The organism is Bradyrhizobium sp. YR681 (assembly GCF_000282615.1).
Taxonomy (GTDB): Bacteria; Pseudomonadota; Alphaproteobacteria; order Rhizobiales; family Xanthobacteraceae; genus Bradyrhizobium.
This window is the reverse complement of the sequence record NZ_AKIY01000304.1, coordinates 1-46,291: the sequence shown is the minus strand read 5'-3', so window position 1 is coordinate 46,291 and position 46,291 is coordinate 1. Positions and strand designations below refer to the sequence as shown.

Sequence of the window (46,291 nt, the reverse complement as noted above, 5' to 3'; positions counted from 1 at the left end):
CGAGCGCAGCGAAGCAATCCAGAAATGCTTCCGCGGAAGCAGTCTGGATTGCTTCGTCGCTTCGCTCCTCGCAATGACGGTGTGGAGAGCGCGTGCGCATCACGCCGCCTCCTTCGACTGGCCGAGCCATTGCCGCACCCTTGCATCCGGGTCGGCATTCTGGGTGACGTCGCTGACGACGGCGATGGAGTCCGCGCCCGCGGCAAAAATCTCCGCGGCGTGCTCGAACTTGATGCCGCCGATGGCGACCAGCGGGATGGTGCCGATGCGCTTCTTCCATTCCGTGATCTTGGGAATGCCCTGCGGTTCGAAGCGCATCGATTTGAGCGTGGTGAAGAAGATCGGGCCGAGCGCGACATAGTCGGGCTCTGCCGCAAGCGCGGTTTCCAGCTCTGCGTCGTCATGGGTGGAGATGCCGAGCGACAGGCCGGCTTCGCGGATCGCCGCGAGGTCGGCATCGGCCAGATCCTCCTGGCCGAGATGCAGATATTTTGCGCCGGCGACGATCGCCGCGCGCCAATAGTCGTTCACGACGAGCTTGGCCTGCGTGCCGCTGGTGATCGCCAGCGCGTCGCTGACGAGCTGCAGGGCCTGCGAGTCGTCGAGGTCCTTGGCACGCAGCTGGATGGTGCCGACGCCGAGCTTGGTCAGGCGCTCGACCCATTTGAGGCTGTCGACGACGGGGTAAAAACGATCAGGATACGGCATGCCAGAACGGAGTCCCAACGACAGGAGTGGAAGGGGAGGCGAAGTCGCGGGCATTCATCAGCCCGGCTTCGTAAGCGGTGCGACCGGCATCACAGCCGAGGCGGAAGGCATTCGCCATCGCGACGGGATCGGCGGCCTTGGCGATGGCGGTGTTGAGCAGCACGGCGTCGTAGCCGAGCTCGAGCGCATGGGCGGCGTGGCTCGGTGCGCCCAAGCCGGCGTCGACCACCAGCGTGATGTCCGGCAGCCGCTCGCGCATCAGCTTGAGCGCATCGCGGTTGGTGATGCCTTTCGCACTGCCGATCGGCGCGGCCCATGGCATCACCACCTTGCAGCCGGCATCGACCAGGCGGTTGGCGACCGAAAGATCCTCGGTGCAGTAAGGGAACACCTCAAAGCCGTCCTTGATCAAAATGGCGGCGGCTTCGACGAGGCCGACCACGTCGGGCTGCAGCGTGTCGTTGTCGGCGATCACTTCCAGCTTGATCCAGGAGGTGCCGAACAGCTCGCGCGCGAGCTTCGCCGTGGTCACCGCCTCGCGCACGGTGCGGCAGCCGGCGGTGTTCGGCAGCACGGTGACGTCGAGCTCGCGGATCAGATTCCAGAACGCGTCACCGGTCTTGCCGCCGGCGGATTCGCGCCGCAGCGACACCGTGACGATGTTCGAGCCAGAGGCGCGGATCGCCGCCTGCATGATCGCAGGCGATGGGTAGAGCGCGCTGCCGATCAGGAGGCGGGAGGCAAAGGTCTTGCCGTAGAAGGTCACCATGTCCTCACCCTCCCTGCCGCGGCGTGATGATCTCGATCTCGTCGCCGGCTTTCAGGCTCGTCTCGGCCCAGCGGCTTTTCGGCACGACGTCATAGTTCAGCGCGATGGCGAAATGGCTGCCCTCGTAGTCGAGCTCGGACAGCAGCGCGTCGACGCTGGCCGCATTGATCTCGCGTTGCTCGCCATTTACGATCACGCGCATTGCATCACCTCATTGTCGATCTGGCCGCGCTGGACATATGCAAGCGTCAGCTCGGCGAGCGCCGGCGCGATCAGGAAGCCGTGGCGGTAGAGCCCGTTGACGGCAATGGTGTCGCCGCGGATGCCGATGCGCGGCAAATTGTCGGGGAAGGCGGGGCGCAGGCCGGAGCCGAATTCGAGGATGCGCGCCTCGCCGAAGGCGGGATGCACGGCGTAGGCCGCGCCCAGAAGCTCCAGCGCGGAGCGGACGCTGACGCCGGTGTCCTCGGCCTCGATCGAGGTCGCGCCCAGCATGAACAGATTGTCCTCGCGCGGGATCACGTAGAGCGGCCAGCGCGGATGGATCAGCCGCACCGGGCGCGACAGCTGCACCTCGCCGGTCTCGATCAGGATCATCTCGCCCTTGACGCCGCGCAAGCTCGGCTGCGCGTCGCGCGCACCGAGGCCGCGGCAGTCGATCACGATGCCCTTAGGATCAAGGTTTGCGAGGTCTTTGGCGGAAACGTCGCTGTCGAACTTGATGGTGCCGCCGGCAGCTTTGATGCGCTCGTGCAGTTTCGGCAGCACGCGGCGCGGCTCGACATGGCCCTCGGTCGGGAAGAACAGCGCATCGCGGAAACGGCCTTCCAGCGATGGCTCGAGCTCGGCCAGCGCTGCAGCATCGAGCCGGCGGTGGCCTTCGGTCATCCGGGCAAAGCGCTCAAAATCGTTGCGCTCGCGCGGATGGGCCACGACGAGAGAGCCGTTGAAGGGGGTGTCGGGCAGTTCGCGCCGCCAGATGTCGAGCGAGCGCTGGCCGAGCCGGGAGATGATGGGTTCGGCGACCTCGGCCTCGCAATAGGGCGCGAGCATGCCGCCGGCCCAGTGGCTGGTGGCGTCGGTCATGGCGGCGTCACCGCGCTCGTGCAGGGTCACGGCGTGGCCGGCCTGCGCGAACAACAGCGCCTGCCAGGCACCCGCAATGCCTGCGCCGATGATGGATACCGGGGAATCCGGTCGCTTGGTCGTCTGCAACATCCCTGTCCCTTCGCCGGCATGACCCGGATCAGGTTCAAAGGGTCACCGCGGTCCTGGGCGGGTTTGCCCATTTAGCGGTATCTCAGCTCCTCCTCGGAGCACCCCTCGGAACGGCTCTAATGTAGGCCAGTGGGGCGTGGAGTCAACGCATGTTCCCGGGAACCTGCGCCCGCGCGTTGCGGACGTGCTGGGCGAGCTTCCTGTGCGGTGCTGCGCCGAACATCGGCTGCGGATTGCCGTTCGGCTCCAGCCAGCTCTCGCCCGTATTGGCGACATGCACCATCTCCTGACGCTGGCGCTTTGCAACGTAGTAATAGCCGCCCGCGAAATAACGCACGGCTCGGCTGTGGTCGCCATTGGCGGCGCGATAGGCGCCGGCGAGGTACTTCACCGCATAAGTGAGATTGGTGTTGGGATCGCGCAGGCCGGCGGCATCGCCGGTGTAGCCGAGCCCGCGGGCGGTCGCGAGCTTGATCTGCATCAGCCCGATGGTGCCGCCATGGCCGACGAGGCCGGGCTGATAGCGGCTTTCGCGCATGATGACGCGATGAACCAGCGCTTCCGGCACGCCGTTGGCGCGCGCATGGGTCGCGACCATCTCGGCATATTCGGCTTCGCCCGCGAATGCCGCCTGCGACGACATCAGTCCGGCCGCGAGCAACGCGGCAACGCGTAAAATTTTCATCAGATATCCCAGCGATCCCGAGTGGCGATGTCTCTAAGCGATCTGCGCCCGGCTGCCGGTTAGGCCTCCTGAAGGCGGCGATGATGTGGCCAAACGCCGCCGTTAACGATTTGGCGGCGCAGGGCCGTGCTTACGACTCAATGCCGGCGCGAGAGTTCCCTCAGGCGGACAAACTCGCGACAGCACGCCTGTCTATTCGCGCTGGCGCGCGAAAGCGAGTATGTACGGCCAGCGAATCGGGAGAGGTGCCATGACAAAAACAACCATGGTCAACGCCCACACCGGCGATGTCCCCAGGCAGAATCCCTGTGCCCAGTGCGGCGCGCCGATCGCGCAGCCCGACTGGATCGAGCCGGGCGAGGGCCGCATCTCCTATCTCTGGAATTGCCGCGCCTGCCATTATCGCTTCGAGGCGGTGGCGATTTTCGACCAGCTGGCCGTCGAGCACCCGCCGCTCGCGGCTTAGGCGGCGGCCTGCGCCGCAAGCCGCGGCTGCTGCCAGACCGGCAATTGCATCCGCACGATCAGGCCGTGCGGCTCGCGGTCGTGCAGCGACAGCTCGCCGCCATGGGCGAGCGCGATCGCGCGCGCGATCGACAGGCCGAGCCCGAAGCCGGTGGATTCGTCCATGGTGCGGGCGTCGTCGCCGCGCACGAACGGCTCCAGCATCTCCTGCTTGCGCGCATCCGAAATGCCGGGACCGTCATCCTCGACGTCGATGACGAGCCTGGTGCCCGAGACGTCGAGGCGGATCGTCACTTCGGCGCCGAAGCGCACCGCGTTCTCGACGAGGTTGGTGACGCCGCGATGCAGATCGTCGGGCCGCGCGGCGGCGGTTGCCGACGCGGGGCCTTCGTAATGCACGACATGGCCCATGTCGCCGAACTGGTCGGCGACGAGCTGGAGCGTGCTGGCGATGTCGACCAGCGTCACCGCCTCGATCTTGCGGTCGTTGCGCAGCAGCGACAGCACGCTTTCCAGCATCGAGCGCATCTGGTCGAGGTCGATCAGCATGCGCCTGCGGTTGCCCTCGTCCTCGATGAACTCGGCGCGCAGGCGCAGCCGCGTGATCGGCGTGCGCAGATCGTGGCTGATCGCAGCCAGCATCCTGGTGCGGTCCGACATCAGCCGCGCGATCCGCTCATGCATGCGGTTGAGCGCGCGCGCCACCGAGCGGATCTCCTCCGGGCCGCGCTCGGGCAGAGGATCGGCGGCCTCGCCGTCCAGGCTGAAATTCTCGGCGGCCTTGGCAAAGGAAGATAGTGGCGCGGCCAGCGCGCGCGCCGCCCACAGGCCGAGCACGGTGATGCAGATGAAGGCGGTCATCAGCGTCACCAGCCACGGTGCGCCCCAGAACCACGGCCGCGGTCCGCCCTCGACGCGCCCGGCAACCACGCTGCCGTCGGGCAATTCGACGCCGATGCGGTGCGCGGCGCCGTCCGGGGCGAGCTGCACCACCTTGTAGCCGCGCCCGAGATGACGGCGTATGCCGTGCAGATGCTGGCTGTCGATGTCCTCGGCGGCATCGGCCGCACCGGGCGCCAGCAGCGCGATGTCGAGCTTGGGAAAGGCACGAGCGAGATCTGCGATGAGGCGCGCTCGCTCGCCGGCCTCGGCCGCGCCGAGCAGCAGTGCGGCATCGGTCAGTTGGTGGGCGCCGTCCGGCGGCGCGTCCGGACGATCCGGCCGGCTGATCAGGAAGGCGGTGGTGACGACGAGATGCAGCGCGACGGTGGAAGCCAGCACCAGCGCGGCGATCTGCCCGCCGATCCCCTTGAGGTGGAAGAACCCGAACGGCTTCATCGTCGGCGTTCCCTCAGCTGCTTAGGGACGCCGCGACCGCTTCCGTCCTGGGCGTAAATAAGTAGCCGCCGGAACGCACCGTCTTGATGATGGTGGGATCGGCCGGATTGGGCTCGATCTTGCGGCGGATGCGGCTGACCAGCACGTCGATGGAGCGCTCGAACGAGCCGGTGTTGCGCCCTTGCGTGAGGTCGAGCAGGCTGTCGCGCGACAGCACGCGGCCGGGCCGTTCGCAGAACGTGCGCAGCAAATCGAACTCGGCGCTGGTCACCGCGACGCGCGCGCCGTCCGGATTGCGCAGCTCGCGCAGGCGCAGATCGATGCGCCAGCCCTCGAAGGCCAGCGTGCTCGCGCCCTCGATCGAGCTTGCCGCCTGCGCCGCAGCCTGGCGCCGCAGCACTGCGTTGATGCGGGCGAGCAGCTCGCGCGGGTTGAACGGCTTCGGCAGATAGTCGTCCGCGCCCATTTCGAGACCGACGATGCGGTCGACGTCCTCGCCGCGGGCGGTCAGCATGATGATCGGCGTCTGTGCCTCCGAGCGCACCTTGCGGCAAAGGCTCAGGCCGTCTTCGCCGGGCAGCATGACGTCGAGAATGATGAGGTCCACGCGATGATCGGCCATGGCGCGCGACATCTCGCGGCCATCGCTCACGGCGGTGACGTTGCAGGCGTTGTTGCGCAGGTACTTCGCAATCAACGTCCGCGTTTCGCGGTCGTCCTCGACGACCAGGATGTTGGGATTGGGAATGGCCATGCGCTTTGTTTGTCCAAGATTCGGGCCAAATGGCGATTATTTTTGTTTCAGATTGTTTCCGTAGCCTTTTCCGAAACACAGGGACACGCCCGGGCAGTGGGTGGCAAGGTCCCGTTAAGGCCGTTAACCATACCGTGGCGCGGCCACACAAGAAACCCCGCAAAACCCACGGAGCCATCATGACCTCGATTTCGGCGGCCTCCGCCGGTAATTACCAGTCGCCGTTGCAGCGGCTGCAGCAGGAATTGCAATCGGAGGTTTCCGCCGGCACGATCTCGTCGTCGGACCAGTCGGCGCTCTCGACGGCGCTGACCGACATCGACACGGCGCTCCAGCAGAGCCGGTCAAGCGACCAGTCGAGCGGCACCAGGCCGTCCAAGGACGACATGAAGTCGAAGATCGACGACCTCATTTCCAACGAGGTCTCGAACGGGACGCTGACGTCGGACCAGGCCGACGAGCTGAAGAGCGTGTTTCAGTCCGCTTTCGCCAGCGGTCCCGGTGGCGCCGGGGGACCGCCGCCCGGTCCGCCGCCGGATGACAGCTCTTCGGAATCGTCGTCGACCGACTCGACCAGCAGCACGTCGAGCGGCTCGACCACGGCGGAAATTCTCAAGCAGTTCCTCGAGGCGCTCCAGCAATCGCAATCGTCGTCATCCTCCTATGGCGCCAACGGCAGCTCCTCCAGCAGCTCGGATTTCTCGGCGCTTCTGATCGACTACCAGAGCTGACCTGAGCGACGCGGGTCGGCGCGTTCCTCGCCGCGATCGTGCCTCACCCAGGGCGCACGATCGTCGGCGAGGAACTGTGCATTTCGACCGTTCGGAATTTCAACGTTCCTGAGTCACGCAGGAACTTCATTGCAACGCAGCGCCATAATCACGCAACGAAATCGCCGCAGCAAAGGAACTGCGGATGCGCGTCGCTGTTCTCTCACCACGAGTTTTCTGCTGAAGGAGAGGACAACAATGTTGATGAAATCGATCGCCGCCGGTCTTGCCGGCACCGCACTTCTTGCGACTGTTGCATTCGCGCAATCGCCGACCGCCACCACGGACAAGGCGGCGCCCTCGGCCACAACCGCCACCACCACGACGACCACAGCGTCGGGCCAGTGGCGCACGTCCAAGATGGACGGCCTGAAGGTCTATAACGAAGCCAACGAGAACATCGGCTCGGTCAACGACCTGCTGATGGACAAGGACGGCAATATCAAGATCGCCGTGATCGGCGTCGGCGGCTTCCTCGGCATGGGCGAGCATCTGGTCGCCGTACCCTACGAGAAGCTGAAATTCGTCAACGAGGCCGTTGCCTACACCGGCGCTAGCGGCGCAGCCCCGGGCACAAGGCCGGCTGGGTCCACGACGACCGGTGCTGCGACGGGCACCGAGAAGACCACGACCACCACGACCGCGTCGTCGGGCTCGAAGTGGTATCCGGACCATGCCGTGTTCAATGCGAGCAAGGACGAGCTGAAGAACATGCCCGAGTTTAAGTACTCGGAGTAATGCCGATCACGTGACGGCTGATGCGAAGCGCGCCCGGTTTTCACCGGGCGCGCGCTCGTGCTGTTTCCCGTCATTGCGAGGAGCGAAGCGACGAAGCAATTCAGACTGTCGTCGCAGAGGGATTGTGGATTGCTTCGCTTCGCTCGCAATGACGGAAATGGCCGAAGCTAGTGCGTGACCAGCGGGCAGCCGCCCTTGTCGAGCGGACGGAACGCCTCGTCGCCGGGCACGGTGGCGATCAGCTTGTAGAGGTCCCACTCGCCCTTGGATTCCTCGGGCTTCTTGACCTCGAACAGATACATGTCGTGGACCATGCGGCCGTCGATGCGGATCTTGCCATTCTTCGCGAAGAAGTCGTTGACCGGCGTGGCACGCATCTGCGCCATCACCTTCGGCGCCTCGTCGGTCTTGATGGCTTCGATCGCCTTCAGATAATGCATGGTTGCCGAATAGAGGCCGGCCTGGATCATGGTCGGCATGTGGCCGACCTTGTCGTTGAAGCGCTTGGAGAAGGCGCGCGTCTCCTCGTTCATGTCCCAGTAGAACGCATCGGTGACGATCAGGCCCTGCGTCGCCTTGATGCCGAGCGAGTGCGTGTCGGTGATCTCCTGGAGCAGTGCGATCATCTTCTGCCCGCCCTGCACGAGGCCGAACTCGGCGGCCTGCTTCAGCGCGTTGGTGGTGTCGCCGCCGGCATTCGCCAGCGCGACCACCTTGGCCTTGGAGGCCTGGGCCTGGAGCAGGAAGGAGGAGAAGTCCGACGAATTGAGCGGATGACGGACCTCGCCGAGCACCTTGCCGCCGCTCTCCTTGACCACGTTGGCGGCGTCGCGCTGCAGCGCCATGCCGAAGGCATAGTCGGCGGTAACGAAGAACCAGGTGTCCTCGCCGCGCTTCACCATCGCCTTGCCGGCGACGTTCGACAGCGCATAGGTGTCGTAGGTCCAGTGCACCGTGTTGGGCGAGCAGGCCGGGCCGGTGATGTCGGAGGAGCCGCCGCCGGAATTGATGTTGATCTTGTTCTTCTCACGCGTCAGCGCCGAGATCGGCAGTGCGACCGATGAGGTCGGCACGTCGAAGATCGCGTCGACCTTGTCGTTGTCGTACCAGTTGCGGGCGATGTTGACGCCGACGTCAGGCTTGTTCTGGTGGTCGGCGGCGACCACCTGCACCGGCTTGCCGGCGACCTTGCCGCCGTAATCGGCGACCGCCATCTCGACGGCTGCGAGCGAGCCCTTGCCGGTCGCATCGGCATAAAGGCTCGACATGTCCGTGAGCACGCCGATCTTGACGACATCGTCGGAAATCTGCGCCTGCGCCGCGCCTGACGTGGCGGCGAGCGCGAGACCGCCCGCAATGGCGGCGATGAGTTTTTGCATGGTTGTTCCCTCAGCGTTGTTGTTTGGGTTTTCTTGCGCGGACCGTTGTAGCGACAAACGGTCGCGGGAGCTAAGCCAAAGACGCGTGAGGGGGATGAGAAATATAGAGGGGAGCGGGCGGTGTTTCACGCAGCAAGTCCGGTCCCGTAGGGGGGCAAAGGCGCGCTTGCGCCGTGCCCACGATCTCTTTCGATCGCGAAAATGCGTGGGCATGCTTCGCTTTGCCCACCCTACGATACTGTGGGTGCGGAGAGAAAGAAGAACGGCGCCGCTCACACGCCGCCCTTGAGCCGTTCGTTGCGGCGGCGCAGGCCTTCCAGGGTGGCGAGCAGGATGACCGAGACCGTGGTCAGAACCACCGCGGCGGCCGTGATCGTCGGGCTGATGTTCTCGCGGATGCCGCTGAACATTTCGCGCGGCAGGGTGCGCTGCTCGGGACCTGCCATGAACAGCACGATCACCACTTCGTCGAAGCTGGTCGCGAAGGCGAACAGCGCACCTGACGCGAGGCCAGGCAGGATCAGCGGCAGGATCACGCGGCGGAACGCCTGAAGCGGCGAGGCGCCGAGCGAGGCGGCGGCGCGTGCGAGGTTGGTGTCAAAGCTTTGCAGCGTCGCGCCGACCGTGATCACCACAAAGGGCGTCGCCAGCGCGGTGTGGGCCAGGATCAGGCCGAGATAACTGCCGGTCAATCCGATCGGCGCAAAGAAGAAATACAGGCCGACCGCGGTGATGACGCCGGGCACGACGACAGGCGACAGCACGAACGCCAGCGCCAGCGGCTTGAGCCGGCTCTTCCACTGCGCCAGTCCCAGCGCCGCCAGAGTGCCCAAAACCATCGACAGCAAGGTCGAGGCGACGCCAATGATCATGCTGTTCTTCAGCGAATTGATCCAGCGCGGCGAATTGATGAAGTCGTCGTACCAGCGCAAGGAGAGGCCCGGCAGCGGATAGGTGAGGTACGAGCCCGAGCTGAAAGACAGCGGCATGATCGCCAGGATCGGCGCGATCAGGAAGATGAACACCAGCGTCGAGATGACGATGGTCGCGGTCCACGCGATGCGCTGGCTGGGCGTGCGAAGGGAGGGATTTTCGCTCAATTCTTCATCCCTCCCGTAACGTGCTGGCCCTGCACCAGCCTGCCGTAGACGAGAGCGAGCAGGATGGTGGCGAGCAGCAGTACGGCCCCCAGCGCCGAGGCGAGGCCCCAATTGGCGGTCTCGGTGGTGTAGAGCGCGATGAAGTAGCTGATCATCTGGTCGGCGGCGCCGCCGACCAGCGCCGGCGTGATGTAATAGCCGAGCGCCAGGATGAAGACGAGCAGGCTGCCTGCGCCGATGCCGGGCAGCGTTTGCGGCAGGTAGATCCGCAGGAAAGCGGTGAGGGGCGGCGCGCCGAGCGATGCGGCGGCACGCATGTAAGCGGGCGAAATCGCCTTCATGCTGCTGTAGAGCGGCAGGATCATGAACGGCAGCAGCACGTGAGTCATCGCCACGCAGACGCCGAAGCGGTTGTAGATCAGGCGCAACGGCTCGTCGATGATGCCAAGCCAGTGCAGGCCGTCGTTCACGATGCCCTTGCTCTGCAACAGCACGATCCAGGCGCAGGTGCGGACCAGAAGCGAGGTCCAGAACGGCAGCAGCACGAAGATCATCAGCAGGTTCGACTTGCCCGGCGGCAGCGTCGCCAAGAGGTAAGCGACCGGGAAGCCCAGGATCAGGCAGAGTAGCGTGACACTGAGGCTGATGAGAAAGGTGCGGGCGAACACGTCGCGGTAGATGGCCTGATCCGGCGGGGCCGCGATGATCGCGCCGTCCGCGTTCCGCGTCAGATCGAGCGCCGACAGGAGGTAGAAGCCGGTCACCGGGCCGCTGGCGTCCTTGATGGTCGTCCAGGTGGTGCGTTCGCGCCAGGCCGGGTTGATCCTGCCGAGCGCTTCTTTCGCCGTGCCTGCTTCCGGCGCGGCCTTCAGATTGCGCGCGGTGCTGGTGAGGATCGTGCGAAAGCCGTTCATTGCGTAGTTGAGCCGCTTGGCCGCAATCGCAATGGTGCCGGAGGCGCGCGCCGCCAGGATGTCGTTGGCAAGCGCCGCGTAGGCCTTCTCGTCCGGCAGGTCCCTGCCGTCCCAGCTGGCGAGAGCAGCGATCGTTTGCGGCAGAACCTGACGCACTTCGCGGTCATCGACCGCGCGCCAGAGCATGCCGGCGATGGGACCAGCGAAGGTGAAGAGCAGGAACAGCAGCAGCGGCACCACGAGTGCGAGGGCCTTGAGCTGGCGTGTTCGCTCCGCTCGCTTCAAGCGGCGCTTGAGCGGCACTTCGGTCGATGCACTGGCGGAGGCTGACGTCATGGGAGCCGTCTCTTGGCGCGGCCTGAGCAAGCGCCTCGTCCTTCGAGACGACCGCTTCGCGGTCTCCTCAGGATGAGGCTAATCGACAGCGGCGCTTGTGACATGGCCGCCCCACATTGCGACCTCATCCTGAGGAGCCCGCCGAAGGCGGGCGTCTCGAAGGATGGCCCAAACGTCGCTGTTTTCAATGCGCGCCGCACGCTGGTCGAGGTACGCGCTATTTCGCGGCCCATTTGTTGAAGCGCTCGGTCAGGCGATCGATGTTCTCGAGCCAGAAGGCGACGTTGATCTCGACCGCGTTCTTGATGTTGTCAGGCGCCGTCGGCAGGTCCTTCAAAACGGCAGGCTGCAGCTTGCCGGCGGCATCCTTGTTCGAGGTGCCATAGGCAATGTTCTCCGACAGTTTGGACTGGTTCTCCGCCTTGCCGGCGAAGTCCAGGAACTTGTAGGCCGCGTCCTTGTTCGGGCTCCCCTTCAGGATGACCCAGCTGTCGAGGGTGAAGAGCGCGCCGTCCCACACCATGCCGAAGTTCTTCTTGTCGTTCTTGTTCGCGGTGTCGATGCGGCCATTGTAGACCGAAGTCATCGCGACCTCGCCGGAGGCGAGCAATTGCGGCGGCTGGGCGCCGGCCTTCCACCAGACGATGTCGCCCTTGATGGTGTCCAGTTTCTTGAACGCGCGCTCGATGCCCTCGTCGGTCGCCAGCACCTTATAGACGTCCTTCGGTGCGACGCCGTCGGCCATCAGCGCGATCTCGAGCGTGGTCTTCGGACCCTGACGCAAGGCGCGCTTGCCGGGAATCTTCTTGGTGTCGAAGAAGTCGGCCCAACCATTGGGAGCCTGCTTCAGCTTGTCCTTGTCGTAGCCGAGCACGAAATCGTAGAGGATGGCGCCGACGCCGCAGGAATTGACCGACGGCGGGATATAAGCGGCCTCGCCGCCGATTTTGGAGTAATCCAGCTTCTCGAACAGGCCTTCCTCGCAGCCGACCGCGAGCTCGTCGCTCTCGACCTGGACGACGTCCCAGGTGGCGGCACCGCCCTGCACCTTGGCGCGCAACACGCCGACGCCGCCGTCCCAGGACTCGTCGTTCATCGCAACGCCGGCTGCCTTCTTGAACGGCTCGAAATAGACCTTCTTCTGCGCATCCTGATACGCGCCGCCCCACGATACGACGGTCAGGTCACGCGCCTGCGCGAAATTGGCCAGCGCAGCGCTGGCGGTGAGCGCCGCGGCGAAACCCAGAGCCATCTTGCCAATCTTGCGCTTCAGCATGGTCCTTGTTCCTTCTTCATGTGCAGTGTGTTGAGCTTGATTGTTGGATCAGGCGGGATCGAGGGCCAGACAGTCCTCGGGACGGAAAGTGATGAACACGCCTTCGCCGGGCGTGAAACCGTGATGCGCCCCCGGCTGAAGCTTGACCATGAACTCGGCATTCCCGGCGACATCGAGCACGGCCAGCGCGTGGTCGCCGAGATAGATGGTGTTCTGCACCCTGGCCGGCAGCCGGTTCGGTGCGTCGCTGGAGGTGCCATCGGGGATAATGGCGATCCGCTCCGGCCGCACCGACAGCGAGGTCGATGCGCCCGCGCCTGATACATTGACGGCGCGCGCGGTGACAATGCCGCCGCCGGCCAGCGCGACGCGGCAATAGTCCTTGTCGACGGTCTCGACGGTGCCGTCCAGCACGTTGTTCTCGCCGATGAAGTGGGCCACAAAACTGTTCACCGGATGCTCGTACAGCGCGTCGGGCCGGTCGATCTGCTGCACGATGCCGTCGTTGAACACGGCAATGCGGTCCGACATGGTGAGCGCCTCACTCTGATCGTGGGTGACGTAGACGACGGTGATGCCCATCGTCTCGTGCAGCTGCTTGATCTCCAGCTGCATCTGCTCCCGCAGGCGTTTGTCGAGCGCGCCCAGCGGCTCGTCCATCAGCACGAGCTGCGGATTGAACACCAGCGCGCGCGCCAGCGCCACGCGCTGCTGCTGCCCGCCTGACAATTGCCCGGGCCGCCGCTGCGCCAGGGTTTCCATCTTGATCATGCGGAGCGCCGCGCTGACGCGCTCCTGCGTTTCGGCCTTGCTCGTGTTGCGGACGGAGAGCGGGAAGGCGATGTTCTCCGCGATCGTCAAATGCGGGAACAAGGCATAGTTCTGGAACACCATGCCGATGTCGCGTTTATGGGGCGGGACGTTCTTGATCGGCCGTTCCGCGAGATAGATCTCGCCCCGGGTCGGAACCTCGAAGCCCGCCAGCATCATCAGCGTGGTCGTCTTGCCGGAGCCCGACGGGCCGAGCAGGGTGATGAACTCGCCCTTCCTGATGTCGAGATCGAGGTTCTTCACCACGAGGTGCTCGCCATCATAGGTCTTCTGAATGCCGGAAAAGCGCACCAGTGCCGGCGCAGAATTGACCATGCCGGCTTCCATGTTGTCCTCGCGTCACCAGCACCAATGCTGTCGATACCTCGTCCGAGGTTGCGACAAACAGCTTAGCATCCCCGGACGAGAATGCCAGCGGCGCAAGTGCCGCTCACGCAGGCCGTGCGCAAGGCGCGCTACATGCCCGACAGCTTGGTCACATACACGTTCAGCGAGCCACCGGCCTCCGCGACGATGCGCAGCGTCTTGGAATCGAAGGCGATGTCGGCGAGCGTGAGGCTGTCGATCTTCGCATCGACCTTGAGGCCGTCCTCGCTCTTCTGGTAGTCGGCGATCGCGGCCGCGATCTTCTCGCGGGCGTTGGCGGCGATCGGCTTCAGGTCGAGCGTCGCCTTCTGCACCAGAGCCTGCTGCATCTGCGGCACCACCGCGCGCGCCGCCGCTCCCAGCAGGCCGAAGGCGGCTTCGGACTCGACTGCGAGCTGGATGTCGGCGAGCCGCAGCGTCTGCTGCGCCTGGTCGAGCATCGGCCGGCCCCAGATGTGCACGGTTGCCTCGGCGCCGAGGCCGAGCCAGCTTTTCTTCTCCTTGGCGCGCACCAGCAGGGAGATCAGCAGCCGCTCGCCCGACGGGACCACGTTGACGCTCTTCACGGTGACGTCGACCGGGCCGGAGCCGTCCTCGGGATAGGTGTGGCCGACCATCTGCGCCGCGATCAGCTTGTTGATCTCGGTGAAGGGCACGTCGATCGGCACCCCGATGTTCACGCCGCTGCCGGTCGGCGGCACGATCGAGATCTTGTCCGGGAACGGACAGTCCGGCTTGGTCTGCGTCGAGGTCACGCGCGTCTCGAGCTCGAGGCCGAGCTGGAGCGTCACGTTCTGTGCGTCGACGCGCGGCTGCGCGGCGATGGCGCGGATCGGTTTCATCTCGAGCCAGAGCGGCGGCAGCGCGGCGGAGGAGCCCGAGCCCTGCAGCGGGATCGAGCGGCAGGCCTTGGCCCATTGCAGCTTCGCATTCTCGCGCAGCGAAGGATCGTTGCGAATGCGCTCGGAGACGGCGTTGATCTGCTCGCCGACGTTCTTGTCGATCAGCGGCTTGACCTGCGCCGGCACGTTGACCTTGGCACCGGCGACGTTGACGTTGGTATCGCCGAGATTGACCTGGGCGCCGAGGTTGGGCTCGAGATGCCAGTTGGCGGCGAGCTTCGGCCGCGAGGTGACGATGACGTTGCCCCTGATCTCGGCGCTGGCGTTCAGATTCTTGATGTTGACCGCGCCGATCCGTTTCGCCGCGTCGCCGCCGAGCACGCCGCTGAGTGCGTCGCCAAGCGCGCCGGTGGCCTTCGACGACAGCGAGCCCGTCACGTTCAGCTTGCCGCTGAGCGGCGTCGAGATCGTCAGCACGTCCTTGTCGCCGGCAGCTGCCATCGGGCCGCGCACGGCGGTCCAGCCGATGTCGGCATTCTCCAGGATCTGCGAGACCGGATTGTCGGCCTTGCCGGCGAAATTGCGCGGCGCAGCCTTCTCGGCCTGCTCGCGGATCGCCGAGATCGCGATCGCGACCGGCGCGACCACGATCGAGCTCGTGGACGCCGGCGGCAGCGGCGGCAATTGCGCGACCGGGGGCGCGGAATTGGTCGCGCGCGGCGACAGCCAGTCCATCGCCTTCAGGCTGATGAAAAATGACACCACGAGCACCGCCACGGCGATCAGGATCGTCTTCAAGTTCAGAGTTAGTCGCATCAATCCCCCAGGCCGCCCGGGAGGGATTTTACAGGGCGGGCGAGGAGGGCGCTAGAGCGTACCGATGGGGTGGAATTGGGGCGGCGCTCAAATTGGCCGCTGGGCCGTGAGGTAGAAGAATGAACGGAATTCCCAAGGGGCCGCTCAACTACAATAATTTGGCGTTAGACGTTGCCTACTGCAACTGCACTTAAGTGGGGCCAATTTCTCTCAGACTACAGACCAGAAAGAACAGAAGGACAACAAATGAGAGTCCCGTGCTAGAAACGAACAGAACTCGAAAGAGATTTGTGTACGTAAGCCGAAATCCTTGATGGCCGATGTTGGTGATCAGGTCCCCCTTTTTGAAGAGTTGGATATCTCGATCGTCAATCAGCGTAGCCAACCGCCTTTCTTCTTTCAGAAGGTAAGCTTCGGAGATCTTGATTAGTTGTCGCGTGCGAACATCGAACAAGTAGAACACGATCGACAAAATGACAGAAAGGAGAGAAAATGCTCCCCCGAGCAAATAGAATCTGTACTGGGCAGCGACTCCGAACGAAGCAAACAAAATCGCCACGATCGTTAGATATGCCTTGAACATGTCCACGCGCTGCTTTGCGTGGAAATCGAAATGCCGCCACGCGAGTTCACGAGCTGCATCGGCTGCCGTGTTAGTCTTCTCGATCGGCATTCTCGGGATCTTTGCCGTTGCTTTCGGGAGCTATGACGTCGTTCGGAATATCATGGCCCAAATCGTCGCGCTTCGAGGCGAGATAGGCCTTCTGCAATGAACTCAGCTCCGAGGGGATTAGCCTGTTGCGCTTCACAATGTTAACGCCGTAGTCGCGCAACTGCCTTTCCTTATATCCGTTGTTGCTGAGCAACTCGATTTCTGCCTGCTCCCCAAGTATTTGTCGAATTACGGACGCGCTAACTTCGTAGTCTCGAGCGTCAGGTCCCAATCCTAAGCAGGCAAATGCACCAGAGGAGGTTTTGCCTTCAATTTGTTGGAGGCGAATAGCCTCGATTTTTCGTCTTAATCCAATACCGCGGCCTTCTTCATACAAGTAGATCAAAATTCCACCACTCGTCTGGATCAGGTCTAGTGCAAGCGCTAATTGTCCGGCGCAATCACAGTCTGTTGCCCAGAATGATTCGCTAAACAAGCATGAACTCTGGACCCGAACTCGAAAAGGTGAAGTGTCGTCTTTGGGATTCAGCGATCTGGATAGGACGACGCCTTCCTTGGCTATGTCGGTTCGATCGACCGCTGGGTCAGGCTTTAGCGAAATTCTCGCCGTTTCCCCTACGCCAATGTGGCGCAGAAAGAAATATCCGTGTTTTGTGGTAAGTCGGATCGGATTGCCAAGGCGAATATCTCTCATGGTATGTTGCCTATAACTTTTTTGGAAATGTCTTCCCAACTCGGAGGCCCGTTGCATAGTGTGTGGGCCACATGATGCCCAATATTTCGTTGTACTGCTTAGCTACGTCAGAAACCGCAATTTCTTCTCCACTGTTTTTCAGTAGACTCCACTTCAATGCAGCATCGCTAAGCTTCCAGTGAAGCGTCTCGAGGGGGTGATCTTCGTATTTATTGCGGATGGCGCTGCTGAAGTGCCGGAGTTGCTTGGCCGTTTCGGCAAAGTTTCCTTGCAAGAAGTAACAATCCGCCAGACAGAGTTTGCACCAAATGTACAAGTCAGTCTTTCCGGAGATGAATGTTGTTTTTTCGCTCTTTAAGTAAGCAGCGATCGCATCATCGATCTGGCTCGCATGGCGCCGGGCCTCTCCTTCAGCAAAAAAGGCCTCGCCTCGTTCCTCAGCAGTGACGGAATGCTCGAACGTTTTAGCTGCGTAAGAAAGCGCCTCAGCTGTTTTTCCCGCTAGAGCAAGTGACCGGGCGAGCGCATGGTAGGCAATTGCCTTTGCCCGTCTTCGTCCTTCTGCCTCCGCACAAGCTGCCATTGACCTTGCTTGCGCAACGGCGTCCTCCCAGCGCTCCTGGTCTCGCATTACGGTATTGATGACCGCTTCGGCATTCATATGAAAGAGTAGAGTTTTATTGCGAAAATACTCTGAGGCGACCTTTGCGTCGTTCGATGCCTCATGGAATCTATTGATTTTGCAATAAGCCTTCGAGCGTTCGAGCAGCAGTAGGTGCCGAGCCCGCTCTTCGATCTCATCGAGAGCTATTGGAGAAAGCGCCAGTGCAATAGCAGCATGGCCGCCGGTGTCCAAATCCACCCGTGTTGAATTCAGCTCTGACTCGTTTAGAAATGCCCGGACGGAAGCGCTGGGGCCGCCGCTTCTCTGCTTTGCAGATTGAAGAGTGGTAAGAAAGCCCGCTAATTTTGTGTAGTCGGCTCCGTACCGCACTGGAACTATGGATCTATGTGTGACAGCGGAAGTAGAATCCGTGGTGAGCAGGAATACGTTATGACTTATAGCCGAATTTTGAGAAACCCAATCCAGAAGCCCATCGAAATGGGGATCGGCCAATCCGGAGCCCGTGCCTATAAATACGAGCGCTTTGAATACTGAGATTGCTCTTTCGAAACTTTGAAGAAAATCGTCTTTTAACAGGCGTTGATAGGAAGATGATCCGAAGATAATGGTTTCGGGTTCACTGTAGTAGCCGTGAATGTGGAACACGCTTCTCCGAGTGCCTTCATCGGCGCTTCGGAGCTCTGTAACAAATTCTTTGACGTTCTTAAGCGTGCATCGTGATCGAAGCGTGAGTTGTTCGACGATGCCATCATAGTTGGTCGTAATTATTGGTAGGTCGAGAGCATCGATCGCCTTAACTAGAGTTTTGTCTTCAACCCTTAGGTCCTCGAATTGAGATGACAGCCATCGTCCAAAGCCGCCTCCTTTTGTATTAATTTGAGCTTCGATATACTCGCCTAAGATTAGATAGTTGGAGGTTTCGGCGAGATTTCCGCTCAAGCAATCTAATACGGCTAGATGTTTGTCCCTGCCGTCCGGGTCTACGTCGCTCAGATATTCAATTCCGTTTCGGATAAGACCCAGCCAAGTAACAGCATTTTCGTTGGGGCACGTTGCTCGCGAGACGCCTGCCCCTAGGACCAGGCAGGCTTCCTTGTTCTCTATGACCTTTTTTAGCTCAGCTTGGACTGTGTTTGGCATTCGAGCTGACTAATTAACTTAAGGGGAATTCAAACAAAGTATGCGCAAAGACTGCAATTAAAAGTAGTGGTTAGTCAAGGGCGCTCGCGGTGCGGAAGCGTGGTCGACGCTTCTTGCTGCGAACGCACCAAGCCGTGCACAGGCGCCTTAGGGGGTGAGGCTAGCCGCGTTTGGGACGGCGGACCGCTCTCACATTGCCGCGAGGGCCGCCGCCGCAATAAAAGCGATCGCCGCCGTCGGACTCCAGGCCCGAGACCATCGTTCCCGCGGGCAGGTCGAGCTGCTCCAGCACCTTGCCGGTTTCAGGGTCGACCCGCCTGATGTCGCTATCCTCGCCTTCCCAGGTGCCATGCCAGAGCTCGCCGTCGACCCAGGTCACCCCGGTCACGAAGCGCTTGCTCTCGATGGTGCGGAGGATCTTCCCCGTCTCCGGATCGATCTGGTGGATTTTTCGATCGCGATATTGCCCGACCCAGAGTGAGCCCTCGGCCCAGGCCAATCCGGAATCGCCGCCGCCGCCGGGCGCGGGGATCGTGCCGAGCACCTTGCCGGTGGCGGCGTCGATCTTCTGGATGCGGTCCTCGGCGATCTGGAATAAATGGCGGCCGTCGAACGCCGTTCCCGCATGCGCGGCGACATCGATGGAGCGTGCAATCCTGCCGCTGTCCGGATCGACCGCATTCAATTTGTCGCCGGATGCAAACCAGACATGGGTGCCGTCATAGCTGACGCCGTGCACGGCCTCGACACCTGCAAACGGTCCGTACTCCCTGACGATCTCGGCGGCTGAACGCTTCATGTGCCTGGTCCCTGTGAGGTGATCCACCTTACGTCTTCAGGAGCGGCCCGGGGAGTAACAAGCCTGTCGGGAAACCCGGGACGGGCGGGGTCATCCAGCGCCGTGCCCGGCCGTGTCCGAACGACTGCACCTTGTTCGAGCGTGCCAGCTCGTCGAGCGCCCGCTGCACCGTGCGTGCGCTCATTCCAAGCGCGAGTGCAAGCGCCGAGCTCGACCACGGCTCGCCGTCGGCGAGAAAGGCAAGGACCGTGGCGTGCTTCTCCTCGACGGGCCGGGCCAGCACGAGGACGTCGCGCGTCTTGCGTGGTGCCAGCACGAAACCCTGCTTCGTCGCGCTGATGTCGGCCAGCGGCGCAAGCTGGGTGCGGAGCCGCCCGATCTCGACGCGCAGGCGCGCGCGGTGCGATTCATCGGCGTGCTTCGCGCCGAATGCGCCCGATATCAAGGTCTCCCGCGCGACATCCGCGGGCCATGCCTGCGCCAGCAGGCGGGCGAGCGCGAACAGCACCGGCCGTGTCCCGAGCGACACGACCACGCCTTGCCTGCGTACGACATGATGGAAGGTGTCCACGACCAGCGCTGCCGAGGTCGCCAGTCGTTCGACCTCCCCGAGCAGCAAATGGCGTTCGCTGCCGCGCGCGATCAGACGCGCGGCCGGCGTATCGAGGATGAGGGTCGCGCTGTCGACCTCGGCCGTGAGCGCGGGGATTTTTGCCAGCCGCGCTGCCTGGGCCGCTCGGCCCAGCGCCGTGCGCGCCTCCTTCGTTCTCAGCCGCCGGATGGCGATGCCGGCGAGCACGAGCTCGCGGACGACCTGGGATGCAGGCGGGAGCGGGGCGGCGGCAAGTTCGGCCAGCGTGCGCTCGGCGTCGTCGAGACGCCCGACAAGGAGAAGACGTCGCGCCTCGATGTGACCTGCGTGGGCGGCATTGGCGAGATCGCCGTGCTGTTCGAGTGTCGCGCGCGCGGCGGCCAGCGTCTTCGCCGGCCAGTTCAGGTCGCGCGAGACCAGCGCGATCTCGGCCTCGGCCACCACGCATCTGGCGCGCGCGACGGCTTCCCTCGGGCCGAAGGCGCGCGCGGCGCTGCGCAGCAGCGTCTTGGCCTTGGCGAGATCGCCGAGCTGCGCCATCGCGATGCCGCGCAGCGCCAGCGACGGGGCGTCGTTGCGCAGCGCAACGCGGTTCAGCGCGCCGAGCGGATCGCCGGCCTCCAGCGCCCGCGCCGCGGCCGTGATCAACGATTCCATGTCAATCCCGCCACACTTGTTACTCCCACCGCGCAACCGCCTGGTGCCAGAAATCGTTGCCAGGACGTCAGGCAAGAGGTTTGGAGAACCATGATGACATCAGCAGACAACGCAGGAACCAATGCCGCCATGCAAACACCGCCGGTGGTGTCGCCGCAGGACTGGGAGGCAGCCCGTCAGCAACTGCTCGTGAAGGAAAAGGCGCATACCCGTGCCCGCGACGCTCTGGCCGCCGAGCGCCGGCGCATGCCGTGGATGGACGTGGACAAAACCTATGCGTTCGATGGGCCCGGCGGCAAGGTCAGTCTGGCCGACCTGTTCCAGGGCCGGCGGCAGCTGATCGTCTACCGCGCCTTCTTCGAGCCTGGCGTGTTCGGCTGGCCCGACCATGCCTGCCGCGGCTGCTCGATGGTGGCCGACCAGGTCGCCCATGTCTCGCATCTGAACGCCCGCGACACCACGCTGGTGTTCGCCTCGCGCGCGCCGCAGGCGGACATCGCGCGGCTGAAGAAGCGGATGGGCTGGACCATGCCGTGGGTGACGATCACCGACAGTTTCGACGCCGATTTCGGCGTCGACGAATGGCACGGCACCAACGTGTTCTACCGCGACGGCAACCGCATCTTCCGCACCTATTTCGTCAAGAGCCGCGGCGACGAGCAGATGGGCGGCACCTGGAACTATCTCGATATCACGCCGCTCGGCCGGCAGGAGGTCTGGGAGGATTCGCCAAAGGGCTATCCGCAGACGCCGACCTACAAATGGTGGAACTGGCACGACAGCTACGCCGAAGGCGCCGTGCCCGACAAGAGATGGGTCGAGATCTCGGATGCCGGCGAGAAGGCGTTTCGCCAGGAGGCAGCGGAAGGCCGTGACTAGTTCCGTCAGCGCAACGGTCGGCGCCGGCCGCGATGGCGTGGCGGCCGCGCGCCACCTCGCCAGATGGCTGGCTCTGGCGGCCACGCCGACCTTCGCGATCATGGCCGTGCTGACGGCCATGATCGGCGGTGGCGCGGCGGACGCGCTGTGTGCGGCCGGCCACGGCTCGGTCCTCGGCGGGATGGTGCCGATGTATCTGCTGATGAGCGCGTTTCATTCGGCGGCGTGGCTGAAGTTGATCGCGGAGCGGCGGGGAAGCGACAAGTGAACGCCGGAATGCACCCTAGCGGGGTTTCGACTTTGGGCGCGTATTCCGGGCATTCAGAAGTTCGCGCAGGACACGGACCAGCATGTCTTCGCTTCCATCGAAGCTCTCGATCATGGCTCGCATGATCCTGTCAGGGTCGAGGTGCTCCATCGCGAGGGAGTGGCCGGCGGTCTGAGCGAGCAGGATCAGGAATGTGAGTTGTGTGCGCCCGTTGCCTTCCCGGAACGGATGGATCGCGTTGAGTTCGGCAAGAAAGTGGGCCGCCTTCATCACAAATTCGTCCGGCGTTGCACCTTTGAGGTGCTTCTGGGCGGCGAGCGTCCGAAACAGATTCGACATCTCTCGATGGATGCTCTCGGGGAAGCAGAACAAGCTGCTGCCCTTCGAAATTCGGACGGTGCGGATCTTGCCTGCCCAGTCGTAGACATCCTGGAACAGGTGCCGGTGGATGGCGCGATAGTGCGAATAGGTCAGCCGGCCTGCAGGCAGGGGTTCTTCGGCGCGCTGCGCAGTGATTTCCGCCTCGAAGGAATCGAGTTCGACCTGTCTCTTGAGGTGCAGCTTGTTCTTGAGGACCGTCGTGCCCGGATAACAATACGGGTTTTCAACGGCGTCATACATGACAAGCGGCTAGCCCTTCTTATGGGCGTCGATAATTTCGCGCCGGCGCTCCGCGGCCGATAGCCCCTGCCGGTCGAATCGAGCAACACGGGCTTTCATGGCCGTCGACGGGACAATGCCTTCGACCGCGCTGATCTTGGCGAAACGCGCTCTGCCAATGACGACCTTGGCCGTTGTTCCGCCGGTTTTAGCAGATGGCTTCTTATGATTACTCATGTTCGGCAGTATATCACTATGGCGGGCGCTTTGCACCCACGGTATTGAGGGCGTCCGCACAAACGAATCCGGTCTCGCGCTCGGTGGACCGCTTCGGTCAGGGGCTGCCTCCGTCGAAGAACAAGGCCATCAGGGTCTCATCGAAATATCGGCCGTTGTATTTCAGCGCCTTCACCCCGCGCCCGTATTCGACAAATCCTGCGGCCGCGTAGAGCCGCAACGCGGCCTCGTTCTCGCTGACGACGACGAGATGAAGCTGCTCGACGCGTTGTGCAGCATGCGCCGCGACCGCGTCGACGAGCAGCCTCCCCGTGCCGGACTTCCGCGCCTGCGGCCGCACATACATGCCCCAGAGCACCCCCTTGTGCGCGGTCTTCGCGCCATCCTCCCGCCGGAAACCCGCTGTCCCCACGAGCTCGCCCGCGCTGAACGCGCCGAACACGTCCGATATCGCGAGGCGCTCCTCGAACCAGGCGAGGGGTTTTTCCTGCTCGCGTTCGAATGAGCTGGTGAACGCTTCGGGATTGGTCGCGAGCGCCTCCAGCCTGACGGGACGGTAAAGCGCGGCGTCGGCGGGCGTGAGCAGTCTGATTTTTGCGATGGACGCTCGCGAAGCGGACGTCATTTCTGGTCGTGCGTCCTCTGCCATCGGGCCCGCCTCGTCCTTCGAGACGCGCCGCTGGGCGGCGCTCCTCAGGATGAGGCTAACTGGCATCCGTAGTGCAGTGCAAGCGTCGTGCATTGTCGGTGCGACTGGGGAAGAGAATTCTCCCGAACTCTATCCTTTGCTGCCGCGCATTCAGCCCTCATCCTGAGGAGCCCGCCGAAGGCGGGCGTCTCGAAGGATCATGAGGTCCTCGCTTGGCCAGTTCATGGAGCTCGGTAAAATCGCCGCGCATGAAGGCTTCCTTTTTGGCGCGGCTCCATTTCTTGAGTTTGCGTTCGCATTCGATCGCGTCAGTGATCCTTTCGAACCATTGCGAGAAAACTAGAATCACGGGTCTGCGTGACTTGGTATAGCCGCCGAACGTGCCGGCATTGTGCTGTGCGATCCTGAGGTCAAGCTCAGTCCGCGTCGTGCCGATGTAATAGCTGCCATCGGCGCATTTGAGAATGTAGAGATACGCGCCGTCTGTCATCGTGAACGCCTCGTCCTTCGAGACGACCGCTTCGCGGTCTCCTCAGGATGAGGCTAACTGGCAGCTGCGGCTTTGCGCAAGAGTCACCTGAATACTAGCGACGGCGCACTCCGACCTCATCCTGAGGAGCCCGCCAGAGGCGGGCGTCCCGAAGGATGCGCCGCGATTTCCAATGCGAGCCTGAACACGCGGCGCCGGCGCCGTTATTGAGAGCTTGATACCGCCTGAAGATAAGCAACCACCTTGCCCGCCTCCTCCGCCGAGACGCCGCCATAGGGCTGCATCTTGTTGCCGGAGACGACCTCGTCCGGCTTGACCATGAAGCGGGTGAGCTTGTCCTGGTCCCAGACGAAGCCGGCCTCCTTCATCGATGAAGAGTAGTTGTAGTTCGGCAGCGAGCCGGCCTTGCGGCCGACGATCCCGTTGAGGTTGGGACCGAGGCGATTGTCGCCTTCCTTCACCGAGTGGCAGGTGCGGCAGGAATTGTTGAAGGCCTGCTGGGCCGTGTCGCCGCTGGCCGGCTGCTGCGCGAGCGAGGAAGGTGCGGACAGGAGCAGCGTCAATGCTCCGGCGCCGGCGATCGAGCGCAGCAATAGGCCGAACCATGTCTGCAAGTGCGATTGCATCTGCGCCTCCATCGGGGATCGCGCTGCAACAAGCGCGCGTCGGGATGACGAGGGCAAACGAAAGCGGCCCCGGTGGGTTCCGGGGCCGTTTGCGTCACAATGTCCTGTCGCTTAGCGCGTCGCGGTGCCGAGATCGGCGCGGCGTTCGGTCATCGGCAGCACGATCACCTTGGTGCCGACGTTGACGCGGGAATAGAGGTCGGAGACGTCGTCGTTGGTCAGGCGGATGCAGCCGGACGAGACGCGCTTGCCGATGGTCTCGGGGGCGTTGGTGCCGTGGATGCGGTAGATGGTGCCGCCGAGATACATGGCGCGGGCCCCTAACGGGTTGCCGGGGCCGCCGGCCATGTGGCGCGGCAGGTAGGGTTGGCGGGCGATCATTTCCGGCGGCGGGGTCCAGGCCGGCCACTCGGCCTTTCTGGTCACCGACTGCACGCCGGACCAGGTGAAGCCGTCGCGGCCGACGCCGATGCCGTAGCGCAGAGCCTGACCGTTACCGAGCACGTAATAGAGGTAGGTGTTCGGTGTATCGATGATGATGGTGCCCGGGGCCTCGCGCGCCGCGTAGGCGACGGTCTGGCGGCGGAAGCGGGCCGGCGTCTCGACCGCATCCTGATCCTCGGACGGCTCGGTCTGGTAGGTCGGCGCCTGGTAGGGCTGATAGGGCTGCAGCGGCTGCGGCGCAGTCATCGGCGGCAACGGCTGGAAGAACGGGAAGAGCTGCACCGGCGCGGCCTTGGCCTGACCGGCAAATGCGATTGCAGAGATCGCGACAGCGCCAACAGCAACGGCGCGCGAATAGGTCTTGAACGTGCCCAGATTGAACATTTGATCGCCCCTGTTTGCTCGGTGTCTTCGATCACCGCGGCACCATTGCGGTGCTCCGTTGCCTGGATCACTAACGGCAAAAAGTTTCGGGACGTTTGCGCCGGAAACCGAAAACGGTTTCGTGGCGGCAAGGATTGTTTCATGACAGTTTCGTGGCGCAGCGGTCGCGTTAACGACCAAAACAGCGCGCCGACACTTCTGTGACGTCACACGCCTGAAATATCCATGGTTGATGGTCGAAAGCCGAGAATCATCAAACTCTCGGGATTTCCCCATGCGGGTATTAATCGCGACTGACGCCTGGCATCCGCAGGTTAACGGTGTGGTCCGGACGCTGACTTCGCTGGCGAACGCGGCCAGGGCCCTGGATGTCGAGATCGACTTCCTCACCCCGGACGGCTTCCGGTCCTGGCCGCTGCCGACCTATCCCGGCCTGCGCATCGCGCTGCCGGGCGCCAGGGAGATCGCGCTGCGGATCGAGAAGGCGGCGCCGGAAGCGTTGCATATCGCGACCGAGGGGCCGATCGGCTGGGCTGTGCGGGCCTATTGCCGCCGCAACGGGCTTGCCTTCACGACGTCCTACACGACGCGCTTTCCGGAATATATCTCGGTGCGGACCGGCCTTCCGGTCGCCGTCGGCTATGCCGTGCTGCGTCACTTCCACGATGCCGCCGCCACGACCATGGTGGCGACGCCCTCGCTGCGGCAGGAGCTGTCGGAGCGCGGCTTCAAGCGGCTCGCCTTCTGGACCCGCGGCGTCAACACCGAATTGTTCCATCCCGACGCTCCCGCGAAGCTCGACCTGCCGGGGCCGATCTTCATGACGATGGGCCGCGTCGCGGTCGAGAAGAATCTCGAAGCCTTTCTGTCGCTCGACCTGCCCGGCACCAAGGTCGTCGTCGGCGATGGCCCGCAGAAGGCCGCGCTCGAAAAGAAATATCCTGACGTCGTCTTCCTCGGCGAGAAGAAGGGCGCGGATCTCACCGCGCATCTCGCTGCTGCCGACGTGTTCGTGTTCCCGAGCCTGACCGACACGTTCGGCGTGGTGCAGCTCGAGGCGCTCGCCTGCGGCACGCCGGTCGCGGCGTTCCCGGTGATGGGCCCGAAGGATGTCATCGCCGATCATCCGATCGGCGCGATCGACCACGACTTGCGCGCCGCGTGTCTGCGCGCGCTCACCATGTCGCGCGAGACCTGCCGCAATTTCGCGCTGGAGCGTTCCTGGGAAAACAGCGCGCGCCAGTTCGTCGGCAACCTCACCTCACTTCAGCCCAGCCGCATCCTGCGCGCCTCGCCCCGTATGGCGCGGCGGCCGGTGCGCGGTTGATCCCTTACGTCTTGACCCACAGCGAGAACCTCATCGATGGCTAAGATCATGAACCTTGACGGCGCCCAGCAACTCGACCTCACCCGCGGCACGGTCGAGCAGGCTTACGATCGCTGGGCACCCGTCTACGATCTCGTGTTCGGCGGCGTGTTCGCCAAGGGCCGGCAGGCCGCGATCGCGGCCACCAACAAGATCGGCGGCCGCGTGCTCGAGGTCGGTGTCGGCACCGGCATCTCGCTGCCGCTCTATGCGCCGAACCTGCGCATCTTCGGCACCGACATTTCGGAAGCGATGCTCGACAAGGCGCGCCAGCGCGTTGCCGAAGGCAAGCTCAAGAACGTCGAGGGCCTCGCGGTGATGGACGCCGAGAAGCTCGAATTCCCCGACAATTCCTTCGACGTCGTGATGGCGCAATATGTCGTCACGGCCGTGCCGAATCCGGAAGTGGCGCTCGACGAATTCGCCCGCGTGCTGCGCCCGGGCGGCGAGCTGATCATCCTGACCCGCGTCAGCGCGGATGCCGGCGTCCGCCGCTTCATCGAGCAGAAGCTCCAGCCGGTGGTGCGTCCGCTCGGCTTCCGCACCGCCGAGTTCGCCTGGTCGCGTTACGCCAAGTGGCTGGCCGGCGCCCACGGCATCGAGCTCGCCGAGCGCCGCCTAATTCCGCCGCTCGGCCATTTCTCGCTGGTGCGCTTCCGCAAGGTCGAAATCGCCAAGGCGGCCTAGCACTGCTGTTGCTCCTCATGGTGAGGAGGCGCGCAAGCGCCGTTTCGAACCATGAAGGCCCGTGCTGATGCAGCTCGGCCTTCATCCTTCGAGACGCGCGTTCCGCGCTCCTTAGGATGAGGGGAGAGAGTAACCCGTGCGTCATCGCGCCGCTGCACATCGTCACATGACAAAATGATGATGTCACATGGCGTACATCGAATCCCTGTAAATCCTGAACCCGAAAGCATTTTGGGGGAGAGCATGATCAAGAATTATCTCGAGCAGCTGCGGATCCAGCGCTGGGACGACCATCGCTACTATCACCACAGCCGCATCAACCAGAGCCTGCACTTCGTCAGCGCGCTGAGCTTCCTGTTCGCCTATGTCTGGCTGTTCGTCGACCCCGTGGTCTCCGCGCTGGTCGGCTGGCTGGTCTCGATGACCTCGCGCCAGGCCGGCCACTTCTTCTTCGAGCCGCACACCTACGATCACATCAACCAGGCAACGCACGAGTACAAGGAAGAGATCAAGGTCGGCTACAACCTTCAGCGCAAGGTGGTGCTGATGTCGATCTGGGCGCTGTCGCCGCTGGTGCTGTTCGTGGATCCCACGCTGTTCGGCCTGTTCACGCCTTGGGCTTCCGCGACCGATTTCATGCGGCAGGTTGCCAAGATCTGGCTCGTGGTCGGCGGCGGCGGTCTGCTGTTCCGCACCGTGCACCTGTTCTTCATCCGCGATGTCGAGACCGGCTTCGTCTGGATGACCAAGATCCTGACCGACCCGTTCCACGATCTGATGCTCTATCGCAATGCGCCGCTGGCGCTGATGCGCGGCGAGCTGATGGACCCCGGCCTGCACCTCAATCCCGAGCACACGCTGGGCTTCATCGACGAACCCACGCTCGAAGAGCAGCACGCCTGAGCGCGCCGCGCATATCGAACACTCCGATGTCCATTGGTTGCGTCATGCCCGGCCTCGTGCCGGGCATCCACGTCTTGGGGGCTGCGCACGCGGCGCTCTCTTCACCTCTCCCCGCGTGCGGGGAGAGGTCGAATTTGCGCGAAGCGCAAATTCGGGTGAGGGGGGCCCTCCGCGGGGGCGCTGCTTCCGGATTGTCCGCCAATTCTCACCGCGCGCGCGGAGAGCCCCCCTCACCCCAACCCTCTCCCCGCAGGCGGGGAGAGGGGGAGGAGAGGGCGGTGTTTGTCGAGAAGTGCGGAAAGGCCTTAGCGTCCAAAACGCTTCGCCAGCATCTCTTTCAGGATCTGCCGCTTGATGTTCTTGTTGGTGAGCACGCCGTCGTGCCACCAGAAGCCGTCGGCCTTCATCTTGCCGGCGGCGCGAACGAAGCGTTCGGCGACTTCGGTGAAATCGGCGTCGGTGTAATTCAGGCTGAAAATCAGCCGGCCGGTGCCGACCCAGCTCAGGGACAGGCCTTCGGCGCGCAAATAGTATTGCAGCATCCAGTTGTAGCGGGACGGCGTGGTGTATTTCACCGTCCAGATCGACGAGAAATTGGCGAACCGCACCGGCAGGTCCGCATCGCTCATCATCCGGTTGAGCTTCTGCGCGCGGCCGTTCCAGGTGGCGTCCAGCCCGTCATAGATGGCGCGGAAGTTCGGGCTGGCGAGGCGGCTCAAGAACTCGTCCATCGCCGTCATGACGTAGGGATGCGAGTTGAAGGTGCCGCGGGCAAAGCAGATGTCGGCGGGACGGTCGTCGCGGAAGCGGCGCATCAGCTCGCGCTTGCCGCAGACGACGCCGACCGGCAGGCCGCCGGCGAGGCTCTTGCCGTAGGTCACCATGTCGGCCTTGACGCCAAAATATTCCTGGGCGCCGCCGGCGGCGAGACGGAAACCGACGAAGACCTCGTCGAAGATCAGCACGATACCGCGCTCGGTGCAGACCTCGCGCAACTTCTTCAGCCATTCGGTGTAGGCCGCGCGATCGAAATTACCGCCGCGGGAGCTGTCCACCAGCGAGGAATCGCCGGGCGCGTTGCCGTTCGGATGCAGGCCCTGCAGCGGATTGACCAGCACGCAGGCGATGTCCTTGCGCGTCTTCAGCACGTGCAGCGTCTTCTCCGACATTTCGGAGAGGGTGTAGGTCTCGTGGGCGGCAATCGGATTGCCGACGCCGGGCTGCACGTCGCCCCACCAGCCGTGATAGGCGCCGGCGAAACGAACCAGATGGGTGCGCCTGGTGTGGTAGCGCGCAAGGCGCACCGCCTGCATCACGGCTTCGGTGCCGGACATGTGGAACGAGACCTCGTCGAGGCCGGAGATCTGGCAGAGCCGCTGCACGTTCTCGAGGATGACAGGATGGTAGGGGCCGAGCACCGGACCCAGTGCATGTGCGCGCTTCTCGGCGCCCTCGATGCACTCCTTGTAGAAGTCGTTGCCGAAGATGTTGACGCCGTAGGACCCCGTGAGATCGTAGGAGGTGTTGCCGTCGACGTCAGTGACGGTGACGCCGCTGGACGATTCCATGAAGGTCGAGGTGCCCAGATGCTCGCGGACGAGACGCGAGAACTGGAACGGCACGCGGTAGCTTTCGGTGAAGTTCAGGTCGGAGATCGTCTCCGCCGCTTCCTTCGTCATCGCGCGGCCCTTCGGGTAGCGCTCGGCGTAGAGTCTGGCGAGGCGGAAGAAGGCGTCCTTGCGCTGGGCCACGATGTGATCAGGCGCGCCGTCGCAGCCGAAATATCTGTCACCCTCGAACTCGTAGAACGGGAGCAGCTTGGCCACCCGGCGCGACATCTTGGAGTGCCCGGCGAGCGAGCGGTGTTTGGCGCGGGACAACTCGACCCGCGCCTTGAGCTTCGGGAAGGCGGCGGCAGCGGACGCTGCGGCGGCCACGGACAATGAGAGAATCGGGAGTGTCGTTTCCATGACAACAAGCGCTAATACTGCGAGCTGACAGATTCATGACAGTCAAAGCCCTCATCGCCTCTTTCACCCAGCAGGAAGACCTCAACTTCCTGTTGACCAACCGCATCCCCCGCGCCGCGCTGACCCGCTTCATGGGTTGGTTCTCCAAGATCGAGAACCCACTGGTGCGGGACGTCTCGATCGCGCTGTGGAAGCTGTTCTCCGACCTCGATCTGTCTGAGGCGAAGAAAACTCATTTCAGGAGCCTGCACGACTGCTTCACCCGCGAGCTCAAGCCGGGCCTGCGGCCGTTCGATCCGGACCATTCCGTCGTCGCCAGCCCGTCCGACGGCATCGTCGGTGCCCATGGCAGGATCGCCGACACCGAGCTGTTCCAGGTCAAGGGCGCGCCCTATTCGCTGCTCGACCTGCTCGGCGATTCCGCGCTGGTCGACCAGCACCGCAATGGAAGCTTCGTCACGCTGCGGCTGACCTCGAGCATGTATCACCGCTTCCACGCGCCCTTCGATGCGCATATCGAGCGCGTCACGCTGATCCATGGCGATGTCTGGAACGTCAACCCGATCGCGTTGAAGCGGGTCGAGCGTCTGTTCTGCAAGAACGAGCGCGCGGTGATCCGGACTCACCTCAGCTCAGGCGAAGCCGTGACGCTGGTGCCGGTTGCAGCGATCCTGGTCGCGAGCATCCGGTTGCACTTCCTCGACATGGTGCTGAATGCGCAGACACGCGGCCCGGTCAACTTCCCCTGCGATGTCGATGTGACCAAGGGCGAGGAGCTCGGCTGGTTCGAGCACGGCTCGACCATCATCATCCTCGCGCCCGGCGATTTTGCCTTCTGCGAAGGCATCGCCGAAGGCTCGCGCATTCGCGCCGGTCAGGCGCTGCTGAGAAGAAACTAGCCTTCAATCCGCCGTCCCCGCCGCTTATATGGTCGGCGGGGACGGTTCGATCGATACGGATTCGGTGATGGCGCGGGCGCCGGTACTGGCGGCGGGTGGGATTGTGCTGCGGCGTGGTGCGCCGCCGCTGTTCGCGATCGTGCGCCAGCGCAAGCGCAACGAATGGGTCTTGCCCAAGGGCAAGCTCGACGACGGCGAAACGCCGAAGCAGGCCGCGCACCGCGAAGTGCTCGAAGAGACCGGCCACGAGGTCGCCATCCACGAATTTCTGGGCACGCTGGTCTACCAGTCCGGCGGGCGCTCCAAGGCCGTGCATTTCTGGCGGATGGAGGCCAATGGCGGTCCTGTCCGCAAGCTGATGAACGATATCAAGGCGGTCGACTGGCTGACGCTGGAGGACGCAATCGCGCGCCTGTCGCGGGAATATGAGCGCGCGTTCCTGATCCAGGTCGGTCCCATCGCGCTCGCCGCTTCGGGGCTGCCGGATGCGCCCGCGCGCCCTTCAGAGCCGACGGCGCCTGTCACCGACGACGTCGATGCGGCCTTGCAGGCGCTGACGCCAGCCGAAGCCGCTTCGGTCGACGAGCTGCGCCACGGGCTGCTGCAAAAGGTGAGGGCGTGGCTGCGCGGCGAGGCGTGAGTTGTCATCGCGCGTTGTCTCCAAGTCGTCATTGCGAGCGTAGCGAAGCAATCCAGAATCTTTCCGTGGAGGGACTCTGGATTGCTTCGCTGCGCTCGCAATGACGGAGGAAAGAGCGGTGCGAGCGACGTTGATCCTCATGGTGAGGAGGTAGCACCGTCACCGCCGCTCCTTCTTCTCCTTCGGAGCCGGTGCCGGCTTGCGCGGCGCGGCGGGCAAGCGTTGCGGCATTGCGCCCGGGCGTACGCTCGGTGGCGGAGCGCCGGCCGCGCGGCCTGGCTCGATGCCGGCGCGCGGCGGCCTGCCGGGCTGCGGTGCCGTGGTCCCGCCAGGCGGAAGCGGCACAGCTCCGCCCGGCTCGACCGGAGTCCGTCCCGTGCGCGCCGGCCGCGCCGGCGGCGGGCTGCCGGGTGTCGCGCCGGGTCCGGTACGCGGCACGCCTGCCGGTCGATCCGCGCGCGGATTGCCCGGCTGCACTGCGCCGCCTTCGCCGCGCCGTTGCGGCTGGGCCCCCTGGCGGTTCGGCGCGCCCGGCTGGCCAGGCGCAGTGTTGGGCCGCAATTGCTGCTGTTGCGGCGGCTGCGCCGGCCGCGGAATGCGGCTGATCGCGGCCGGATTGGCGCGGCGGAAGTCGCGCTGCTCGGTGATGATCTGCCGTCCCGTGGTCTGGGCCAGATGCACCTGGCTGACGAAGCCGCGGTCGCGCGCGATCTGCTGCGGGGCGATCGTGATCGGCACGGCGGCAAAGCGCATGCCGCCTGCGCCGCCGCTACCCGGGCGGATCGCAAAACCACTCGCAGCCTGTGTCAGCGCGCCGAGCCGCGTGCCGCTGCTGCGGTCGTTGACCTCGATGTGGCCGACCCGGCCGTCGGCGTCGGGATAGAGCTTGATGTTGACGTTGTTCGCGGCGTTGGCTGCCGCGCCTTCGGGCACGTCGACGACGCCGGTGGTGCCGCGGATGCCGAGCGTGGCGGTCGGCGTCGCGATCTTCATGTCGCCGGTCTTCGCCACCGCCGCCGCCACGAAGGCCACCGTGCCCTTGCCGATGTCGAAGATCGCCGAATTCTGCTTGCCGCCGTCCTCATAGACGTAATTGTCGATGGTGATCTTGGCGCTGGCGGAGAGATTGAACGTGGTCGCGTCGTTGAAGGTGATGCCGAGCGCGGAGTTCGACGAGGTCTGGACGATGTCGTTGAGATAGATGTCGTCGCGCACCCGCAGCGGATAGGAATTCCTGTCGCGGATCACGGTCGCGATTCCCGTGACGGTCGCGACGTTGCCGATCGGCTCGACGGCGGCGGGTTGCGTATCCGCAGTCGGTGCCGGGGACGCCGCTGGCGCCGGGGAGGGCGCCGGCGTCGGCTGTGCTTGCGGCTGTGCCTGCGCAAGCTCGATCGTCTCGGACGCCGATGCGGCGGTCGCGCCGGCCAGCGGCATGGCCAGCAGCGCAACAGCAAACACGAAGCGGCGCCAAGCCACCATCAAAGCCACGAATGAAGTCCCGGTGAGAACGCAAGGCGAGGTCCGCCGATATCAGCCGCATCAGGCTGAATGGCGGATGAACATGTGTCGCACGGGGGAGGTGAATGTTCAAACGCCACGTCCCGGTGTCAGGGACGTGGCGCCATGATAAGAACAAGAAGGCTTGTCAGCCGCGATGTGGTCGGTGTCAGCTCACGCGCTTCCAGGTCTGGCCGCCGCAGAACATGCCGCCGAAGGCGCAGCCCTGCACGCGCATCGCATTCGGGCCCTTCATCGCGATCGTCGAGTCGTAATTGCGGCCGGAGTCGGGATCGTGGATGCGGCCGCTCCACTTGGCGCCATCGGGCTTCATGTTGATCAGGATGCGCTCGTTGGTCTTCTCGGCATAACCGCAGAGATTGGCGCCGCACTGTTCGACACGGACATTGCCCTTGTTCTCTTCGGTCGCCCAGACGCCGATCGGCGTGTTGGCGGCTTGCACCGGCGCAGCGGCAACCGGAGCCGGAGCGGGCACATAAGCAGGAGCGGGCGCAGCCGCGGCCGGAGCGGGAGCTGCAACCGGCGCAGGCTGCGCCGTTGTGTCGACGGGCGGCGCGGCGGCGATGGTGGTTGCCGGAGCGGCGGGAGCAACGGCGGGGGCGGCCGGCGCGGTCGCTGGCACAGGCGCCTGCGGCTGCACGCGGGCCGGTGCGGGCTGCGCGGTGGTGGTGGCCGGAGCCGGCGTGGTGTCGGCATCGTCGTCCTTGGAGCCGCCGAGGCCCTTGAGGTTGATGTTGTTCAGCTTGATCGGCTTGTCCGACAGGCCCGGCGCCACGATGGTCACGCAATTGAGCGAGGCACAGTTGCGCGGGGTCTCGATGCGGATGTGCTGGCCCTCGATCTGGAACGAGATCGTATTGCCGGCATGGGCTGCGGCGGTCGAAGCGAGGAAGAGCGCGGCGGCGGCGATGGTGAGCTTGTTCATGACAACCTCCGAAAAATGCGGGTCCCGATATGGACGAAGTCGCTGGTGGATGAAGCGTGGTTCGACCCTAGGCCGGTCTGGCCGCGCCTTCCGTGACGGGCGTCACAAGGGGGCCACTGCCGATGGGTGAGGCAGCGCACATTCAGCCGCCGCGTATCCCGCGTAATCTCGTCGCGACACAGATGGAGGCGCCGATGACGCGGCTTGTGACTTCGCTTGGCATCGTGATCGCACTGACCGCGATGGCACCCTCGGCGCAGGCCGGCTCCTACGCCTTCTCGATCGGCGGCCACCGGTTCCATGTCGAAGCGCCGCGCAATTGCCGCTCCACATCATGCGTTTCGGTGTCCAGCCGCAGCTTCCGGTCGACGGACGATGCCGGCGCGGCATCCGCCCCGCCGCCTGCGCCCGCACCGGTGGTTCAGGCGCCGCAGCCGGTTGCTCCGGCGAGGCCAGTGCAAGCGACCGTCGTCGCCCCGCCACCGGCACCGCCGGCCCCGGTCCTGGCTGCTGCGGCATCACAGCCCGTCGCACCGCCGCCGGCGCCAAAACTGGAGGCGCTGAGCCCCAATCCGCCGCGGGTGGAGCTGTCACGCCTGGATCCACCGAAGACCATGACGCTCGACCCGCCGCGGATGGAGCCGCCGGCTGCGGACCCCGAGATCAGGCCTGCCCAAACCAGCGCGAAGCGCAGCGACGATGAGTCTGCCTATCTGCCGCTCGGGCAATGGGAGAGCGACGGCGCCAAGGGCCTGGTCCGCATCGAACGCTGCGGCCCCGCGCTGTGCGGCTACGTGCTGACCGAGACGTCGAGCCGCGGCGAGAGCGTGCTCGTCAACATGAAGTCGAAGTCGCACGATTCCTGGACCGGCAGCATCTACAGCCGCTCCAGCGGCAACACCTATTATGGCACGATGACGCTGAAGAGCTCCGGCAAGCTCTACGTCGAAGCCTGCGCGATCGGCCGCTTCTGGTGCTCCGGCAACGACTGGACGCGCGTCGAGGAGCCGCGTGATCAGATGGTCACGACGTCGCGGTCGTGGGGCGCAAGGTCGTAGCGTCGCAGGATTTGGCACGCAGCAAAACGCCGGGTGGCTGGAAGCGCCGGGCGAACTGGCAATGCCGTTGGTAAAATCTAGATCATGCCGAGCACGATGGCGCCGACAAAGGCCATGGCGAGGTACGCGGTGACTACACTCAGTCTCCCGGCGAACGTCATGAGGTGGCTCCCTCCATGCGCGCTGCCTGACGCGCAGATTCATGGTTAACAGAAAGTGCGCTTTCGAAAAAGTCAGCCTTGCTGTCGCTCATCTTCGGCAGCCGCCGGCGTTGCCGCGCCCGTCATGGTTAAAGAACACTGAAATCAACGTGTTGAAGAGTCTTTAAGTAAATTCACCGAACCTGCGTGCATGACGCGCGGAGTTCGTTTGTATCTCGTCGGCTCCATCGTCCTTGTTTCGCTTGCGGGTTGCGGACGCGGCTTTTTCCAGGCCGAGCGCGAACCGTGGCGGGCCGAGGCCGAAGCCGCTTGCCTGAAATCGGGAGCGGTCAAGGAAAGTGCGGACATCGTCCGTATCGACCCGATCTCGGGGCCCGGCATGTGCGGCGCCGAGTATCCGCTCAAGGTCGCCGCCATCGGCGAGCCCTCGAGCAGCTACGGCTTTGCCGACGAGGAGCTGCGTCCGCCGGGGAGCGTCGGCGGCCAGCCGCGTTGGCCGGTGACGCAGCCGCGACCGAACTATCCGCAGGGCCAGATCGCTCCGGCATCGCCCTATCCGCAACGGCCAAACTATCCCGAGAGCGCGGTGCGCCAGCCTGCCGGCTATGGCGCCTCGCCCGGCCCGATGCCGCTGAACGCGCCCGGCGTGGCGCCGCAGGACGACGAGATCGATCTGCCGCCGGAGGGCGCCGATGCCGCGAGCGCCGCGCGCTACATGAATGCGCCGAGCTATCCGGCCCGGTCGGCGGCGCCATATTCGCAGCCGCCGGCGCCGCAACCGCTGCCGCGCCTTGGTCCCGCGCAGGGCAATCCCGTCACCGCCGTCGGCCCGGTCGCGATCAAGCCGACTGCGACGCTGGCCTGTCCGATCGTGTCCGAGCTCGACCGCTGGCTCGCCGACACCGTGCAGCCCTCGGCGATGCGCTGGTTCGGCGCCCGCGTCGCCGAGATCAAGCAGATCTCCGCCTATTCCTGCCGCGGCATGAACGGCAACTCGCATGCCCACATTTCGGAGCATGCCTTCGGCAATGCGCTCGACATCGCCGCCTTCGTGCTCGCCGACGGCCGGCGCGTCACCGTCAAGGACGGCTGGCGCGGCATGCCGGAAGAGCAGGGCTTCTTGCGCGACGTGCAGTCGGGCGCCTGCGTGCATTTCACCACGGTGCTGGCGCCGGGATCGAACGTCTATCATTACGATCACATCCATGTCGATCTGATGCGCCGCGCCAGCCGCCGGCTGATCTGCCAGCCTGCCGCCGTCTCCGGCGAAGAGGTCGCGGGCCGCGCCCAGCAGCGCAACCCTTACGCCGGCCGGCGCGACCCCACCATCACCGGCTCGCTCGGAACGCGCAAGAGCACGACGCGCAAGCAGGAAGAAGACGAGTACGCCGACGACTAGACGAGTTCGCCAGCAGCCCGGATGGAGCGAAGCGCAATCCGGGAACGTTGTCCCCGCATTCCGCTTCGCTCCAAGCGGGCTACGATCGCGTCAACTGAAATGTCCATCGTCCGCTATCTCACCCATCCGCAGGTGCAGATCGATCCCGCCGTGCCGGTGCCGCAATGGGGCCTGAGCCCGGTCGGCCGCGGGCGCACCGAGGCCGCGGCGAGCGCGGGCTGGCTTGCGAACACCACGCAGATCGTCTCCAGCGGCGAACGCAAGGCGATCGAGACTGCCGAGATCATCGCCGCCAGGCTCGGCCTCATGATCGAGATCCGCGAGGCCATGCACGAGAACGACCGCTCCGCGACCGGCTTCCTGAGGCCGGTCGAGTTCGAAGCGGTGGCCGATCAATTCTTTGCGCAGCCGCATCTCAGTGTCCGCGGCTGGGAGCGCGCCGTGGACGCGCAGGCGCGCATCGTGCGTGAGGCAGACGAGGTGCTCGGGCGCAAACGCGCGGGCGACGTTCTCTTCGTCGGCCACGGCGCCGTCGGCACGCTGCTGTTCTGCCACATCGCCGGCCATCCCATCGATCGCGTCCACGATCAGCCCGCCGGCGGCGGCCATTGCTTTGCGTTCGTCCGCGTCGGCCGGCAAATCGTGCATGGCTGGCGTCGCATGGAAGATATGGACCAGCCATTGCGGCACTGAGGCTGGCCTGCTCAGCGGGCGCTGTGTCTTCGGCAAAGCGTCTTTCGGGCGCAAAAATTTGCGCGGTCGCGATTATCGCTCAAATCATTGAACCGAAAACACTAATCGTGTCCTGAGTAGTTTTGCCGGCGGTTGGCACGGTCGCTGCAATGAGGGAGCCGTCACGAAGCGGCGCGCCTGGCGCTGCGAGCCAACGGAACCCGTCATGCAGATGTCCGTCACCCCGCCTTACTCCGATCTCGAACAGCGCGTGCTGTCGCGCATCACGGAGCAGCGCTGGCTTGACCTGGCATCCGAACTGATCCGAACCGGTCAGCCGCGCTCCGGCAATCCGCTCGATCCCGACCTGCCGCCGGCCGAGGAAGAGGCGATCTCGATGCTGGTCGCCGGCAAGCTCGAAGCTCTCGGCATGGACGTGACAAAACACAGCGCGCAGCCGCACCGGCCGAACGTTCTCGGCGTGCTGAAAGGCCGGGAGGGCGCGCCGTCGCTGATCCTGAACGACCACCTCGATACCTATCCGGTCGCCGAGCCCGAGAAGTGGCACATGACGGATTTCGATCCGTTCAAGGCCACGCGGCATGGCGACCTGCTCTATGCGCGGGGTACCTCCGACACGCGCGGCAATCTGGCGGCGTCGCTGCTCGCGGTTCAGGCGCTGATCGAGGAAGGCGTCAAGTTCGATGGCACCTTGATGTGCTGCTACACCGTCGACGAGGAGCGCAACGGCACCGAGGGCTCGATCTACATGCTCGACAAGGTCGGGCTCACCGCCGACTACGAGATTACGGCCGAGCCGACCGCGTGGGGCGACGTGTCCAACGATTGGGGCATGAACCTCTCGGTGGCCAATTCCGGCCATTGCCTGATCGAGGTCACGGTCGAGGGCATCAAGTCGCACATCTGGCGTCCCGACATCAGCGTCAACGCCATCATGGAGGCGGGGAAGCTGTTGCCGAAGCTGAAGGAGATGGCATTCACGCACGTGCCCAGCAAGTTCATGGGGCACACGCCGCCCTGCTGCTCGGTGGTGCGCATCCGCGGTGGCCTGCCCGGCGAGATGCAGTTCTCGCCTGATGCCTGCACCATCACGCTTGCGGTGGTCGGCATCGTGCCGGGCATGACGCTCGGAAGCGTGATCTCCGACATCGAGCGGATCGGGCAGGAGACATTCGCGGGCGTCAACGATGTCGGCATCCGCGTACGCCAGGTGCCCGGCTCGCTGTTCGTCAACGCGACCGAGCCGGTGCCGGTCGAAGAAGAGCCTTGCCGCTCGTTGCGCGCGGTCTATCGACGCCTGATGGGCCGCGAGCCCGGTGTCAACCGCAAGAACGCCTTCAACGACACCATCCGTTTCCGCGAAGCCGGCATCAACGCCGTGACCTTCGGTCCCGGCGAGGACGGCTGGGCGGTCGACAACGAGAACATCTCGATCACCAAGTCGGTGATGGCGACGCGGATTTACGCGCTGACCATCATGCAGATCCTGGGAGTGCGCACATGAGTGTCGAGGCAAGTCCGATGGACGTTCCGATTTCCACGGATCGCACGCGGCGGGGCCAACCGAAACTGAGGCTCCCAAAGATTTCTCGTTCTTTTCTGCTGTCGTCGCTCACCGTCGCGCTCCTTTTGGCGGCCTGGACCGTGGTGACGGAGATGGGCTGGGCCAACGAGCTGTTCCTGCCGAAGCCGCAGGCAGTCTGGGCCGCATTCGTCAAGACCATGACAAAGGGCTACCAGGGCGCGACGCTGCTCCAGCATCTCGGCGCCAGCCTTTACCGCATCCTCACGGCGTTCGCGTTGGCGTGCCTCGTCGGCATTCCGCTCGGTGTTCTCATGGGCGTGTCGGGCAACGCACGCGCGCTGCTCAATCCGCTGATCGAGTTCTATCGGCCGCTGCCGCCGCTCGGACTTTATACGCTGCTGGTGATGTGGCTCGGCATCGGCGAGAGCTCGAAGCTGTCGCTGCTGTTCCTCGCCGGCCTGCCGGGAATCGTGATCTCGACCATCCAGGCCGTCACCAGTGTCGATCCCGTCTATGTGCGGGCCGCGCAGTCGCTCGGTGCGACCAGGCGCCATCTGCTGTTCCACGTCTATCTGCCTGCGGCGGGACCCTTGATCCTCGCCGGCATGCGCATCTCGCTCGGCTTCACCTACACCGTCCTCGTCGCCGCCGAGATCGTGGCGGCCTCCGCCGGCATCGGCTGGATGATCTGGGATGCGGCAAAATTCCTGCTGTCCGACGTCGTGATCATGGGCCTGATCGTGCTCGGCCTCACAGGCGTCGTGCTCGACCTCACGATGCGGGGAATCGCCAGATTGTTGATGCCGTGGGCCCGAACCTGATCCTGATCCTGATCGAGGAGAGATCGATATGATGAACAGACTGATTGCAACTCTTGTCGTTTCCACGTTTGCGCTCGCGGCGGCGGCGCGGGCCGAGGACAAGCCGGCGAAGGTGACCGTCGGTTATCTGAACCTGGTGAACGCGCAACTCGTGACGAAACATCTCGGGCTGCTGGGCAAGGAGATGCCGGGCGTCGACATCAAATACGTCAAGGTTGGCGGCGGCGGCGACATGCTGCGGGCGATCGCAGGCAACGACGTTGACTTCGGCGGCCTCGGCAATCCGCCGACCGCGATCGGCGCGACCCGGGCGCTGCCGATCAAGGGCATTCTCGTGATCAACCTGCTCGACTATGTCGAAGCGATGGTCGTCCGCACCGACAAGAACATCACCTCTCTCAAGGACCTCAAGGGCAAGACGGTTGCCGCGCCGTTCGGATCGACGACGCACTACCTGCTGCTCCAGGCGCTGAAGGACGAGGGTGTCGATCCCGCCTCGATGAAGATTCTCGATCTCGCGCCGTCTGACATCGCCGCGGCATGGCTTCGCGGCGATATCGATGCCGCGTGGTTCTGGGAGCCAAACCTCGACAAGGCGGTCAAGAACGGCGGCAAGATACTCATTACCTCGGGCGAGATGACCAAGCGCGGCTATCCGACCTGGGATATCGGCGTCGTCATGAACGCGTTCGCGGAGAAATATCCGTCGTATGTCGAGAAGTTCATCAAGGCCGAGTGCGAGGGCATCGATTTCTGGCTGAAGAACCCGGAGAAGACCGCCGAGATCATCGCGGAAGAACTGTCGCTGCCACTTCCCGACGCGACACGGATGATGAAGGGCACGGGCATGGTCCCGTGCAGCAAGCAGCTTACGGAGGAATATCTCGGCACATCCGCGAAGAAGGGCAAGTTCGTCGATACGCTGATCTCCACCGCGGACTTCCTGGTGAAGCAGGAGCGCTTGCCCAAGCTGTTGCCGCGCGCCGACTTCGAAGCCTTCCTCCAGCCGGCCTATCTGGAAAAGGTGATCGGCCGTTAAGGCCAGTTGCCGGCGGGCTCGCCTCGCCGGCCCCTCCCGTTCCCGCAAGCACGTGACCGACATGGATATCTCACCCCGGCACCTCCGTGCCGCCTACCGCAGCGGCGCGCTCAGGCCATCCGACGTGGCTGCGCATGTGTTGCTCCGCCTGAACGCCGATGACCAGAGCGGCGTCTGGATATCGACGGCGAGACCCGAGAGCGTCATGGCCGCCGCGCGCGTGCTCGACGCGCGGACCGGAGAGATCGAGGCGCTGCCGCTCTATGGTCTCGTGTTCTCGGTCAAGGATTGCATCGACGTCGCAGGCGAACAGACCACGTCGGCCTGTCCGGAATTTGCCTATGTCGCGCAGCATACGAGTCCCGTGGTGGCCGACGCCATCGCCGCCGGCGCGATCTATATCGGCAAGACCAACATGGATCAGTTCGCGACCGGACTGGTCGGTGTGCGCTCGCCTTACGGCATCGCGCGCAACCCGCATCATGCCGACTATATTCCCGGCGGCTCCAGTTCCGGCGCAGCGGTGTCGGTCGCGACGGGGACGTCGTCCTTTGCGTTCGGCACCGACACCGGCGGATCGGGCAGGGTGCCGGCATCCTATTGCGGCGTCACCGGCTTCAAGCCCGCGCCCGGCGCCTTCAGCCAGCGCGGCATGGTCTATGCGTGCCGCAGCTTCGATACCATCTCGCTCTACACGCAGCAGCCGGACGATGCCTACGACGTCTACCGCGTGCTGGCGCGGCATGATCCCGCCGACTGCTTTTCGCCGGTCGATTTTGCCGGCTGGACTGAGCAGGCTTCACCAGCGCGGCCGCTGAAGATCGCAACGCCGCGCCTCGATCAGCTCAGGTTCTTTGGCAATGACGAGACGGAACGGCTGTTCGGCGATGCGCTACGCAGGCTGCGACAGCTCGATCTGCCGATCGCCTCGGTCGATTTCTCTCCGTTCACTTCGATCAACGACCTGATGTTCTTCGGGCCGTTCCTTGCCGAGCGGGATGTCTCGGTCGGTGCGTTCCTCGATGCCAATCCCGATGCCGGCGTCCAGATCGTGCGCGACCTCGTCATCGGCAGCCGGAAGTTCTCTGCGGCTGATACCTACCGCGCCCTCTATGAGGTCAGGGAAGTCCAGCGTTCTCTTCGTGATTTCTGGCAGACGCATGATGCGCTGGTCGTGCCGACGGTCGGCACCATCCTCAGCATCGCGGACGTTGCGCGTGATCCGCTGACGGCCAATTTCAACAACGGCTATTACACCAACTACGCCAATCCGCTCGGGCTTGCGGCAATCGCGGTGCCGAATGCGGTGACCGGGGCGGGCGTACCCTATGGCGTCACCTTTCTGGCGCCGGCCGGGCGGGAGCGCCTGCTCACCGGCCTCGCCTGCGCATTCACAGGGGCGGCAGCCCAACCTTGATCACCCGCGCCGCGTTGCAATCCGATCCGAGACCTCCTAGCCTTCGAGCCGTCACTCGAAGGGAGACCGAGCGTGGAGCGCCTGCATGCGCGTGAGGTGGCTGATCCAGTCGAGCCGTGCGCCGAGTTGCGAAGGGCTGGGACCGGACGTTACGTGCTGAAGGCGCTGGACAAGCCCGATCTCGACCTGGTGATGCGCACCGGCAGGTTGGCGACCTACCAGAACCGCGCATATCTGTTGCGGGAAGGCGAGCCCGCGGACGGCATCCACATCATCCTGAACGGGATCGTCGAAAGCACCCATGCGGGCACGCAGGGGCGCGAACTGATGCTGGCGACCTGGGAGGCCGGCGATTTTGTCGGTGCCCCCTACATTCTCGGCGATCACCGCCACAGCTGGTCGGCTCGCGCGCTTGGGCGCGTCGAGGCCCTGCATCTCGACCAGGATGCGATCCGCACGTTGATCGCGCAGTCGCCGTCGTTTGCGGTCGCACTGATCGAGTGCCTCGGCTTCAAGGGCGAGACCTATTCGATGCTGGCGCAGACGCTGGCGGGGCAGAAGGCGGCCGAACGGCTGGTGCTGCTCCTGGTCAAGCTGTGCGAGAACGCGGCGCAGGACGAGAGCGGCCCGATCTCGCTCGGCCGCGTGACGCAGGCCAATCTCGCGCGCATGATCGGCGCGACGCGGCAGTCGATCAGCCTGATCCTCAACCGTCTTCAGGACGACGGCATCATCGCGACCGGCCCGACCAAGATGGTCGTCAACGATCTCGCCGCGCTGAGGAAGCAGGTGACCGACTAGCGCAAGCTGCTCTGAATCTACCTCGGGCCCGGCTTTGACGGCGCGGGGACCAGGCCCATGCACAGCTGTACCTCACCCGGGACGTTGTAGGTGCGCATGATGTGGCGGCTGTCGCGCAAGCCGGACGCCTCACGCTGCACCACGAGCATCCAGAGTGCCTGGCCGGCTTCCAGCACCAGCTTGCGCCGCGCCGGCTGCATCGAAGCCGGCAACTCCGGGGCAGCGTTAGCGGCGTCGAACTCGCGCAGGCGTGTCAGCGCCTGTTCGAGCGCGCGGCCCATTCGCCCAAGCGCCGAGGCCTGTTCCTGGACGATCTCATAATGGAGGATATCGACGGGCGGGCGAAGATCACGAGACATGAGCCCGAATATAAGGCTGTCAGTCCGGAATGTGCAACGCGCGGCCTGCCGCTGTCACTTGGCTTGATAGGCCGCCAGAAACATCCGCGTCGCGCTGTCGACCACCTCGGTCATGCGCTCTTCAGACGGCGGCGGCGCGGCCTGGAACACGAAGGGCAGGAAGAGCGAGGCCTTGCACAGTTCCATGAACTGCGACGCCGCAAGGTCGCAATCGTCGATCTTGAGATCGCCGGAGCCAACATGGATTTTGAGATACTCGGACAGACGGTTGATGGTCTTGTCCAGCACGCGCAGATAATAGCGGCGGCCGACATCGGGCATGCGCTCGGCGATCGCCATCACGGTGCGGATCGCCGAGCCGCCGCCGGGCCGGCAGAGCAGGTGGATGTAGGCCTGGCCGAAATCCTTCAGCGTGGTCTCGGCGTCGCGCACCGGGTCGAAATTGAACACGACCTGGCCGTGAAACAGCGCCTCCTGCTCGAGGATGGCTTCGAACAGCGCGCATTTGTCGGCAAAGTAGACGTAGAGCGTGCCCTTGGAGACCTGCGCCGCCCGGGCGATCTCGCCCATGCTGGCGCCGTCAAAACCAAGATCCATGAACACCTTGCGGGCCCCGTCCAGGATCTGGCGGCGCTTGGAACTGTCCTCCTCCTGGATGACGTGCAGATGTTCGCTGGCAGCTACAACCATTGGTTCAGGGTCTCGGAAGGTTTTTGGGTCGGGGCCTGGACGGTGAAACCTGAATAAAGGATTCGGCTCCTTAGGGTCCAATCGGGAATATTATCTATATTGACCGAACCGTTCGGTCAATGATATTTGGGATGAGCGAAAGGAACCGGCCGCAGGACGGCCGTCCTTGATCGCGTTTTTTTGGGGAGGCCGTTATGGCCGTATCGAGAGACCAGGCTGCGCGCGTCCTTCGCCAGGAAGCGGTGGAGACGACGCCGGAGCAGGCGGGCAGTGAAGTGACGACCGAGAAATCTGCTGCCCTCGCCGAGCAGTTGCGCTCTCATGTGGCTGAAGAAGCCAAGCGCCGCACCGCCGAGGTGCCGGAGAAGCCCGTGACCGACAAGCCGGCCGCACCTGCGCCGACCGCGTCCGCCGCCGCACCGAAATCCGGCAAGCGCAAATTCGTCATGATGGGCATCGGCCTGGTGCTCGCGCTCGCGGCTGCCAGCTATGCCGGCTATTACACGCTGGTCGGCCGCTTCTATGTTGCGACCGACGACGCCTATGTCCGCGCCAACAACACCATGCTGGGCGCGCGCGTGGCCGGTCACATCGCCTCGATCCTTGCCGGTGACAACACCACGGTGCGCGCCGGCGATATCATCTTCCGCATCGATGACGGCGACTACAAGATCGCGGTCGATGCCGCCGCGACCCGGATCGCGACCCAGCAGGCCACCATCGACCGCATCGGCCGCCAGGTCGCGGCGCTGGAGAGCCAGGTCGCGCAGGCCAAGGCGCAGCTCGTCTCGGCCGAGGCCGGCCTCAAGCGCGCCGATCTCGACTATGAGCGCCAGCAGGCGCTGAGCAGCAAGGGCTTTGCCTCGCGTGCGACGTTCGAAAGCTCGGAAGCCGGACGCGACCAGGGCGCCGCCGCGGTCAAGGCCGCGCAGGCCGCCTACGACGTTGCCGTCAGCAATGTCGACGTCACCAAGGCACAGCAGGCCGAAGCGAAGGCGCAGCTCGCCGAGCTCAAGACCACGCTCGCCAAGGCCGAGCGCGACCTCGCCTTCACGGCGGTGCGCGCGCCCGTCGACGGCACGTTCTCGAACCGTCTCGTCAACGCCGGCGACTTCATCGCGGTCGGCCAGCGCCTCGGCAATGTCGTGCCGCTCGACGACGTCTATATCGACGCCAACTTCAAGGAAACGCAGCTCAAGCGCATCCGTCCCGGCCAGCCCGTGACGATCAAGGTCGATGCCTATGGCATGCGCAAGTTCTCGGGAGTCGTCGACAGCATCGCGGCGGGCTCCGGCTCGGTGTTCACGCTGCTGCCGCCCGACAACGCCACCGGCAATTTCACCAAGATCGTGCAGCGCGTGCCGGTCCGCATTCGCGTGCCGAAGTCGGTGGCGAAGCAGAACCTGCTCCGCGCCGGCATGTCGGTCTACGCGACGGTCGACACCAACAAGGGCGCGGCCGACGCCGACAGCGAGATCGATCTCGACGATCCCACCGCGATCCACCCGCAGTAATCGCAACCCGCGCGCTGCGAGGTCGGACCATGGCCAACGCCACGACTGCTTCACCCGCCATGATGGCGAACCCCGCTTCGGAGCGCATCGCGCCGAAGCGGCTGTTCGCCTTCATCATCATGGTGTTCGGGATGTTCATGTCGATCCTGGACATCCAGATCGTCTCCGCGTCCCTCAGTGAAATCCAGGCCGGACTGTCGGCGAGCTCCAGCGAGGTCGCCTGGGTCCAGACCGCCTATCTGATCGCCGAAGTGATCGCGATCCCGCTGTCGGGCTTTCTCTCCCGCGCGTTCGGCACGCGGCTGCTGTTCGCGATCTCGGCGGCCGGCTTCACCGTATCGAGCCTGCTGTGCGGCTTTGCCACCACCATCGAGGAGATGATCCTCTGGCGCGCGCTGCAGGGATTCCTGGGCGCCGGCATGATCCCGACGGTGTTCGCCTCGGCCTACACCGTCTTCCCGCGCTCCAAATTCCACATCGTCGGTCCCATCATCGGGCTGGTCGCGACGCTGGCCCCGACCATCGGGCCGACGGTCGGCGGCTACATCACCGACCTGATGTCGTGGAACTGGCTGTTCTTCATCAACGTCGTGCCCGGCATCGGCATCACCCTCGGCGTGCTGGCTCTGGTGGATTTCGACGAGCCGCATTTCGAGCTGCTCGACCGCTTCGACTGGTGGGGCCTGTTGTTCATGGCCGGCTTCCTCGGCACGCTGGAATATGTGCTGGAGGAAGGTCCGCAACACGAATGGATGCAGGATACGTCGGTGGCGATCTGCGCCTGGATCTGCGCGGTCTCGGCGATCGCCTTCTTCTGGCGCGTGTTCACGGCGGCCGAGCC

Annotated in this window: 49 protein-coding genes and 1 riboswitch; of the genes, 20 read left to right on the top strand and 29 right to left on the bottom strand. The window is 64.4% G+C overall.

Annotated elements, in window-relative coordinates:
* Positions 1 to 99 precede the first annotated feature (99 nt).
* The 5 genes from PMI42_RS33285 to PMI42_RS33265 all read right to left on the bottom strand — a co-directional run bounded on the left by PMI42_RS33285 (position 100) and on the right by PMI42_RS33265 (position 3,380).
* The gene (locus PMI42_RS33285; RefSeq protein WP_008143280.1) at positions 100 to 708 is read right to left on the bottom strand and encodes a thiamine phosphate synthase; all 609 of its coding nucleotides are present in this window, start codon (positions 706 to 708) and stop codon (positions 100 to 102) included.
* The gene (locus PMI42_RS33280; RefSeq protein WP_008143279.1) at positions 695 to 1,477 is read right to left on the bottom strand and encodes a thiazole synthase; all 783 of its coding nucleotides are present in this window, start codon (positions 1,475 to 1,477) and stop codon (positions 695 to 697) included. The genes PMI42_RS33285 and PMI42_RS33280 overlap by 14 nt, the downstream gene beginning before the upstream one ends.
* Before the next feature lie 4 nt (positions 1,478 to 1,481).
* Positions 1,482 to 1,679, bottom strand: coding sequence for a sulfur carrier protein ThiS (thiS, locus tag PMI42_RS33275; protein ID WP_008143276.1), 198 nt, complete (start codon positions 1,677 to 1,679; stop codon positions 1,482 to 1,484).
* Positions 1,670 to 2,695, bottom strand: coding sequence for an FAD-dependent oxidoreductase (locus PMI42_RS33270; RefSeq protein ID WP_008143274.1), 1,026 nt, complete (start codon positions 2,693 to 2,695; stop codon positions 1,670 to 1,672). The genes thiS and PMI42_RS33270 overlap by 10 nt, the downstream gene beginning before the upstream one ends.
* Positions 2,683 to 2,811: riboswitch (TPP riboswitch) on the bottom strand. (Overlaps the previous gene by 13 nt.)
* Before the next feature lie 26 nt (positions 2,812 to 2,837).
* Positions 2,838 to 3,380, bottom strand: a complete 543-nt coding sequence (locus PMI42_RS33265) for a lytic transglycosylase domain-containing protein (RefSeq protein ID WP_008143268.1) — start codon at positions 3,378 to 3,380, stop codon at positions 2,838 to 2,840.
* A gap of 250 nt (positions 3,381 to 3,630) precedes the next feature.
* Between PMI42_RS33265 and PMI42_RS33260 the strand changes: the two genes are divergently transcribed.
* The gene (locus PMI42_RS33260) at positions 3,631 to 3,846 is read left to right on the top strand and encodes a hypothetical protein (RefSeq protein ID WP_008143265.1); all 216 of its coding nucleotides are present in this window, start codon (positions 3,631 to 3,633) and stop codon (positions 3,844 to 3,846) included.
* Here PMI42_RS33260 and PMI42_RS33255 read toward each other — a convergent pair.
* Both PMI42_RS33255 and PMI42_RS33250 read right to left on the bottom strand, forming a co-directional pair.
* Complete coding sequence (locus PMI42_RS33255; RefSeq protein ID WP_008143263.1) at positions 3,843 to 5,183, bottom strand: ATP-binding protein; 1,341 nt, start codon at positions 5,181 to 5,183, stop codon at positions 3,843 to 3,845. The genes PMI42_RS33260 and PMI42_RS33255 overlap by 4 nt on opposite strands.
* A 13-nt stretch (positions 5,184 to 5,196) precedes the next feature.
* The gene (locus tag PMI42_RS33250) at positions 5,197 to 5,937 is read right to left on the bottom strand and encodes a response regulator (RefSeq protein WP_008143261.1); all 741 of its coding nucleotides are present in this window, start codon (positions 5,935 to 5,937) and stop codon (positions 5,197 to 5,199) included.
* A 179-nt stretch (positions 5,938 to 6,116) separates the two neighbouring features.
* On the opposite strand from PMI42_RS33250, the gene PMI42_RS33245 reads away from it, so the two are divergent.
* Together PMI42_RS33245 and PMI42_RS33240 are read left to right on the top strand one after the other, a co-directional pair.
* Positions 6,117 to 6,668 (top strand): hypothetical protein, encoded by a 552-nt coding sequence (locus tag PMI42_RS33245; protein ID WP_008143250.1) that lies wholly within the window; start codon positions 6,117 to 6,119, stop codon positions 6,666 to 6,668.
* Positions 6,669 to 6,905: 237 nt separating this feature from the next.
* Positions 6,906 to 7,445: a PRC-barrel domain-containing protein gene (locus PMI42_RS33240; RefSeq protein ID WP_008143248.1), complete on the top strand. Its 540-nt coding sequence runs from the start codon at positions 6,906 to 6,908 to the stop codon at positions 7,443 to 7,445.
* A 167-nt stretch (positions 7,446 to 7,612) separates the two neighbouring features.
* On the opposite strand, the gene PMI42_RS33235 is transcribed toward PMI42_RS33240, so the two are convergent.
* From PMI42_RS33235 to PMI42_RS33185, 11 genes are all read right to left on the bottom strand, one after another.
* Complete coding sequence (locus PMI42_RS33235) at positions 7,613 to 8,824, bottom strand: ABC transporter substrate-binding protein (RefSeq protein WP_008143246.1); 1,212 nt, start codon at positions 8,822 to 8,824, stop codon at positions 7,613 to 7,615.
* Positions 8,825 to 9,096: 272 nt separating this feature from the next.
* Positions 9,097 to 9,924: an ABC transporter permease gene (locus tag PMI42_RS33230; RefSeq protein WP_008143244.1), complete on the bottom strand. Its 828-nt coding sequence runs from the start codon at positions 9,922 to 9,924 to the stop codon at positions 9,097 to 9,099.
* Positions 9,921 to 11,174 carry an ABC transporter permease gene (locus PMI42_RS33225; protein ID WP_008143242.1) on the bottom strand — a complete coding sequence of 418 codons (1,254 nt, stop codon included), beginning with the start codon at positions 11,172 to 11,174 and terminating at the stop codon, positions 9,921 to 9,923. Before PMI42_RS33225 ends, PMI42_RS33230 begins: the two co-directional genes overlap by 4 nt.
* A gap of 217 nt (positions 11,175 to 11,391) precedes the next feature.
* The gene (locus PMI42_RS33220; protein ID WP_008143239.1) at positions 11,392 to 12,450 is read right to left on the bottom strand and encodes an ABC transporter substrate-binding protein; all 1,059 of its coding nucleotides are present in this window, start codon (positions 12,448 to 12,450) and stop codon (positions 11,392 to 11,394) included.
* Between the two features lie 48 nt (positions 12,451 to 12,498).
* Complete coding sequence (locus PMI42_RS33215; protein ID WP_008143237.1) at positions 12,499 to 13,608, bottom strand: ABC transporter ATP-binding protein; 1,110 nt, start codon at positions 13,606 to 13,608, stop codon at positions 12,499 to 12,501.
* 128 nt (positions 13,609 to 13,736) lie between these two features.
* Entirely contained in the window at positions 13,737 to 15,305 is a 1,569-nt protein-coding gene (locus PMI42_RS33210) for a DUF4403 family protein (RefSeq protein ID WP_008143236.1), read from the bottom strand.
* Between the two features lie 190 nt (positions 15,306 to 15,495).
* Positions 15,496 to 15,978 (bottom strand): hypothetical protein, encoded by a 483-nt coding sequence (locus PMI42_RS33205; protein ID WP_035967346.1) that lies wholly within the window; start codon positions 15,976 to 15,978, stop codon positions 15,496 to 15,498.
* A complete protein-coding gene (locus tag PMI42_RS38265) occupies positions 15,959 to 16,672 on the bottom strand; it encodes a GTP cyclohydrolase II (protein ID WP_008143235.1) in 714 nt (237 codons plus the stop codon). The genes PMI42_RS33205 and PMI42_RS38265 overlap by 20 nt, the downstream gene beginning before the upstream one ends.
* Positions 16,673 to 16,682: 10 nt before the next feature.
* Complete coding sequence (locus tag PMI42_RS38260; protein WP_008143234.1) at positions 16,683 to 18,437, bottom strand: SIR2 family protein; 1,755 nt, start codon at positions 18,435 to 18,437, stop codon at positions 16,683 to 16,685.
* 160 nt (positions 18,438 to 18,597) lie between these two features.
* Entirely contained in the window at positions 18,598 to 19,236 is a 639-nt protein-coding gene (locus PMI42_RS33190) for a Vgb family protein (RefSeq protein WP_008143233.1), read from the bottom strand.
* Positions 19,237 to 19,264: 28 nt separating this feature from the next.
* Complete coding sequence (locus PMI42_RS33185; protein ID WP_008143232.1) at positions 19,265 to 20,485, bottom strand: hypothetical protein; 1,221 nt, start codon at positions 20,483 to 20,485, stop codon at positions 19,265 to 19,267.
* Between the two features lie 90 nt (positions 20,486 to 20,575).
* On the opposite strand from PMI42_RS33185, the gene PMI42_RS33180 reads away from it, so the two are divergent.
* A complete protein-coding gene (locus PMI42_RS33180; protein WP_035967343.1) occupies positions 20,576 to 21,364 on the top strand; it encodes a DUF899 domain-containing protein in 789 nt (262 codons plus the stop codon).
* Entirely contained in the window at positions 21,357 to 21,632 is a 276-nt protein-coding gene (locus PMI42_RS33175; protein WP_035967341.1) for a hypothetical protein, read from the top strand. The genes PMI42_RS33180 and PMI42_RS33175 overlap by 8 nt, the downstream gene beginning before the upstream one ends.
* A 15-nt stretch (positions 21,633 to 21,647) precedes the next feature.
* Here PMI42_RS33175 and PMI42_RS33170 read toward each other — a convergent pair whose 3' ends face one another.
* The 6 genes from PMI42_RS33170 to PMI42_RS33150 form a co-directional block, all read right to left on the bottom strand.
* On the bottom strand, positions 21,648 to 22,253 hold the full coding sequence (locus tag PMI42_RS33170; protein ID WP_008143229.1) for a Fic/DOC family protein: 606 nt from the start codon (positions 22,251 to 22,253) through the stop codon (positions 21,648 to 21,650).
* Between the two features lie 9 nt (positions 22,254 to 22,262).
* On the bottom strand, positions 22,263 to 22,469 hold the full coding sequence (locus PMI42_RS39505) for a hypothetical protein (RefSeq protein ID WP_157195859.1): 207 nt from the start codon (positions 22,467 to 22,469) through the stop codon (positions 22,263 to 22,265).
* Positions 22,470 to 22,566: 97 nt separating this feature from the next.
* Positions 22,567 to 23,118: a GNAT family N-acetyltransferase gene (locus tag PMI42_RS33165; RefSeq protein WP_008143228.1), complete on the bottom strand. Its 552-nt coding sequence runs from the start codon at positions 23,116 to 23,118 to the stop codon at positions 22,567 to 22,569.
* A 157-nt stretch (positions 23,119 to 23,275) separates the two neighbouring features.
* Positions 23,276 to 23,608 carry a GIY-YIG nuclease family protein gene (locus tag PMI42_RS33160; protein ID WP_008143227.1) on the bottom strand — a complete coding sequence of 111 codons (333 nt, stop codon included), beginning with the start codon at positions 23,606 to 23,608 and terminating at the stop codon, positions 23,276 to 23,278.
* A 203-nt stretch (positions 23,609 to 23,811) separates the two neighbouring features.
* Positions 23,812 to 24,234, bottom strand: a complete 423-nt coding sequence (locus PMI42_RS33155; RefSeq protein ID WP_008143226.1) for a c-type cytochrome — start codon at positions 24,232 to 24,234, stop codon at positions 23,812 to 23,814.
* A gap of 111 nt (positions 24,235 to 24,345) precedes the next feature.
* Positions 24,346 to 25,062: a L,D-transpeptidase gene (locus PMI42_RS33150; RefSeq protein ID WP_008143224.1), complete on the bottom strand. Its 717-nt coding sequence runs from the start codon at positions 25,060 to 25,062 to the stop codon at positions 24,346 to 24,348.
* Between the two features lie 274 nt (positions 25,063 to 25,336).
* Between PMI42_RS33150 and PMI42_RS33145 the strand changes: the two genes are divergently transcribed.
* The 3 genes from PMI42_RS33145 to PMI42_RS33135 all read left to right on the top strand — a co-directional run bounded on the left by PMI42_RS33145 (position 25,337) and on the right by PMI42_RS33135 (position 28,018).
* Positions 25,337 to 26,389, top strand: coding sequence for a glycosyltransferase family 4 protein (locus PMI42_RS33145; protein WP_008143213.1), 1,053 nt, complete (start codon positions 25,337 to 25,339; stop codon positions 26,387 to 26,389).
* A 36-nt stretch (positions 26,390 to 26,425) separates the two neighbouring features.
* Entirely contained in the window at positions 26,426 to 27,115 is a 690-nt protein-coding gene (locus tag PMI42_RS33140) for a class I SAM-dependent methyltransferase (protein ID WP_008143211.1), read from the top strand.
* A 243-nt stretch (positions 27,116 to 27,358) separates the two neighbouring features.
* Complete coding sequence (locus PMI42_RS33135; RefSeq protein WP_008143208.1) at positions 27,359 to 28,018, top strand: hypothetical protein; 660 nt, start codon at positions 27,359 to 27,361, stop codon at positions 28,016 to 28,018.
* A gap of 305 nt (positions 28,019 to 28,323) precedes the next feature.
* On the opposite strand, the gene PMI42_RS33130 is transcribed toward PMI42_RS33135, so the two are convergent.
* Positions 28,324 to 29,988: an aminotransferase class III-fold pyridoxal phosphate-dependent enzyme gene (locus PMI42_RS33130; RefSeq protein ID WP_008143206.1), complete on the bottom strand. Its 1,665-nt coding sequence runs from the start codon at positions 29,986 to 29,988 to the stop codon at positions 28,324 to 28,326.
* Between the two features lie 35 nt (positions 29,989 to 30,023).
* Between PMI42_RS33130 and asd the strand changes: the two genes are divergently transcribed.
* Positions 30,024 to 30,887: an archaetidylserine decarboxylase gene (gene asd, locus PMI42_RS33125; RefSeq protein WP_008143203.1), complete on the top strand. Its 864-nt coding sequence runs from the start codon at positions 30,024 to 30,026 to the stop codon at positions 30,885 to 30,887.
* Between the two features lie 67 nt (positions 30,888 to 30,954).
* Positions 30,955 to 31,527 carry an NUDIX hydrolase gene (locus PMI42_RS33120; protein WP_035967349.1) on the top strand — a complete coding sequence of 191 codons (573 nt, stop codon included), beginning with the start codon at positions 30,955 to 30,957 and terminating at the stop codon, positions 31,525 to 31,527.
* A gap of 159 nt (positions 31,528 to 31,686) precedes the next feature.
* On the opposite strand, the gene PMI42_RS33115 is transcribed toward PMI42_RS33120, so the two are convergent.
* Both PMI42_RS33115 and PMI42_RS33110 read right to left on the bottom strand, forming a co-directional pair.
* Positions 31,687 to 33,009, bottom strand: a complete 1,323-nt coding sequence (locus PMI42_RS33115) for a FecR domain-containing protein (protein WP_008143199.1) — start codon at positions 33,007 to 33,009, stop codon at positions 31,687 to 31,689.
* Between the two features lie 187 nt (positions 33,010 to 33,196).
* Entirely contained in the window at positions 33,197 to 33,973 is a 777-nt protein-coding gene (locus PMI42_RS33110) for a DUF2147 domain-containing protein (RefSeq protein ID WP_008143197.1), read from the bottom strand.
* Between the two features lie 194 nt (positions 33,974 to 34,167).
* Here PMI42_RS33110 and PMI42_RS33105 point away from each other — a divergent pair, with 194 nt between their 5' ends.
* From PMI42_RS33105 to PMI42_RS33070, 8 genes are all read left to right on the top strand, one after another.
* Complete coding sequence (locus PMI42_RS33105; protein WP_008143195.1) at positions 34,168 to 35,031, top strand: DUF2147 domain-containing protein; 864 nt, start codon at positions 34,168 to 34,170, stop codon at positions 35,029 to 35,031.
* Positions 35,032 to 35,382: 351 nt separating this feature from the next.
* Entirely contained in the window at positions 35,383 to 36,591 is a 1,209-nt protein-coding gene (locus PMI42_RS33100) for an extensin family protein (RefSeq protein WP_008143194.1), read from the top strand.
* Between the two features lie 99 nt (positions 36,592 to 36,690).
* Complete coding sequence (locus PMI42_RS33095; RefSeq protein ID WP_008143192.1) at positions 36,691 to 37,284, top strand: histidine phosphatase family protein; 594 nt, start codon at positions 36,691 to 36,693, stop codon at positions 37,282 to 37,284.
* 205 nt (positions 37,285 to 37,489) lie between these two features.
* The gene (locus PMI42_RS33090) at positions 37,490 to 38,788 is read left to right on the top strand and encodes a M20 family metallopeptidase (RefSeq protein WP_008143189.1); all 1,299 of its coding nucleotides are present in this window, start codon (positions 37,490 to 37,492) and stop codon (positions 38,786 to 38,788) included.
* A gap of 125 nt (positions 38,789 to 38,913) precedes the next feature.
* A complete protein-coding gene (locus tag PMI42_RS33085) occupies positions 38,914 to 39,630 on the top strand; it encodes an ABC transporter permease (protein WP_240535310.1) in 717 nt (238 codons plus the stop codon).
* 28 nt (positions 39,631 to 39,658) lie between these two features.
* Complete coding sequence (locus PMI42_RS33080) at positions 39,659 to 40,669, top strand: taurine ABC transporter substrate-binding protein (RefSeq protein ID WP_008143185.1); 1,011 nt, start codon at positions 39,659 to 39,661, stop codon at positions 40,667 to 40,669.
* Positions 40,670 to 40,730: 61 nt separating this feature from the next.
* Positions 40,731 to 42,086: an amidase family protein gene (locus PMI42_RS33075; protein WP_008143182.1), complete on the top strand. Its 1,356-nt coding sequence runs from the start codon at positions 40,731 to 40,733 to the stop codon at positions 42,084 to 42,086.
* Between the two features lie 72 nt (positions 42,087 to 42,158).
* Positions 42,159 to 42,887, top strand: coding sequence for a Crp/Fnr family transcriptional regulator (locus PMI42_RS33070; protein WP_008143180.1), 729 nt, complete (start codon positions 42,159 to 42,161; stop codon positions 42,885 to 42,887).
* A 17-nt stretch (positions 42,888 to 42,904) separates the two neighbouring features.
* Here PMI42_RS33070 and PMI42_RS33065 read toward each other — a convergent pair whose 3' ends face one another.
* Both PMI42_RS33065 and PMI42_RS33060 read right to left on the bottom strand, forming a co-directional pair.
* On the bottom strand, positions 42,905 to 43,246 hold the full coding sequence (locus PMI42_RS33065) for a DUF6665 family protein (RefSeq protein ID WP_008143178.1): 342 nt from the start codon (positions 43,244 to 43,246) through the stop codon (positions 42,905 to 42,907).
* Positions 43,247 to 43,300: 54 nt separating this feature from the next.
* A complete protein-coding gene (locus tag PMI42_RS33060) occupies positions 43,301 to 43,936 on the bottom strand; it encodes a TetR/AcrR family transcriptional regulator (protein WP_008143176.1) in 636 nt (211 codons plus the stop codon).
* 194 nt (positions 43,937 to 44,130) lie between these two features.
* Here PMI42_RS33060 and PMI42_RS33055 point away from each other — a divergent pair, with 194 nt between their 5' ends.
* Complete coding sequence (locus tag PMI42_RS33055) at positions 44,131 to 45,450, top strand: HlyD family secretion protein (protein ID WP_008143173.1); 1,320 nt, start codon at positions 44,131 to 44,133, stop codon at positions 45,448 to 45,450.
* Between the two features lie 29 nt (positions 45,451 to 45,479).
* Positions 45,480 to 46,291, top strand: an 812-nt coding sequence (locus PMI42_RS33050) for a DHA2 family efflux MFS transporter permease subunit (protein WP_008143171.1), incomplete at its 3' end; no start/stop codon positions are given.

Excerpts from the sequence above, each read along its gene's own strand:
- PMI42_RS33245 (WP_008143250.1), top strand. The coding sequence starts at position 6,117 with ATGACCTCGATTTCGGCGGCCTCCGCCGGTAATTACCAGTCGCCGTTG.
- PMI42_RS33160 (WP_008143227.1), bottom strand. The coding sequence starts at position 23,608 with ATGACAGACGGCGCGTATCTCTACATTCTCAAATGCGCCGATGGCAGC.
- PMI42_RS33115 (WP_008143199.1), bottom strand. The coding sequence starts at position 33,009 with ATGGTGGCTTGGCGCCGCTTCGTGTTTGCTGTTGCGCTGCTGGCCATG.
- PMI42_RS33145 (WP_008143213.1), top strand. The coding sequence starts at position 25,337 with ATGCGGGTATTAATCGCGACTGACGCCTGGCATCCGCAGGTTAACGGT.
- PMI42_RS33260 (WP_008143265.1), top strand. The coding sequence starts at position 3,631 with ATGACAAAAACAACCATGGTCAACGCCCACACCGGCGATGTCCCCAGG.
- PMI42_RS33190 (WP_008143233.1), bottom strand. The coding sequence starts at position 19,236 with ATGAAGCGTTCAGCCGCCGAGATCGTCAGGGAGTACGGACCGTTTGCA.
- PMI42_RS33140 (WP_008143211.1), top strand. The coding sequence starts at position 26,426 with ATGGCTAAGATCATGAACCTTGACGGCGCCCAGCAACTCGACCTCACC.
- PMI42_RS38265 (WP_008143235.1), bottom strand. The coding sequence starts at position 16,672 with ATGAGAGATATTCGCCTTGGCAATCCGATCCGACTTACCACAAAACAC.
- PMI42_RS33270 (WP_008143274.1), bottom strand. The coding sequence starts at position 2,695 with ATGTTGCAGACGACCAAGCGACCGGATTCCCCGGTATCCATCATCGGC.
- PMI42_RS33110 (WP_008143197.1), bottom strand. The coding sequence starts at position 33,973 with ATGAACAAGCTCACCATCGCCGCCGCCGCGCTCTTCCTCGCTTCGACC.
- PMI42_RS33180 (WP_035967343.1), top strand. The coding sequence starts at position 20,576 with ATGATGACATCAGCAGACAACGCAGGAACCAATGCCGCCATGCAAACA.
- PMI42_RS33095 (WP_008143192.1), top strand. The coding sequence starts at position 36,691 with ATGTCCATCGTCCGCTATCTCACCCATCCGCAGGTGCAGATCGATCCC.
- PMI42_RS33120 (WP_035967349.1), top strand. The coding sequence starts at position 30,955 with ATGGCGCGGGCGCCGGTACTGGCGGCGGGTGGGATTGTGCTGCGGCGT.
- PMI42_RS33250 (WP_008143261.1), bottom strand. The coding sequence starts at position 5,937 with ATGGCCATTCCCAATCCCAACATCCTGGTCGTCGAGGACGACCGCGAA.
- PMI42_RS33210 (WP_008143236.1), bottom strand. The coding sequence starts at position 15,305 with ATGCGACTAACTCTGAACTTGAAGACGATCCTGATCGCCGTGGCGGTG.
- PMI42_RS33185 (WP_008143232.1), bottom strand. The coding sequence starts at position 20,485 with ATGGAATCGTTGATCACGGCCGCGGCGCGGGCGCTGGAGGCCGGCGAT.
- PMI42_RS33265 (WP_008143268.1), bottom strand. The coding sequence starts at position 3,380 with ATGAAAATTTTACGCGTTGCCGCGTTGCTCGCGGCCGGACTGATGTCG.
- PMI42_RS33060 (WP_008143176.1), bottom strand. The coding sequence starts at position 43,936 with ATGGTTGTAGCTGCCAGCGAACATCTGCACGTCATCCAGGAGGAGGAC.
- PMI42_RS33215 (WP_008143237.1), bottom strand. The coding sequence starts at position 13,608 with ATGGAAGCCGGCATGGTCAATTCTGCGCCGGCACTGGTGCGCTTTTCC.
- PMI42_RS38260 (WP_008143234.1), bottom strand. The coding sequence starts at position 18,437 with ATGCCAAACACAGTCCAAGCTGAGCTAAAAAAGGTCATAGAGAACAAG.
- PMI42_RS33075 (WP_008143182.1), top strand. The coding sequence starts at position 40,731 with ATGGATATCTCACCCCGGCACCTCCGTGCCGCCTACCGCAGCGGCGCG.
- PMI42_RS33105 (WP_008143195.1), top strand. The coding sequence starts at position 34,168 with ATGACGCGGCTTGTGACTTCGCTTGGCATCGTGATCGCACTGACCGCG.
- asd (WP_008143203.1), top strand. The coding sequence starts at position 30,024 with ATGACAGTCAAAGCCCTCATCGCCTCTTTCACCCAGCAGGAAGACCTC.
- PMI42_RS33100 (WP_008143194.1), top strand. The coding sequence starts at position 35,383 with ATGACGCGCGGAGTTCGTTTGTATCTCGTCGGCTCCATCGTCCTTGTT.
- PMI42_RS33235 (WP_008143246.1), bottom strand. The coding sequence starts at position 8,824 with ATGCAAAAACTCATCGCCGCCATTGCGGGCGGTCTCGCGCTCGCCGCC.
- PMI42_RS33165 (WP_008143228.1), bottom strand. The coding sequence starts at position 23,118 with ATGGCAGAGGACGCACGACCAGAAATGACGTCCGCTTCGCGAGCGTCC.
- PMI42_RS33055 (WP_008143173.1), top strand. The coding sequence starts at position 44,131 with ATGGCCGTATCGAGAGACCAGGCTGCGCGCGTCCTTCGCCAGGAAGCG.
- PMI42_RS33080 (WP_008143185.1), top strand. The coding sequence starts at position 39,659 with ATGATGAACAGACTGATTGCAACTCTTGTCGTTTCCACGTTTGCGCTC.
- PMI42_RS33285 (WP_008143280.1), bottom strand. The coding sequence starts at position 708 with ATGCCGTATCCTGATCGTTTTTACCCCGTCGTCGACAGCCTCAAATGG.
- PMI42_RS33280 (WP_008143279.1), bottom strand. The coding sequence starts at position 1,477 with ATGGTGACCTTCTACGGCAAGACCTTTGCCTCCCGCCTCCTGATCGGC.
- thiS (WP_008143276.1), bottom strand. The coding sequence starts at position 1,679 with ATGCGCGTGATCGTAAATGGCGAGCAACGCGAGATCAATGCGGCCAGC.
- PMI42_RS33130 (WP_008143206.1), bottom strand. The coding sequence starts at position 29,988 with ATGGAAACGACACTCCCGATTCTCTCATTGTCCGTGGCCGCCGCAGCG.
- PMI42_RS33155 (WP_008143226.1), bottom strand. The coding sequence starts at position 24,234 with ATGCAATCGCACTTGCAGACATGGTTCGGCCTATTGCTGCGCTCGATC.
- PMI42_RS33205 (WP_035967346.1), bottom strand. The coding sequence starts at position 15,978 with ATGCCGATCGAGAAGACTAACACGGCAGCCGATGCAGCTCGTGAACTC.
- PMI42_RS33065 (WP_008143178.1), bottom strand. The coding sequence starts at position 43,246 with ATGTCTCGTGATCTTCGCCCGCCCGTCGATATCCTCCATTATGAGATC.
- PMI42_RS33225 (WP_008143242.1), bottom strand. The coding sequence starts at position 11,174 with ATGACGTCAGCCTCCGCCAGTGCATCGACCGAAGTGCCGCTCAAGCGC.
- PMI42_RS33170 (WP_008143229.1), bottom strand. The coding sequence starts at position 22,253 with ATGTATGACGCCGTTGAAAACCCGTATTGTTATCCGGGCACGACGGTC.
- PMI42_RS33090 (WP_008143189.1), top strand. The coding sequence starts at position 37,490 with ATGCAGATGTCCGTCACCCCGCCTTACTCCGATCTCGAACAGCGCGTG.
- PMI42_RS33135 (WP_008143208.1), top strand. The coding sequence starts at position 27,359 with ATGATCAAGAATTATCTCGAGCAGCTGCGGATCCAGCGCTGGGACGAC.
- PMI42_RS33220 (WP_008143239.1), bottom strand. The coding sequence starts at position 12,450 with ATGCTGAAGCGCAAGATTGGCAAGATGGCTCTGGGTTTCGCCGCGGCG.
- PMI42_RS39505 (WP_157195859.1), bottom strand. The coding sequence starts at position 22,469 with ATGAGTAATCATAAGAAGCCATCTGCTAAAACCGGCGGAACAACGGCC.
- PMI42_RS33255 (WP_008143263.1), bottom strand. The coding sequence starts at position 5,183 with ATGAAGCCGTTCGGGTTCTTCCACCTCAAGGGGATCGGCGGGCAGATC.
- PMI42_RS33150 (WP_008143224.1), bottom strand. The coding sequence starts at position 25,062 with ATGTTCAATCTGGGCACGTTCAAGACCTATTCGCGCGCCGTTGCTGTT.
- PMI42_RS33240 (WP_008143248.1), top strand. The coding sequence starts at position 6,906 with ATGTTGATGAAATCGATCGCCGCCGGTCTTGCCGGCACCGCACTTCTT.